Annotated in this window: 56 protein-coding genes and 1 pseudogene (1 of these 57 only partly in view); 22 read left to right on the top strand and 35 right to left on the bottom strand. The window is 68.9% G+C overall.

Features of this window, described 5'->3' with window-relative positions:
• Positions 1–220: the 3' portion of a YbfB/YjiJ family MFS transporter gene (locus DIE03_RS14160; RefSeq protein ID WP_124451251.1), read on the top strand. Its footprint begins 1,028 nt before the window's first position; only the last 220 of its 1,248 coding nucleotides appear in the window; its start codon lies beyond the left edge, outside the window; the stop codon is at positions 218–220.
• Positions 221–231: 11 nt separating this feature from the next.
• On the opposite strand, the gene hpaC is transcribed toward DIE03_RS14160, so the two are convergent.
• A complete protein-coding gene (gene hpaC / locus DIE03_RS14155) occupies positions 232–777 on the bottom strand; it encodes a 4-hydroxyphenylacetate 3-monooxygenase, reductase component (protein ID WP_124451249.1) in 546 nt (181 codons plus the stop codon).
• A 354-nt stretch (positions 778–1,131) separates the two neighbouring features.
• Here hpaC and DIE03_RS14150 point away from each other — a divergent pair, with 354 nt between their 5' ends.
• On the top strand, positions 1,132–1,767 hold the full coding sequence (locus DIE03_RS14150) for a response regulator transcription factor (RefSeq protein ID WP_124451247.1): 636 nt from the start codon (positions 1,132–1,134) through the stop codon (positions 1,765–1,767).
• 13 nt (positions 1,768–1,780) lie between these two features.
• Here the strand turns inward: DIE03_RS14150 and DIE03_RS14145 are convergent, their stop codons facing one another.
• From DIE03_RS14145 to DIE03_RS14125, 5 genes are all read right to left on the bottom strand, one after another.
• Positions 1,781–2,524 carry an SDR family NAD(P)-dependent oxidoreductase gene (locus tag DIE03_RS14145; protein ID WP_124451245.1) on the bottom strand — a complete coding sequence of 248 codons (744 nt, stop codon included), beginning with the start codon at positions 2,522–2,524 and terminating at the stop codon, positions 1,781–1,783.
• Between the two features lie 59 nt (positions 2,525–2,583).
• On the bottom strand, positions 2,584–3,708 hold the full coding sequence (locus DIE03_RS14140) for an amidase (protein ID WP_124451244.1): 1,125 nt from the start codon (positions 3,706–3,708) through the stop codon (positions 2,584–2,586).
• A gap of 31 nt (positions 3,709–3,739) precedes the next feature.
• Positions 3,740–4,261 (bottom strand): nuclear transport factor 2 family protein, encoded by a 522-nt coding sequence (locus tag DIE03_RS14135; RefSeq protein ID WP_124451242.1) that lies wholly within the window; start codon positions 4,259–4,261, stop codon positions 3,740–3,742.
• Positions 4,262–4,269: 8 nt separating this feature from the next.
• Positions 4,270–4,647 (bottom strand): hypothetical protein, encoded by a 378-nt coding sequence (locus tag DIE03_RS14130; RefSeq protein WP_124451240.1) that lies wholly within the window; start codon positions 4,645–4,647, stop codon positions 4,270–4,272.
• 103 nt (positions 4,648–4,750) lie between these two features.
• Positions 4,751–5,944, bottom strand: a complete 1,194-nt coding sequence (locus tag DIE03_RS14125; RefSeq protein ID WP_124451238.1) for an acyl-CoA dehydrogenase family protein — start codon at positions 5,942–5,944, stop codon at positions 4,751–4,753.
• 147 nt (positions 5,945–6,091) lie between these two features.
• On the opposite strand from DIE03_RS14125, the gene DIE03_RS14120 reads away from it, so the two are divergent.
• Positions 6,092–7,645, top strand: a complete 1,554-nt coding sequence (locus DIE03_RS14120; RefSeq protein WP_124451236.1) for a sensor histidine kinase — start codon at positions 6,092–6,094, stop codon at positions 7,643–7,645.
• 44 nt (positions 7,646–7,689) lie between these two features.
• On the opposite strand, the gene DIE03_RS14115 is transcribed toward DIE03_RS14120, so the two are convergent.
• The 3 genes from DIE03_RS14115 to DIE03_RS14105 all read right to left on the bottom strand — a co-directional run bounded on the left by DIE03_RS14115 (position 7,690) and on the right by DIE03_RS14105 (position 9,927).
• Positions 7,690–8,076, bottom strand: a complete 387-nt coding sequence (locus tag DIE03_RS14115; protein WP_124451234.1) for a tautomerase family protein — start codon at positions 8,074–8,076, stop codon at positions 7,690–7,692.
• A 67-nt stretch (positions 8,077–8,143) separates the two neighbouring features.
• Positions 8,144–8,644, bottom strand: coding sequence for an aromatic-ring-hydroxylating dioxygenase subunit beta (locus DIE03_RS14110; RefSeq protein ID WP_124451232.1), 501 nt, complete (start codon positions 8,642–8,644; stop codon positions 8,144–8,146).
• Positions 8,644–9,927, bottom strand: coding sequence for a Rieske 2Fe-2S domain-containing protein (locus tag DIE03_RS14105; protein WP_124451230.1), 1,284 nt, complete (start codon positions 9,925–9,927; stop codon positions 8,644–8,646). The genes DIE03_RS14110 and DIE03_RS14105 overlap by 1 nt, the downstream gene beginning before the upstream one ends.
• A 139-nt stretch (positions 9,928–10,066) precedes the next feature.
• Here DIE03_RS14105 and DIE03_RS14100 point away from each other — a divergent pair, with 139 nt between their 5' ends.
• A complete protein-coding gene (locus tag DIE03_RS14100; protein ID WP_124451228.1) occupies positions 10,067–10,987 on the top strand; it encodes a LysR family transcriptional regulator in 921 nt (306 codons plus the stop codon).
• A gap of 24 nt (positions 10,988–11,011) precedes the next feature.
• Here DIE03_RS14100 and DIE03_RS14095 read toward each other — a convergent pair whose 3' ends face one another.
• Both DIE03_RS14095 and DIE03_RS14090 read right to left on the bottom strand, forming a co-directional pair.
• Positions 11,012–12,001, bottom strand: a complete 990-nt coding sequence (locus tag DIE03_RS14095) for a PDR/VanB family oxidoreductase (RefSeq protein WP_124451226.1) — start codon at positions 11,999–12,001, stop codon at positions 11,012–11,014.
• A gap of 151 nt (positions 12,002–12,152) precedes the next feature.
• Positions 12,153–13,550, bottom strand: a complete 1,398-nt coding sequence (locus DIE03_RS14090; RefSeq protein ID WP_124451224.1) for an MFS transporter — start codon at positions 13,548–13,550, stop codon at positions 12,153–12,155.
• Positions 13,551–13,960: 410 nt separating this feature from the next.
• Between DIE03_RS14090 and DIE03_RS14085 the strand changes: the two genes are divergently transcribed.
• Positions 13,961–15,079, top strand: coding sequence for a porin (locus DIE03_RS14085; RefSeq protein WP_124451221.1), 1,119 nt, complete (start codon positions 13,961–13,963; stop codon positions 15,077–15,079).
• A 44-nt stretch (positions 15,080–15,123) separates the two neighbouring features.
• Here the strand turns inward: DIE03_RS14085 and DIE03_RS14080 are convergent, their stop codons facing one another.
• On the bottom strand, positions 15,124–16,161 hold the full coding sequence (locus tag DIE03_RS14080; protein ID WP_124451219.1) for a LysR family transcriptional regulator: 1,038 nt from the start codon (positions 16,159–16,161) through the stop codon (positions 15,124–15,126).
• Positions 16,158–17,126, bottom strand: coding sequence for an AraC family transcriptional regulator (locus DIE03_RS14075; RefSeq protein ID WP_124451217.1), 969 nt, complete (start codon positions 17,124–17,126; stop codon positions 16,158–16,160). Before DIE03_RS14075 ends, DIE03_RS14080 begins: the two co-directional genes overlap by 4 nt.
• A 149-nt stretch (positions 17,127–17,275) precedes the next feature.
• Between DIE03_RS14075 and DIE03_RS14070 the strand changes: the two genes are divergently transcribed.
• Together DIE03_RS14070 and DIE03_RS14065 are read left to right on the top strand one after the other, a co-directional pair.
• The gene (locus tag DIE03_RS14070; protein ID WP_124451215.1) at positions 17,276–18,382 is read left to right on the top strand and encodes an NAD/NADP-dependent octopine/nopaline dehydrogenase family protein; all 1,107 of its coding nucleotides are present in this window, start codon (positions 17,276–17,278) and stop codon (positions 18,380–18,382) included.
• Positions 18,379–19,389, top strand: coding sequence for a 3-hydroxybutyryl-CoA dehydrogenase (locus tag DIE03_RS14065; protein ID WP_124451213.1), 1,011 nt, complete (start codon positions 18,379–18,381; stop codon positions 19,387–19,389). The genes DIE03_RS14070 and DIE03_RS14065 overlap by 4 nt, the downstream gene beginning before the upstream one ends.
• Before the next feature lie 11 nt (positions 19,390–19,400).
• Here DIE03_RS14065 and DIE03_RS14060 read toward each other — a convergent pair whose 3' ends face one another.
• The 8 genes from DIE03_RS14060 to DIE03_RS14025 form a co-directional block, all read right to left on the bottom strand.
• Positions 19,401–20,741 (bottom strand): MFS transporter, encoded by a 1,341-nt coding sequence (locus DIE03_RS14060; protein WP_124451211.1) that lies wholly within the window; start codon positions 20,739–20,741, stop codon positions 19,401–19,403.
• 164 nt (positions 20,742–20,905) lie between these two features.
• Positions 20,906–21,952: an ABC transporter substrate-binding protein gene (locus DIE03_RS14055; RefSeq protein ID WP_124451209.1), complete on the bottom strand. Its 1,047-nt coding sequence runs from the start codon at positions 21,950–21,952 to the stop codon at positions 20,906–20,908.
• Positions 21,949–23,100: an FAD-binding oxidoreductase gene (locus DIE03_RS14050; RefSeq protein ID WP_124451207.1), complete on the bottom strand. Its 1,152-nt coding sequence runs from the start codon at positions 23,098–23,100 to the stop codon at positions 21,949–21,951. Before DIE03_RS14050 ends, DIE03_RS14055 begins: the two co-directional genes overlap by 4 nt.
• A complete protein-coding gene (locus DIE03_RS14045) occupies positions 23,093–24,526 on the bottom strand; it encodes an NAD(P)/FAD-dependent oxidoreductase (protein WP_124451205.1) in 1,434 nt (477 codons plus the stop codon). Before DIE03_RS14045 ends, DIE03_RS14050 begins: the two co-directional genes overlap by 8 nt.
• The gene (locus DIE03_RS14040; protein WP_124451203.1) at positions 24,523–24,870 is read right to left on the bottom strand and encodes a (2Fe-2S)-binding protein; all 348 of its coding nucleotides are present in this window, start codon (positions 24,868–24,870) and stop codon (positions 24,523–24,525) included. The genes DIE03_RS14045 and DIE03_RS14040 overlap by 4 nt, the downstream gene beginning before the upstream one ends.
• Positions 24,870–25,664, bottom strand: a complete 795-nt coding sequence (locus DIE03_RS14035; protein ID WP_124451201.1) for an ABC transporter permease — start codon at positions 25,662–25,664, stop codon at positions 24,870–24,872. Before DIE03_RS14035 ends, DIE03_RS14040 begins: the two co-directional genes overlap by 1 nt.
• Entirely contained in the window at positions 25,661–26,644 is a 984-nt protein-coding gene (locus DIE03_RS14030; RefSeq protein ID WP_124451199.1) for an ABC transporter permease, read from the bottom strand. Before DIE03_RS14030 ends, DIE03_RS14035 begins: the two co-directional genes overlap by 4 nt.
• Positions 26,645–27,727, bottom strand: a complete 1,083-nt coding sequence (locus DIE03_RS14025) for an ABC transporter ATP-binding protein (protein ID WP_124451197.1) — start codon at positions 27,725–27,727, stop codon at positions 26,645–26,647.
• A gap of 293 nt (positions 27,728–28,020) precedes the next feature.
• Between DIE03_RS14025 and DIE03_RS14015 the strand changes: the two genes are divergently transcribed.
• The 4 genes from DIE03_RS14015 (at position 28,021) to DIE03_RS14000 (ending at position 31,486) form a co-directional block, all read left to right on the top strand.
• Entirely contained in the window at positions 28,021–28,917 is an 897-nt protein-coding gene (locus DIE03_RS14015; RefSeq protein WP_124451193.1) for an IclR family transcriptional regulator, read from the top strand.
• A 207-nt stretch (positions 28,918–29,124) separates the two neighbouring features.
• Positions 29,125–29,871 (top strand): glucose 1-dehydrogenase, encoded by a 747-nt coding sequence (locus tag DIE03_RS14010; protein WP_124451191.1) that lies wholly within the window; start codon positions 29,125–29,127, stop codon positions 29,869–29,871.
• A gap of 153 nt (positions 29,872–30,024) precedes the next feature.
• On the top strand, positions 30,025–30,879 hold the full coding sequence (locus DIE03_RS14005) for a DJ-1/PfpI family protein (protein ID WP_124451188.1): 855 nt from the start codon (positions 30,025–30,027) through the stop codon (positions 30,877–30,879).
• 124 nt (positions 30,880–31,003) lie between these two features.
• Entirely contained in the window at positions 31,004–31,486 is a 483-nt protein-coding gene (locus DIE03_RS14000; RefSeq protein WP_124451186.1) for an SgcJ/EcaC family oxidoreductase, read from the top strand.
• 74 nt (positions 31,487–31,560) lie between these two features.
• Here the strand turns inward: DIE03_RS14000 and DIE03_RS13995 are convergent, their stop codons facing one another.
• The 3 genes from DIE03_RS13995 to DIE03_RS13985 form a co-directional block, all read right to left on the bottom strand.
• Positions 31,561–32,508: a GlxA family transcriptional regulator gene (locus tag DIE03_RS13995; RefSeq protein ID WP_124451184.1), complete on the bottom strand. Its 948-nt coding sequence runs from the start codon at positions 32,506–32,508 to the stop codon at positions 31,561–31,563.
• Positions 32,509–32,706: 198 nt separating this feature from the next.
• The gene (locus DIE03_RS13990; RefSeq protein WP_124451182.1) at positions 32,707–33,228 is read right to left on the bottom strand and encodes a GNAT family N-acetyltransferase; all 522 of its coding nucleotides are present in this window, start codon (positions 33,226–33,228) and stop codon (positions 32,707–32,709) included.
• Positions 33,229–33,301: 73 nt separating this feature from the next.
• Positions 33,302–34,045: an SDR family oxidoreductase gene (locus DIE03_RS13985; RefSeq protein WP_124451180.1), complete on the bottom strand. Its 744-nt coding sequence runs from the start codon at positions 34,043–34,045 to the stop codon at positions 33,302–33,304.
• Between DIE03_RS13985 and DIE03_RS39065 the strand changes: the two genes are divergently transcribed.
• Positions 34,029–34,319 (top strand): hypothetical protein, encoded by a 291-nt coding sequence (locus DIE03_RS39065; protein WP_409364419.1) that lies wholly within the window; start codon positions 34,029–34,031, stop codon positions 34,317–34,319. The genes DIE03_RS13985 and DIE03_RS39065 overlap by 17 nt on opposite strands.
• Before the next feature lie 79 nt (positions 34,320–34,398).
• Complete coding sequence (locus tag DIE03_RS13975; RefSeq protein ID WP_124451178.1) at positions 34,399–34,782, top strand: hypothetical protein; 384 nt, start codon at positions 34,399–34,401, stop codon at positions 34,780–34,782.
• 106 nt (positions 34,783–34,888) lie between these two features.
• Here DIE03_RS13975 and DIE03_RS13970 read toward each other — a convergent pair whose 3' ends face one another.
• The 3 genes from DIE03_RS13970 to DIE03_RS13960 are packed head-to-tail and all read right to left on the bottom strand — an operon-like array spanning position 34,889 to position 36,603.
• Positions 34,889–35,734 carry an MBL fold metallo-hydrolase gene (locus DIE03_RS13970; protein WP_124451176.1) on the bottom strand — a complete coding sequence of 282 codons (846 nt, stop codon included), beginning with the start codon at positions 35,732–35,734 and terminating at the stop codon, positions 34,889–34,891.
• Between the two features lie 18 nt (positions 35,735–35,752).
• Positions 35,753–36,079 (bottom strand): hypothetical protein, encoded by a 327-nt coding sequence (locus DIE03_RS13965; protein WP_124451174.1) that lies wholly within the window; start codon positions 36,077–36,079, stop codon positions 35,753–35,755.
• Positions 36,067–36,603, bottom strand: coding sequence for a sugar ABC transporter (locus DIE03_RS13960; protein WP_124451172.1), 537 nt, complete (start codon positions 36,601–36,603; stop codon positions 36,067–36,069). The genes DIE03_RS13965 and DIE03_RS13960 overlap by 13 nt, the downstream gene beginning before the upstream one ends.
• Before the next feature lie 165 nt (positions 36,604–36,768).
• On the opposite strand from DIE03_RS13960, the gene DIE03_RS13955 reads away from it, so the two are divergent.
• On the top strand, positions 36,769–37,665 hold the full coding sequence (locus tag DIE03_RS13955; RefSeq protein ID WP_124451170.1) for a LysR substrate-binding domain-containing protein: 897 nt from the start codon (positions 36,769–36,771) through the stop codon (positions 37,663–37,665).
• Positions 37,666–37,713: 48 nt separating this feature from the next.
• On the opposite strand, the gene DIE03_RS13950 is transcribed toward DIE03_RS13955, so the two are convergent.
• The gene (locus tag DIE03_RS13950) at positions 37,714–39,045 is read right to left on the bottom strand and encodes a PLP-dependent aminotransferase family protein (protein ID WP_124451168.1); all 1,332 of its coding nucleotides are present in this window, start codon (positions 39,043–39,045) and stop codon (positions 37,714–37,716) included.
• A gap of 89 nt (positions 39,046–39,134) precedes the next feature.
• On the opposite strand from DIE03_RS13950, the gene DIE03_RS13945 reads away from it, so the two are divergent.
• The gene (locus DIE03_RS13945; protein ID WP_124451165.1) at positions 39,135–39,731 is read left to right on the top strand and encodes a DJ-1/PfpI family protein; all 597 of its coding nucleotides are present in this window, start codon (positions 39,135–39,137) and stop codon (positions 39,729–39,731) included.
• A gap of 117 nt (positions 39,732–39,848) precedes the next feature.
• Here DIE03_RS13945 and DIE03_RS13940 read toward each other — a convergent pair whose 3' ends face one another.
• Complete coding sequence (locus DIE03_RS13940) at positions 39,849–40,706, bottom strand: helix-turn-helix transcriptional regulator (RefSeq protein WP_124451163.1); 858 nt, start codon at positions 40,704–40,706, stop codon at positions 39,849–39,851.
• A 95-nt stretch (positions 40,707–40,801) separates the two neighbouring features.
• Here DIE03_RS13940 and DIE03_RS13935 point away from each other — a divergent pair, with 95 nt between their 5' ends.
• Positions 40,802–41,695: an SDR family oxidoreductase gene (locus tag DIE03_RS13935; protein ID WP_124451161.1), complete on the top strand. Its 894-nt coding sequence runs from the start codon at positions 40,802–40,804 to the stop codon at positions 41,693–41,695.
• A gap of 62 nt (positions 41,696–41,757) precedes the next feature.
• On the opposite strand, the gene DIE03_RS13930 is transcribed toward DIE03_RS13935, so the two are convergent.
• The gene (locus DIE03_RS13930; RefSeq protein ID WP_124451159.1) at positions 41,758–43,137 is read right to left on the bottom strand and encodes an FAD-containing oxidoreductase; all 1,380 of its coding nucleotides are present in this window, start codon (positions 43,135–43,137) and stop codon (positions 41,758–41,760) included.
• A gap of 171 nt (positions 43,138–43,308) precedes the next feature.
• Positions 43,309–43,883 (bottom strand): annotated as a pseudogene (locus DIE03_RS13925) (hypothetical protein).
• A 248-nt stretch (positions 43,884–44,131) separates the two neighbouring features.
• On the opposite strand from DIE03_RS13925, the gene DIE03_RS13920 reads away from it, so the two are divergent.
• The 5 genes from DIE03_RS13920 to DIE03_RS13900 all read left to right on the top strand — a co-directional run bounded on the left by DIE03_RS13920 (position 44,132) and on the right by DIE03_RS13900 (position 50,157).
• On the top strand, positions 44,132–44,770 hold the full coding sequence (locus DIE03_RS13920; RefSeq protein WP_124451587.1) for a LysE family translocator: 639 nt from the start codon (positions 44,132–44,134) through the stop codon (positions 44,768–44,770).
• Between the two features lie 302 nt (positions 44,771–45,072).
• Entirely contained in the window at positions 45,073–45,837 is a 765-nt protein-coding gene (locus DIE03_RS13915; RefSeq protein ID WP_124451158.1) for a DUF3348 domain-containing protein, read from the top strand.
• A gap of 10 nt (positions 45,838–45,847) precedes the next feature.
• Positions 45,848–48,895 (top strand): DUF802 domain-containing protein, encoded by a 3,048-nt coding sequence (locus DIE03_RS13910; protein ID WP_124451156.1) that lies wholly within the window; start codon positions 45,848–45,850, stop codon positions 48,893–48,895.
• A gap of 3 nt (positions 48,896–48,898) precedes the next feature.
• The gene (locus tag DIE03_RS13905; protein ID WP_124451154.1) at positions 48,899–49,543 is read left to right on the top strand and encodes an OmpA family protein; all 645 of its coding nucleotides are present in this window, start codon (positions 48,899–48,901) and stop codon (positions 49,541–49,543) included.
• Positions 49,540–50,157, top strand: coding sequence for a DUF2894 domain-containing protein (locus DIE03_RS13900; protein ID WP_124451152.1), 618 nt, complete (start codon positions 49,540–49,542; stop codon positions 50,155–50,157). Before DIE03_RS13905 ends, DIE03_RS13900 begins: the two co-directional genes overlap by 4 nt.
• A gap of 44 nt (positions 50,158–50,201) precedes the next feature.
• Here the strand turns inward: DIE03_RS13900 and DIE03_RS13895 are convergent, their stop codons facing one another.
• From DIE03_RS13895 to DIE03_RS13880, 4 genes are all read right to left on the bottom strand, one after another.
• Complete coding sequence (locus tag DIE03_RS13895; protein ID WP_124451150.1) at positions 50,202–50,774, bottom strand: NADPH-dependent FMN reductase; 573 nt, start codon at positions 50,772–50,774, stop codon at positions 50,202–50,204.
• Positions 50,775–50,830: 56 nt separating this feature from the next.
• Complete coding sequence (locus tag DIE03_RS13890; protein ID WP_260434881.1) at positions 50,831–51,499, bottom strand: histone acetyltransferase; 669 nt, start codon at positions 51,497–51,499, stop codon at positions 50,831–50,833.
• 577 nt (positions 51,500–52,076) lie between these two features.
• Positions 52,077–53,360 (bottom strand): isoprenylcysteine carboxylmethyltransferase family protein, encoded by a 1,284-nt coding sequence (locus tag DIE03_RS13885; protein WP_124451148.1) that lies wholly within the window; start codon positions 53,358–53,360, stop codon positions 52,077–52,079.
• 127 nt (positions 53,361–53,487) lie between these two features.
• Complete coding sequence (locus DIE03_RS13880) at positions 53,488–54,789, bottom strand: collagen-like triple helix repeat-containing protein (RefSeq protein WP_221623688.1); 1,302 nt, start codon at positions 54,787–54,789, stop codon at positions 53,488–53,490.
• Between the two features lie 25 nt (positions 54,790–54,814).
• Between DIE03_RS13880 and DIE03_RS39000 the strand changes: the two genes are divergently transcribed.
• Positions 54,815–55,095: hypothetical protein (locus DIE03_RS39000; protein ID WP_311767303.1), on the top strand; the 281-nt coding region annotated here is incomplete at its 3' end.

Genomic DNA, 55,095 nt, shown 5'->3' with positions numbered 1-55,095 from the left:
GACGGCCTTCGTGCGACACAACCTGCCGCCCGACGGCTGGGCGAAGGGGATCAGCGCGTTCACGACGGTGTTTGCATTCGGCCAGATCGCGGGGCCGGTCGCGATCGGCTGGGTGTCGGACAGCGCGGGGCTCGCGCGCGGGCTCGTGTATTCGGCGCTGACGCTGTTCGCGGGTGCGGCGCTCGCGGCCGGGCAGCGCGCATTGCGGCCGCCCGCGTAGTCACGCGAACGTCACCGCACGCAGGCGGTGCGCGACACGCGATGAAACGCACGGCTGAAGTAGATGAGACTGTCGCCGTCGTCGCGCACGCGGATCGACGTCGCCTCGATGAACATCACCGAATGCGAGCCGACCTTCTTCATCTCGGCGATCGTGCCCTGCAGGCTCGCGAGCGCGTCGCGCAGCACGGGTACGTCCTGCTCGCCCCGATCCCACACCGGCAGGTCGAAACGCCGCTCCATCGGCAGGTCGGTGAGCCCTGCGAAGTGTCGTGCGAGCTGCTCGTGCTCGGCCGGCAGCACGTTGATGCAGACATGGCGGTTGCGCTCGAAGGTCGCGTGCATCGCGCTCGACCGGTTCAGGCACACGAGCAGCGTCGGCGGCGCATCGGTGACGGAGCACACGGCGCTCGCGGTGATCCCGCAGCGGCCGTGCGGCCCGGCCGTGGTGATCACGTTGACGGCTGCGCCGAGGTGGGCCATCGCCTGGCGGAAGGCCTTCTGCGCGTCGGTCGGTTCGACGCGGGCCGGTCGCTGGATATCGGTCATGGAAGACATGGGCGCTCCTGGTTGGACGAGAGCGGCGATTGCACAACGCTGCTTGGGCAGCGCCGGATCGCCGACGATGACCCAAGCGTACGTCGCGAAAATGCGGCCGACCATTCGCACGATTGACGATGAAGATGGCGTTCTCGCCAACGCGTCTAAAGGTTCTACCTAGATGCGCGCCGCATGGCCCGGAAAAAAACCGCGATTGTGCATTCATGCAGCACGTGAAGGGGTTTCCAGCGGGTTTTCGGCTCGTTATGATGTGCCGCACACCCCCAGCGAACGACGCACGCGGCATGCCGGCCACCGGCCTCTCGCGCAGCGCGTGCGATACCCATACCGATATTCAGCGAGACACCCGCGATGACGACGTCACCCGCACCGATCGTATACATCGTCGACGACGACAGCGGCATGCGGACGTCGCTCGCATGGTTGCTCGAATCGGTCGGCATCGCGTCCGAAGGGTTCGCGAACGCGGCCGATTTTCTCGCGCGCTTCGACGTGAACCTGCCCGCGTGCCTCGTGCTCGACGTGCGGATGCCGGAGAAAAGCGGCTTCGACGTGCAGGCCGAACTGAATGCGCGCGGCGCGACGCTGCCGGTGATCTTCGTCAGCGGGCACGGCGACATTCCGATGTCGGTGCGCGCACTGCAGAACGGCGCGATCGATTTCGTAGAGAAGCCGTACAACTCGCAGCAGATGCTCGAACGCGTGCAGCGCGCGCTGCGGCTCGCGCAGCAGCGGCATGCGGTGAGCCAGCGTCACCGCGAGCTGCGCCAGCGGCTCGATGCGCTGACCGCGCGCGAGAAGGAAGTGCTGCGCGGCGTCGTGGACGGCAAGGGCAGCAAGCAGATCGCGGCGGACCTGTCGATCAGCGTGAAGACCGTCGACGTGCATCGCGCGAGCATCAAGGAGAAGCTCGGCGCGACGTCGATCGCCGCGCTCGTGCGCGACGTGATGGTCGTGTGGGGCGACGACGGCGAGTCGTCGCGATGAGGCGCCGGCGGGCTCAGCGCATGTACAGCCCGCCGTTGATGTCCCAGCATGCGCCGTTCGCGAAATGCGCATCGCCCGATGCGAGCAATACGGCGGCATCCGCCACGAAGCCGGCCGATCCGAGCTTGCCGCCCGGCAGGCTCGCCAGCACCTGGCGCAGCTTTTCCGGCGCGACGCTTTCATACACGATCGGCAGGTCGAGCGGGCCCGGCGAGATCGCGTTGACGGTCACGCCCTGCGCGGCGAGATCGCGTGCGAACACCTTGGTCAGCGTCAGCGTGCCGCCTTTCGCGGCCGCGTAGTGCGCGCCCGTCGCCGAGCCGCCGTTCTGCCCCGCGAGCGACGCGATGTTGACGATGCGGCCCGCGCCGCGTTCCGCGAAATACCGGCCGAACACCTGGCAGCCGAACAGCACGCTGCGCAGGTTCACGTCGATCACCTGGTCGAACTGCTCGGCCGTGATCTCCATTATCGGCACCACCTTCGACGCGCCCGCATTGTTGACGAGCACGTCGATCGTGCCCCAGCGCGCGACGAGTGCATCGCGCGCGGCTTCGAAATCGCGTTTCGACGTGACGTCGAGCGGCAGCGCGATCGCGCGTTCACCGCTCGGGTCGAGGTCGCGTGCATGCGCGTGAATGGCGTCGGCGGCGATATCGGCCAGTGCGACGCGGTAGCCGGCTGCATGAAAGCGCTCGGCGATGACGGCGCCGAGCCCGCGCGCGGCGCCGGTGACGAGGACGACTCGATCTGACATGGTGTGTGGTTCCCAGGTTCGCGGGCGCACGCCGGTTGAAGCGGCGCCCGCATCGTGATTCATGCGGCGAGTGCCGCTTCGAAATGTGCAGCGATCGCGCAGACCTGTTCGTCCGCGCCCTTGCGCCCGACGATCTGCAGCCCGGCCTTCAGCGGCGAGCCGGCGAGCGGCAGCGGCAGGCTGAGCGCCGGATGGCCGCTCAGGTTGAACGGCCGGATCAGCGACGACATCGCGATGACCGACATGCCGTCGCGTGCCTGCTGCAGCGTGATCGGCAATGCGGGCAGCGTCGGCAGCACGAGCACGTCCGCGTGGTCGAGCGCCGCATCGACCTGCGCGGTGAAGCGTGTGCGGACGGCCTCGGCGTCCTCGATTGCCGCGGGTGTCGTCGTCGCGGCCGTGCGCAGGCGCGCGTCGAGATCGGCGCCGAGCCGGCCGGTTTCGACCAGATGACCGAACGCGCGGGACGTTTCCGCATTGATGACGGTGAGCCCCGCGGCGAACGAGGCCGGCATGGCGTCGAGCACGACCTCGTGCGAGCGCAGGCCCGATGCACGAACGGCCGCATCGAGCGCGGCGGCGATCGCAGGATCGGCTTCGACGGTGATGCGCGCAACCGTGCAACCCGACGCGGAGACAGTGGCTTGCGCACGATCGAAGCCCGGCGCGATCGCGGCCATCACTGCGACGAGCGTGCGGATATCGCGGGCGAACGGCCCGACGCAATCGAGCGTCGTGTCGGCGGGCGCGACGCCGCGTCGCGATACGCGGCCGAACGTCGGCTTCAGCCCCGCCACGCCGCAGCACGCAGCGGGCCCGCGAATCGAGCCGCCGGTATCGGTGCCGAGCGCCGCGTCGACGGCGCCGAGCCCGACGAGCGATGCGGAGCCGCTCGACGAGCCGCCGGGAATGCGCGCGGGATCTTGCGGATTGACGGGCGTACCCGTGTAGTCGTTGATGCCGGTCATCCCGAACGCGAGTTCGTGCATGTTCGCCTTGCCGGCGATCTGCCAGCCGGCGTCGAGCAGCAAGCGGACCACGTCCGCATGCCGGGCGGCCGGCGGTGCGCCGGCGAGCGCGCGGCTCGCCGCGCGGGTCGGGTGGCCTGCGATGTCGATCGTGTCCTTGATCGCGATCGTGGGGCCGGGGCCGCCGAGCGTGAAGGTGTCGATGAAGCCTGTCATGGTCGGTATCGTGCGAAAGCAGGGGGAAGCATCAGGACCGTGGCGCGGCGGCGAGCGGCCAGGGGCCGTCGAGCACGCGCTCGGTGCGGAAATGGCGGATCAGCCACGCGGAGCCATTGGCGGCCGGCGCGAAATCGACGGTCAGCCGCGCGGCGATCAGTTCGGCCGTGCCGCTCGCATAGCGCGATGCCTGCAGCATGATCCAGCGGCCGCGCGCGCTCGCGTTGCCGGCGCCGATCTCGATCGATTCCGACGTCAGGAAGTGCAGGTTCGCCGAGAAATGCGGATCGGGCGGCAGGTAGCGGCCGAGCATCGCGACGATCGCGGCCGTGCCTTCGAGGCGGCCGAACTTCTGCGCGTACTGCGGGCCGATGCCTTCCCACACCGCGTCGGCGGCGAACAGCTCGGCGAGCGACGGGCCGTCACCGGCATCCTCGGGCACGTCGCACAGCGCCATGTAGCGCGTGATCGTCGCGCGCACCGCGCGCTCGGCGTCGAGCGCCGCCATGCGCTGGACGAGCGCGTCGATCAGCTCCGGTGACAGGTCGGCCATCGCGCGCCTCACGCGGCGGGCTTCGCGGCCGGCGGCACGGCCAGCGCGCGGCCGACGCGTGCCTCGATCTTGCCGTAGCGCCACAGGTTGTATTCGCCGACGGGCGTCGTGCGGTACAGGTTGCACACGGCGACCGTCGTGTCGAAATCGGCGACGTCGGCCATGATGTAGAAGGTCCACGGCGCGCCGTCGGCCTGGCCGACCACGAGGCGGTCGTCGTCCATCACGCCGAGCACGCGCACGCCGGGCATCGCCTCGACGGCCGCGAGCATCGCGCCGTACGCCTGCCACACTTCGCCGATTTTCTCGCGCGGCAGGTCGAAGAAGTTCTGCGACACGCCGCAGCAGAACAGGACGCGCAGCGGCAGCGGATTCGAATCGGACATATCAGGTTCTCCAGAGGAATCGGTGGAGCGCATGAAGCGGCCGGCAGCGACGTTTCGGCATCGGTTTCATGCGCATTCGAAAAATGGCTTGGGTCGACGCAGGTTACAGATAGCCGGGAAACGGCGTCACGCCGGTGAACACCGCGCCGGCGCCGTCGAAGTTGCCTTCGCCGAGAAACGCGTGCTGCGTGACGACCATCGCGTCGCGCAGCAGCCGCTGCAACGGATGCGTGCGATAGATCGCCGCCGTGCCGCCGAGACGGTATGCGCGTTCGACGACGCTCGCGCCTTCGCGTGCGATCTGCGTCGCCGCGAGCCGCAGCAGGCTGACCTGGTCGGGCGTCACCGGGTTGCCGGCGAGGATCGATTGCCACACGCCGTCGGTCGCGTCATAGAAGAACGCGCGTGCCGAGCGCAGTTGCGCTTCGGCCTTCGCAAGCTCGATGCGGTAGTACGCGCGATCGGCGAGACGCGGCGCGCCGGTCGTCGTCTGCCGGCCGCCGGACATCCGGTTCACGACATCGAGCGCCGCACGCGCGAGCCCGAGGTTGACGACGGCCAGCACTTGCGCCGCGTACGCGACGGTCGGGTAGCGGTACAGCGGCTCGTCGACGGTCGGCTCGCCGCCGCGCACGAAGGTCCACGCCTCGGGCACGAAGCGGTCGTTCACGCGCAGGTCGTGGCTGCCGGTGCCCTGCATGCCGACCACGCTCCAGTTCTCGACGATCTCGACATCGGCCGCGCGGAACACGGCCGTGCGCGGCTTGTTCGGTGCGGCGTCCTGCGCGCCCGGCACGGCGATGCCGACGCCGAGCCAGTCGGCGCCCTTGCAGCCGCTCGCGAATTTCCACGTGCCGTTCACGCGCCAGCCGCCCGGCGCGGCCTGCGCGGGCTGCACCGGGAACAGGCCGCCCGCGAACACCTGGTCGGGGCCGCTCGCGTACAACTCGGCCTGGGTCTCGAGCGGCAGCGCGGCGAGATAGACGTTCGCGGAGCCGAAGCTTGCGACCCACGCGGCCGAACCGTCGGCGGTCGCGATCCGTTCGATCATGTCGAGGAACGCGGTCGGCGCGAGCGCATCGCCGCCGAAGCGGCGCGGCGTGCCCGCACGATAGATGCCGGCCTGCTTGAACAGCGCGATCACGTCGCGCGGCACGTGCGACAGGCGATCGAATTCTTCGCGGCGCGCGGCGACGGTCTCGATCACCGCGTCGAGCGGCGACGACGGCGCGGCAACGATGCCTGCCACGGGCGGCGAGGACGGCGCGGGTTCGACGGCGAGGGCGGCTTGCGGCATGGTTGTCTCCTGGGGATAGGGGGCGATGTCGGTTTCGATTACGGGGCACACGATGGAGCCAGTCTAGAAACGCCGAAAACACGCAGCAATTGGTGCGTTGGGCCGCGCGACTGGTGAGGTTCCGTGCCAGCCTAAAGAAATCTTCAGATGCGATCGGCGCGCGCCGGTGCTATGTTGGGTGTCCGGCCGCGCGATGCCGCGCGCCTTCATCCGAATCCGATCATGAGTTTTCCCGACGAAGACGATTTCCACCGGCTGCTCGACGCGCTGACGACCTGCGTGCTGCTGCACGACGCGCAGACAAAGGCGATCGTGTGGGCGAATCGCGCCGCGTGCATCGCGCTCGGCTTTTCCGTCGAGGAATTGCTGCCGCTGAAGGCGCCGGACATGACACGTCCCGAACCGAAGTACCAGCGCGAGATCGCGGTGAGTGCATGGGATCGCGCGCTCGTCGACGGGCCGCAGGTATACGAATGGTGCTATCGATCGCGTACGGGCGTCGACATGCTGTCCGAGGCCACCGCGACCTACGTGCCGCTGCGCGGGCACGACGTCGTGATGGTGCAGTTCCGCGACATCAGCGCGGAAGAGGCGGTCCGCCAGCAACTGCGCCGCTACGAGGCGCGGCTGCGCGAATTCATGCAGGATCTCGACGAAGGCATCGCGGTCGTGACGCCGCACGGCGGCGTGCAGTTCATCAGCGAGTCGGGCCGCCGCGTGCTCGGGCTCGCGCCCGACGAATCGCTCGGCGAAGTGCTCGACTACTGCTCCGAGGCCGATCGCGACCGCCTCGTCGCACAACTGCGCGATGCGCCGTCGGCGTACCCGTCCGCGCCGCAGCGCTACCGGATCGTGCGGCGCGACGGCTCGCCGTGCTGGCTGCGCATCCTGTGCCGGCAGGTCGAGATCGAAGGCGATCTCGACGGGCTGCTCGTGCAGTTCCGCGACGTGAGCGACGAAGTCGCGATCGAGGACGCGCGGCGCGCCGAAGCGCGGATGCTCGAATACGCGGGGCGCTACAACGCGATGGGCGAGATGGCGAGCGTGATCGCGCACGAGTTGAGCCAGCCGCTCGCGGCCGTGCGCAACTTCATCGAAGGCGCGGTGCGGCGGCTGAACGGCAATGGCGCCGTCGACGACGCGATCTGGGGGCTGCGCAGCGCCGACCGGCAGGCCGAGCAAGCGGCGCTGATCATCAAGAGCGTGCGCGAATTCATCGTGAAGCGCGAGCCGGTCGTCGCGGTTGCCGACCTGCGCGACATCCTTTCCGACGCGGCTTACTTCATCGAGCTGCGTGCGAAGGAAGCCGGCGTGACGGTCTCGATCGTGCAGGCCGACGTGCCGCTGCCGATCCGCTGCGGGCGCGTGCTGATCGGGCAGGTGATCCTGAATCTGGCATTCAACGCGATCGAGGCGTTCGCCAGTTGCGAGCGTGTGCCTCGCACGCTGACGCTCGCTACGGCAAACGTGGCCGGGCACGCGGAGCTGCGCGCGATCGACAACGGCCCGGGCATTGCGGAAGATGCGCACGACCGGCTGTTCGACGGCTTCTCGTCGTCGAAGGCCGGCGGCAACGGGATCGGGTTGTCGCTGTGCAAGAGCATCGTCACGCGTCACGGCGGGCGGATCGCGGCGAGCCCGGCCGACGGCGGCGGGCTCGACTGCCGCGTGACGTTGCCGCTCGCCGGCACGCACGCGTAGCCGCTGCGTCGCGTCACGGCCGGGCAGCGACGCGCGGCGCACGATCAGCGCCCCAGCGCCCGCGCGGTCCGGCCGCCGATGCCGAAATCGGTGTTCGGAATGTCCTTGATGATCACGCGGGTGGCCTGCAGCGGCGCATCGAGCACGTGCGCGCCCACATCGGACAGCGCAGCGATCAGCGCGCGTTTCTGTTCGTCGGTGCGGCCGGCGATCAGGATCGCGACGATCACCGGCAGCGACGGCTGCGCGCCATCGGCGGCACTGCGGCCGCCGAGGCCGACATGCGTCGCGGGCAGTTCGGTGAGCAGCACGCGCACGGCGTCGACCGGTGCGCCGATCGCGTCGACGGTCGCACCGGTCAGCCGCGCGATCAGCTCGGCCTTGCGTGCGTCGTCATGGCCGGCCGGCAGGAAAACTTCGAGTGTGGGCATGGTGGTCCGGAAAGGTGAAGGTTGCCGGCTCACCTTTGCACTTTTGCAGCGGTGAACCGGCGACGGCTTACAGCAGGAAGCCGATCGCGCTGAGCGCTTCGGTCGAGTCGATCAGGCGCACGACCTTCTCGGCGATCCGCATCTCGCCTTCGACATCGACGTGCAGCTTGTGCGTGACGTCGGCCGCGAACAGCGTCGCGACGCCGCGCTTGTACGCGACGACGACCTGCGCCGATTTCAGCTCGACGGTGTCGGCGCTGCTGCTTTCCAGCGTGAAGCGCGACACGGTGCGCACCGTGCGCGCCGCGTCGGTCGCCGATGCCGAGTAACCGGACACCATCCGCTGCACGCGCTTCTCGCGCATGTCGCGATCGTCGAACACGTAGTTCAGCGTCGCCGCGAAATCGGTCGTGTCGGGATCGATCGGCACCACGTAGTGGCCGGCCGGATCCCACAGGTCGAGCCAGGCGCGGTAGTCGCGGCGGTCGAGCATCTCGGCTTCGCGCCACACGAATTCGACCGCGCGGGCGAAGGTCTGCTCGGAAAAGAGGGCGTTGCGGTCGTCCATTACTGTTGCTCCATCATCTTGCGCCATTGCTGGTAGGCCTCGCGCATGCCGGTCTCGTCGGTCGCATGGGCGGTCTTTTCGCCGTTCGCGGCGGTCGTCTCGCGGTTCAGCCCGCGGTTCACGAGGATCGGCACGTCGGGGCCCGCATGCGCGCCGCGCTGCACGCGCTCCCACGCTTCCGCGTCGTCGGGGCTGCCGAAGCCGAACGGGCCCTGGAAATGCTCGTGGATGCGCAGCCGCTCGCGGTTCGCCTCGTCGGGGCCGCCGTCCATCGCGAGCGCGACGTGGCGGATCTCGGTCTCGTTCGCGGCGATCGGCCGCAGCACGCGAAAGAACGCCATCGACAGCGCGAGGTTCGGGAACAGGTTCAGGTTGAAGCCGACGCCCATCAGCGAGCGCACGATGCGGCGCACTTCTTCCGGCGCGTGGCGCTCGGCGAGCTTCGCGGCGAGCGGCGCGAAACGCTCGGGCAGCGGCGCGCCGTCGTCGTCGTCGAGGTCGATCAGCTCGGGCATCAGCACCGCGAGGCTGTGGCCGTTGCCGAGCCCGCGGCAGAACGCGTCCTCGCTCGTCATGAAGCTCGTGATCGCGGCGGCCGTCTCGTCGTCGATCGATTTCATCCACGACTTGTGCACGACCGGGAAGTGGTAGAGGTCGGTCGTATTCTCGAGCTGGATCTTCCAGTTGCCCTTGAACTTGAACTTGTGCTCGCCGTTGGCCTTGATCGGGTAGCCGGCGCCCTGTTTCATGAACAGGTCGATCCACGGCTTCGCGCCGCCGAGGAAATCCTCGAGCGATTCGACGTCGTCGTTGAAGCTCGCGAAGATCAGCCCCTGGTACACGCCGACGCGCAGCTTCACGAGCGGCAGGTCGCCTTTCTCGCACACGCCTTCGTAGCCGTCGCCATACGGCAGCGCGCGCAGCGTGCCGTCGAGCGCGTACGACCAGCTGTGATACGGGCACGTGAAGCCCTTCGCATTGCCCTTGTGCGATTCGCACACGGTCGCGCCGCGGTGGCGGCAGCGGTTCTGCAGCACGTTGATCTCGCCCGTCTTGTCGCGCACAACGATCACCGGCTGGCGGCCGATCGTCGTCGTGATGAAGTCGCCGGGGTTCGGCAGCTCGCTTTCGTGCGCGACCCAGATCCAGGTGCGGTAGAAGATGCGGTCGAGCTCGGCTTCGAACAGCGCGGGATCGTGATACATCGCCGGCGCGATGCGGTCGGGCTGCGCGAGACCGTGCAGCGCACTGGTGTCGATCGTCTGGTAGGAAATGTCGCTCATCGTTGTCGTGGGGAAAGAGTCGCGAAATCGGGCCGCGTCATGCGCGGTATCGAGTACCCAGTCTCGTCTTCCGCTACATATCCGTCAAATTGATCTAAAATTAGCCAGTCAATAAATACGGCAAATAATGGAGGCAACGATGACGTCGGTCGATCATCTCGATCTGAACCTGTTGCGCGTGTTCCAGGCGATCGTCGAGGAACGCAGCCTGACGAAGGCCGGCGAGCGGCTCGCGCTGTCGCAGCCGGCCGTCAGCTATTCGCTCGGCCGGCTGCGCACGCTGTTCGACGATCCGCTGTTCGTGCGCACGCGCGCCGGCATGCAGCCGACGCCGGTCGCGCTCGAGCTCGCGGGGATCGTCGGCAAGGCGCTCGACATGGTGCGCGTGGCGTTGCGCTACGCGGAGCGTTTCGATCCGGCCACCAGCACGCGCACATTCCGGGTGTCGCTGTCGGATGCGGGCGAGATGGCGTACCTGCCGGCGATCTGCCAGGCGCTGCGCGAGCGCGCGCCGCGCGTGACGCTGAGCGTGCAGCCGCTGCCGGTGGAGGAGATCGAGGAGGCGCTGCGCGCGAGCCGGCTGGATTTCGCGATCGGCAACCTGCCGGAACTGATGCCGCGCACGCGCCACCAGGTGCTGTTCGAGGAAACCTACGTGTGCATGACGGGCCGTCGGCGCGGGCTGCCGGCCGGTGCCACGCTGAGTCTCGAGCCGTTCGTGCGCGCCGCGCACGTGAACGTGAAATCGGTCGAGCACAGCCACCACGCGCTCGACGACGCATTGCGCGCGCAGGGCGTGGGCCGCAACATCGCGCTCGAAGTACCGCACTTCGTCGCGCTGCCGAGCGTGCTGTCGGTCACCGATCTCTACGCGACGCTGCCGAAGCGGCTCGCGCAGATCCTGAACCGCGACAACGCGTTCCGTCTCTATGACCTGCCCGTCACGCTGCCGCCCGCGCCCGTGACGATGCACTGGCACGAGCACTTCCACGAGGACGAAGGCAACGCGTGGATGCGTGCGCTGCTCGCCGAGCTCGTCGAGCGATTCGACGACGTGTGACGGCGGCGGCGCGCGTTAGCCGCCTCAGAGATCCAGCACCAGCACCGCCGAGCGCGCGCGCGACACGCAGCAGCAGATCACCGTGTTGCTCGCGCGTTCGGCCTTGCTGAGGCAGTGGTCGCGATGATCGGGCTCGCCGTCGACGACGGGCACCATGCAGGTGCCGCACACGCCCTCGCCGCATGACGTGTCGACTTCGATGCCGATCCGCGCGAGCGCGTCGACGATCGACGTGTCGGGTGTCACGCGCACCGATTGCCCGCTGCGCTGCAACCGCACTTCGAAGCCGCCGGCCGGGCCGGTGCCGGCTTCGGCGTTGCCAGCTTCTGCGGCGACGGGTTCTGCAGCGAAGCGTTCGAGATGGATCGAATCTTCGGGCACGCGCGTCGCGGCCGCCGCGACGACCGCATCCATGAACGGCGCCGGGCCGCACGTATAGACATGTGCGTGCGCATCGATCGATTCGACGCAACGGCCGAGTTCGGCCGCGAGCGCAGCGGGTTCGACGCCGTAGTGGAACGTCACGTGCGGCGCGAACGGCTCGGCCGACAGTGCGTCGGCGAAGGCCGCATGCTCGCGGCTGCGTGCGAAATAGTGCAGCCGGTAGCGCGCGCCGCGCTTGTGCAGCGCATACGCCATCGACAGCAGCGGCGTGATGCCGATGCCGGCCGCGATCAGCACATGTTCGCTTGCGTCATCCGTCAGACGAAACAGGTTGCGCGGCGCGCCGATCGACAGTTCGGCGCCGACGGCCACGTCGTCGTGCAGCGAACGCGAGCCGCCGCGCGACTGCGCCTCCTTCTTCACCGCGAACAGATAGCTGCCGCGCTCGTCGGGGTTGCCGCACAGTGAATATTGGCGCGTGATGCCGGACGGCGCGGTGACGTCGATATGGGCGCCCGGTTCGTACGCATCGAACGGCTGGCCGTCGACGCGCGAAACCCGGAAACAGCGGATGTCCTGCGCCGCGTCGATCAGCGCGTCGATCCGGACCTGGTGGCGGTTCGCTTGCATGGGAAATTCCGTGGGGTAGGAGGAAAGCGGCGCCGCAGGCACCGCGCCGTCATGCGATCGAGAATAGGGACGGGCATCGCATAAATCAAATCGATTAAAAAGCGATGCCTGAATCAGCGGGATAAATAATGGTCGGGTGGCGGGCTTGCGCTCAGCGCACGGCGATCGCGTCGCCCGCATCGGCTGCCAGCGGCGCCGCTGCCGACGCGTGACCGCGTTCGCGATCGAGGCTGCGGCGATAGTGCCGGCAGCCGGCGGCGAGCAGCAGCGCGGCGAGCGTGGCCGCCGCGACGTTGACGATCGACATCGAATGGCCGACCGCGGCAGGCGCGCCGAACACGCGATCGGTGAACAGCGCGACGACGGTCGTGCCGATGCCGAGCGCGATCAGGTTCGACACGAGCAGGAACAGCGCGGAGATCTGCGCGCGCATCTGGTTCGGCGCGAGCGTCTGCATCGCGGCGGTCGACGTCGGCATCGGGAACGACGCGAAGAACATCGCGACGACCAGCATCGCCAGCGACGCGGGCAGGCTGTCGAGCTGCGTGAACAGCGTGGCGGGAATCACCATGCACGCGGCACCGATCGCGCCGGCGCGCATCGGTGCATCGGCCCGGCCGCGCCGCAGCAGCCAGTCGTTGAGCCAGCCGCCGCAGAACACGCCGGCCGTGTTCGCGACCAGCAACACGATGCCGAGCGTGTAGCCGGCTTCGACGGCCGTCATCCCGAAGCGGCGGATGTAGAACGCGGGCGTCCAGCTCAGCAGGCAGTACAGCGTCATCGCGTAGAACGAGAAGCCGAGGTAGTGACACGAGAAGGTCGCGCGATGCGTGCCGACGAAGCGCAGCGAATCGCGCATCGACACGCGCCGCACGGCGCCCGAGCGATCCTGCGCGAGCCCCTTGCGCTGCGGGTCGCGCACGGTCGCGGCGAACAGCAGCGCGACGAGGATTCCCGGCAGCCCGACGATCAGGAACGTGACCTGCCACGCGTGCACCTGCCCGACGACCGGCAGCGTGAACGCGCTCGCATGCTTGAGCAGCGCGATCACGTAGCCGCCGATCAGGAACGCGACGCCGCCGCCGATGAACGAGCCGAGCGAGTACACGGCGATCGCGCGCCCGAGCTTCTCCTTCGGGAAGTAGTCGGCGAGCATCGAATACGCGCCGGGCGACAGCGCGGCTTCTCCGACGCCCACGCCCATCCGCGCGATGAACATCTGCACGAAATGCTGGCTGAGCCCGCACGCGGCTGTCGCGACGCTCCACAGCGCGATGCCGAGCGAGATGATGCGCGGACGCGCGTAGCGGTCGGCGAGATACGCGACGGGCAGCCCCATCACCGCATAGAACAGCGAGAACGCGAAGCCGTTGAGCAGGCTGAACTGCGTGTCGGACAGGTGCAGGTCGCGCTTGATCGGCTCGATCATCAGCACGAGGACCTGGCGGTCGACGAACGAAAAGACGTACGCGAGCATGCAGATGACGACGACATACCATTCGTACGTATAGCGCTTGCCGTCGGCAGCGCGGGCCGTGGATGCGGACATGCGGATTCTCCAGGAGCGGGCGGTGGAAACACGCGGCGGCGGCCTGGCGGGCCGGGCGCCGTCGCGGCGCGAAAGCGTGCGGGTGACACGATCGGAGACGCAGCGTAGTCGGCCAAATTCGGCCGCCATAGCCGGAGTGACAGCGGCGCCACACGGACATTTACCGACCCGGATAAAGAAAACACCGAGGCCGTGCGCGCGGGCCGCCGCGCAGCGCGCGTGCGGCGGGGCGCGCGCGCCTCATGCGGCGCATCTATAAGCGTTATAGAGCGCATTGCGTCGACGTCCGAAATTGTCGTTCCTAGACTCGGCCCGTTTTTGATCGGCAGCGTTGGCCCGTTGCGGCGGACGCGCATCACATCACGCGGCGCGACGCCGACCGGCGCCGGCATTTCTACGGGACGACGAAGATGAACCAACCGAACGGGCGAGCCGACCGGCTTGCCGTACCGCTTGCCGCGCTGCTCGCGTGCCTCGCACTGCCGGCCGCCGCGCAATCGAGCGTGACGCTCTACGGCCGCATCGACACCGCGATCGAATACGCGAACGCCGGGCCGAACCACGTGACGCGCATGGGCAGCGGCAACCTGTGGGCGTCGCAATGGGGGCTGAAGGGTGTCGAGGATCTCGGCGGCGGCTACGCGACGATCTTCAAGCTCGAGGACGGCTTCAACGCGGGCAGCGGCGCGTTGTCGAACGGCAGCGCGCTGTTCGGCCGCGAGGCGTGGGTCGGCATCACGGGGCCGTTCGGCGGCGTGCAGTTCGGCGAGCTCTACACGATCCTGCACACGACGCTCGTCACGTACAGCCTGCCCGGCCTCGGCGCGGGGCTCGCATGGGGCAACGCGACCAACAACTTCGTCGGGCCCGCGTTCCTGCGCGTACGCAACTCGATGCGCTTTACGTCGCCGCGCTACGCGGGCTTCCTGCTGCGTGCGATGGCCGCGCGCGGCACCAACGGCGCGGCCGGGCAGCCGGCGACGCTCGGGGATACGTATGGCGCGGGCATCAACTACGTGCGCGGCGGGCTGTCGGTCGACGTCGACTACATGCAGCAGAAGTTCAGCCCGGTGGCGGCGTCCGTGCTCGGCGGCACGAGCCCGGCCGCGAACGGCAACTACACGCTCGGCGCGATTTCGTACAACTTCAACGTCGTGAAGGTTGCCGCGCTCTACATGCGCCATCGCGGCGGCCCCGACGTCGCGACCGCGATCGACAGCCAGAGCGCGTATCCGCACAGCGACATCATGGAACTCAGCGCGACGGTGCCGATCGGGCGCGCGTCGCTGCTGTTGAGCGTCGGCCATTACCGGAAGGTCGCGGACAGCGACGGCAACGCCGATTCGTACGGCATCCGCTTCGACTATCCGCTGTCGAAGCGCACGGTGCTGTATACGGGCGCCGCGATGGTGCGCAACGGCGCGCATGCGCGCTTCGTCGTCAACGGCGCGGCGGGCGGCGGTGTCGCGGTCGCCCGACCGGGCGCGACCGCGAGCTCGCTCGTCGCGGGCATCCTCACGTCGTTCTAGGCGTTCCAGTGGGCGCGCGCCCGTGCGCGGGCCCGCTTGCACCGCTACGCGCAGGCGGGCGGCTGCGGCGCGAGCCATGCGTCGAACGGCGCCTGTTCGCCGATGTTGAACAGTTCGAGCAGCAGCGCGCGCAGCCAGCGATGGCCGGGGTCCGCGTCGAAGCGCCGGTGCCAGTACGCATTGACGGCCCATTCGCCGGCGCCCGCGATCTCGTACAGCACGCACGGTTGCCGCGCGGCGAACGTGATCGCGATCGTCTCCGGCAGGATCAGCGCGTAGTCACCGTCCTGCAGCAGCGCGGGCACCACCATGAAATCGGGCAGCGCCGCGCGTACGCGCGGCATCAGTGCATGCCGTTCGAGCAGCTGCATCGACTGCGGGTGCGACGTGACCGCGACGAAGCGCAGCGCGTCGGGCGCCGCGCCGTCGAGCACGAAATCGTCGGGCAGCCCGATGCGCTGCGCGGTGCGGCGCGGCATCAGCAGCACGCAGCGCTCGTGCAGCAGCGCGGTGCGCTGGAAGTGGCTCGACGCATCCGCGAAATGCCCGAGCGCGAAATCGATGCGCCCCGATTCGAGCGCGACGTTGAGCTGGCATTCGTCGACGTGCAGCGTCTCGATCACTGCACCCGGCGCGCGCCGGTCGAACGCGGCGAGCAGCGTCGGCAGGAATGCGCTCGCCGCGAAATCGCTCATGTGCAGGCGGAACACGCGCTGCGTGCTGTCGGGTGTGAAGCGCGAGCCTTCGTCGAGCACGTCCTGCAGGATCGCGAGCGCCTTGTCGACGGAGATCGCGAGCCGCTGTGCGCGCGGCGTCGGCTCGACGCCGGTGCCGGTGCGCACGAACAGCGCGTCGCGGAACATCAGCCGCAGCCGGCCGAGCGCGTAGCTGACCGACGGCTGCGTGACGCCTAGCCGCAGCGCCGCACGGCCGACGTGCCGCTCCTCGTATACCGCACGAAACGTCTTCAGCAGGTTGAGATCGAGGTCCTGCACGCGCAGGCCGTCGGGCAAGTCGGCATCGTGCGCCGAAGCTTCGGCGCGGGCCGGGGCCGCCGGGCGGGCGGGGGCGGTGGGCGTCATCGTGGTTGCCTCGCGGTGACGGAAGGCGCATGGCCGTAGCGTCGCGCATACGCCTTCGCGAAATGGCCGAAGCCATGGATGCCGTGCGCGATCAGCACGTCGGTCACGCTGCGCGTGCCGCCGCGTTGCAGTGCCGCGTGCACGGCTGCAAGCCGGCGCTCGCGCACGTACGCGGCCGGCGTGGTGTGCAGGAACGTGCGGAACGCGTGCTGCAGCGTGCGCGGCGCGACGCCGGCGATCTTTGCCAGCGGCGCCAGCGCGAGCGGTTCGCCGAGATGCGCATCGACGTGATCGCACGCGCGCCGCACGTGCGCCGGCAGCAGCGGCGTGCCGCGCGCGAGTGCGTCACTGTACGAGTGCGGCAGGTGCGTGAGCAGCAGCGACATCAGCCACGCGGTGAGGTCGGCACCGAACACCGGCCCCGCCGTGCCGATGCCCGGCTGCGCGCCGAGCCGGCACAGGTACTCGAAGGTCGGCAACACGAGCGCGGCGCCGGTGCCGCCGCTCGCGAGTTCGAACTGCAGCGGCCGCGTGAGTGTCGCCTTCAGCATGTCCTGCAGCTTGCGTTCGAGCGCGTCGCGTTCGAGCCGCAGCACGAGGTTGCGGCAATCGGGGCTCGTGCGCAGGCGACTCGCGAGCGCCGGCGACGATACCGTCAGCTCGCCGGGGCCCGCGTGTGCGACGGCGCTGCCGGCCCGCAGCTCGCACGTCCCGGCGAGCGTCAGCCTGAACAGGAAGTGATCGGCATCGTCGCCGAAATCGATACGCGTTTCGCGGCCGTAGCAGAGTTCGAGCAGCGCGCCGTGGTGCAGCGGCACTTCATACAGTTCGGCATGAAACGGGTCGCGGCCGTACGCGGCCATCCGGTGCGGCCCGAGCCGGTGCGCGACCGCGCGTTCGACTTCGTCGGGCGCCTGCAGCGTGCCGAGCCGGTTCGGCGCATGGTGGGAAAGGGCGATGTCCATCGATAGACCTCGTAGCGGATGCACGGGCGCGGCGGGATGCGCCGCGCCGCGATTGCGTTGCGTGAACGGGCGTGTCGTTGCGCGTTTTGAAGCGACGCGGCGAGGGCGGCCGCGTAGTCTCGGAAACACTCAATCACCGGGAGAAAACGATGAAGGCATGTGTTCTGGGCGGCGGCCACGGCTGCCATGCGGCAGCGATCGACCTGCTCGAGAAGGGCCACGACGTCACGTGGTGGCGGCGCGACCGCGAGCCGCACGCGCGGCTGCGCGAGCTGGGCGTGCTGAACGTGACCGACCATCGCGGCAAGCGGACGGTGCCGCTCGGCGACGCGCCCGGTGCGATCCGCCTGACCGACGACCTCGCGGCCGCGCTGCGCGGCGCGCAGCTCGTCGTGGTGCCGCTGCCGTCCACGTCGCACGACGCGCTCGCCGCGCAGGTCGCGCCGCTGCTGGAGGACGGTCAGGTCGTCTTCCTGCCGCCCGGCACGTTCGGCAGCGTCGTGTTCGCGCGTGCGGCGGCCGAAGCCGGCAATCGCTCGCGCGTCGCGTACGCCGAAACGGGCACGCTGCCGTACCTCGTGCGCAAGCACGGCGACAACGACGTCGTGATCAGCGCGTACGCGACGCGCCTGCCGACCGGCGTGTGGCCGGCGAATGCGGCTGGCTCGGCGTTCGATGTGCTGCGCGCGGGCTATCCGTCGATCGAGCCGGTCGAGGATGCGTTGTCCGGCGCGCTGATGAACGCGGGCCCCGTGATCCATCCGCCGCTGATCCTGATGAACGCCGGCCCGCTCGAACACTTCGACGCGTGGGATATCCACAACGAAGGCACGCAACCGTCGATCCGCCGCGTGACGAATGCGCTCGATGCCGAACGCATTGCGGTGCGCGAAGCACTCGGCTACCGTGCGCCGCATTTCCCGCTCGCCGATCACTACGCGACCGAAGGCGACGAATGGATGTACGGGCGCGGCGCGCACGGCAAGCTGACCGATAGCGGCGACTGGCGCGAGAAGATCGATTTGCGTACGCATCGCTACATGCTCGAAGACACCCGGCTCGGGCTGTCGTTCATTGTGTCGTGCGGGCGCTGGGCCGGCGTGCCGACGCCCGTCGCGCAGGGGCTGCTGAGCATCGCGAGCGCGGTCGCCGCGCGCGACCTGTATGCGCAAGGGCGCACGCTGGAACGGCTCGGGCTTGCAGCGCTGTCGAAGGACGCGATGCGCGCGCTGCTCGACAAGGGGTACACGGCATGAAGGCGGCCGCCGATGTGATGCGCGTCCACGTGCTCGGCGCGGGACGCATGGGGCAGGGGATCGCGCTCGTGTTCGCGTTCGCGGGCCTCGACGTGACGCTGATCGACTTCAAGCGGCGCGATGCGGCCGGCTGGCACGCGTTCGAGGCGTGCACGCGCGACGAGATCACAAGGCCGCTGCACGCGCAGGTCGTGCTCGGCCGCATCGATGCCGCACAGGCCGATGCCGTGGTTGCGCGCATCGCGCTCGTCTCGCATGCCGGCGCGGCGGAAGCGGTGCGCGATGCCGATATCGTGTTCGAAGCGCTGCCCGAAGTGCTGGATGCGAAAGCCGCCGCGCTGCGCTGGCTCGGCGAACACGTCGATGCGCACGCAACTATCGCGTCGACCACGTCGACGTTCGTCGTCACCGAGCTGCAGCGCCATGTCTTGCACCCCGAGCGGATGCTGAACGCACACTGGCTGAATCCCGCGCTGCTGATGCCGCTCGTCGAGATCAGCCGCAGCGAGGCAACGGATCAAGCCGTCGTCGACACGCTTGCGGCGCTGCTCGAACGCGTCGGCAAGAAGCCGGTGATCTGCGGGCCGGCACCCGGCTATATCGTGCCGCGCATCCAGGCGCTCGCGATGAACGAAGCCGCGCGGATGGTCGAGGAGGGCGTCGCGAGTGCCGAAGACATCGACACGGCGATCCGCACCGGCTTCGGGCCGCGTTTCGCGGTGCTCGGGCTGCTCGAATTCATCGACTGGGGCGGCTGCGACATCCTGTACTACGCGTCGAAGTACCTGGCCGGCGAGATCGGCCCGCGCTTCGCACCGGCCGCGAGCGTCGTGCGGAACATGGAAGCCGGGCGCGACGGCGTGCGCACGGGCGCCGGCTTCCACGACTATGCGGACGTCGACGTCCCCGCGTACATGCAGAAGCGGCTCGGCGAATTCGCGCGGCTGCTCGATCACCTGGGACTCGCACCGGCGTTCGACAGCGCACGGCACGAAGCCGGGCGCTGACCGTCGCGCGATCATGCGGCGTCGCCGCGCGAACCGTCGGCATGCGTGGTGCGCGTCTCGCGCATCACGCACAGCGTCGCGACCGTCACGAGGCCGAGCGCGACGAGGAACAGCGACACCGGCCACGACGCGTGATAGCGTGCGAGCAGCGCGGTCGCGATCAGCGGCGACATCCCGCCCGCGAAGATCGACGCGACTTCATGCCCGAGCGCGACGCCCGAGTAACGCACCTCGGTGCTGAACAGTTCGCCGACGAGCGCGGGCAGCGTGCCGATCATCGCGCCGTGGCTGACGGCCGTGCCGACCGTCAGCGCGAGCCACACGAGCGGCGTCACGCGCGTATCGAGCAGCCAGAAGAACGGAAACGCGCACGCGACGAGGCTCAGCGCGCCGATCAGGTACACGGGCTTGCGGCCGATCCGGTCGGAGAGCCGGCCCCACGCGAGCATCGCGCCCATCTCGACGATCATCGCGAGCATCACGCCGGTCAGCATCACGCCGTTCGGGATGCCGACGTACTTGCCGTAGACGAGCGAGAACGCGAGGAAGATGTACGCACCGCCGTTCTCGGCCACGCGCAGCCCCATCGCGAGCAGGATTTCCTTCGGATGACGGCGGATGCACTCGACGACCGGCAGATGCGTGCGCGCGCCGCGCTTGCCGGCCTGCTCGAAGTCGCGGCTCTCCGGCAGGTGGCGGCGGATGTAGATGCCGATCGCGAAGATGACGATGCTGGCGAGGAACGGCAGCCGCCAGCCCCAGATGCGGAACATCTCGTCCGGCAGCGTTTGCGCGGCCAGGAACGCGGCGGACGACAGCACGAAGCCGCCGCCCACGCCGAGCTGGCTCCACGCCGCGTAGTAGCCGCGCTGCTCGGGCGGGGCGTTCTCGCTGATCATCAGCACGCCGCCGCCCCATTCGCCGCCGGACGCGATGCCCTGCAGCAGGCGCAGCACGACGAGCGCCGCCGGCGCCCACAGGCCGATCTGCGCATAGGTCGGCAGCAGGCCGATCGCGAAGGTCGAGGCACCCATGATCAGCAGCGTCCACACGAGCGACGCCTTGCGTCCGTAGCGGTCGCCGACGTGGCCGAACACGATCCCGCCGAGCGGCCGCGCGACGAAGCCGAGCGCGAACGCCGCGAACGCGGCAAGGCTGCCGGCGAGCGGCGAGGCACCGGGCGGGAAGAACACATGGCCGAACACGAGCGCGGCGGCCGTGCCGTAGACGAAAAAGTCATACCATTCCATCGCGTTGCCGGCGACGGAGGCGATGACGATCCGGCGCAGTTGCCGGTCGGCGAGCGGCGCGGCAGCGGCGCCCGGGGATTGCACGGTGTCGGTCGGGTACATGGCGGACTCTGAAGGGGGAGGCAGGCGCGTGCCGTCTTTCGCGGCACTGCGGGCTAGTGTTGTCGGCCCCGCTGGCCCCGGTCAAATCCGCAGAAAAAGGGGAGTGTCATCACTCCCGCAAATGATGGTCGGCGCGCGGCCGTGCCCGCGCGCGCCCGGCGGCGTTACCGCTCGATCTGCCGATTCCACCGCGTATCCCACTGCGCACGCCGCGCGTTGATCGCGGTCCAGTCGACCACCGTCACCTTGCGCACGAGATCGTCGACGTTGCCGAGGCTTTGCTGCATCGGGGCCGGCATCTTGGCGAGACGGTTGGTCGGAATCTGCTTGCCGGCCTCGGCCGCCTTCGTCTGCGCGGGCGCGGACAGCAGGAACTGCGCGAGCTTCTGAGCGAGCTGGGGATCGGGGTTGTTCGCGACCACGCACAGGTCGACGAGCAGCAGCACGGGGCCTTCCTTCGGGTTCGCGTATGCGACGGGGATGCCCTTGTCCTGCAGGTCGCCGACGCCGGTCGGCGTCAGCGGAAACAGGCCGGCTTCGCCGGTCTGCACCATCTCCGAGATCTTCGCCGAGTTCGGGATGTACTCGACGACGTTCGGCCCGACCGTGCTCGCCCACTTGCTGAAGCCCGGCTCGACGTTCTGCTCGTTGCCGCCGAGCAGCCGGTTGATCGCGAGGAAGCCGTGCAGCCCGAACGTGCTGCTCGACGCCGACTGGAACACCACCTTGCCCTTGTATTTCGGATCGGCGAAATCCATCCATGACGTCGGCGGCGTCCAGCCTTTCTCGGCGAACAGCTTCTTGTTGTATGCGATGCCGGTCATCCCGAGCTGCACGCCCGCGCCGATGTCGTCCTTCATCCGCGCGAACGGGTACAGCTCCTTCAGCACCGGCGAATCGTCGAGCTTCTGGCACACGCCGAGGCTGACCGCGCGCGCCATCACGCCGTCGTCGAGGAACGCGACGTGGATCTGCGGCTTGTTGCGGTTCGCGAGCAGCTTCGCGAGCACGTCCGACGACGTGCCGGGCACGATCACCACCTTGACGTTGTTCGCCTTCTCGAAGTCGGGCAGCACCTGGCTCGTGTAGGCCTTCTCCATCGGGCCGCCGTTCATGCCGACGTAGATCGTCTTCGTTTGCGCGAACGCGGGCGCGCCGGCGCCTGCGATGCTGAGGGCGGCGGCCGCCGCGATCGTTCCGAGCAGTTTCATCTGTGGGTCTCCTCTTGACGGAAAGGGGCGGTCGGCGCGGCTTCGCGGGCGAAGCGGCCGATCGAGAATGCATCGAGTGGCGTGGCGGTTTCGCCGGTCGTGACGAGATCGGCGAGCACGTCGCCGACGCCCGGCGCGAGCAGGAAGCCGCCGCCGGAAAAACCGAACGCATGCAGCAGGCGCGGCGTCGTGCGGCTCGCGCCGATGATCGGGTTGTGGTCGGGCGTGCAGCCTTCGACGCCGCTCCACGTGCGGATCAGCAGCGCATCGCGCAGCGCGGGCAGCAGCGTGCACGCGTCGCGCATTACCGCGCGCGTCGTATCGACCGACGGCTGGCCGAATTCGCCGTCGCCATGGCCACGGCCGCCGCCGATCACGCAGTTGCCGCGCGCAACCTGCCGTGCGTACACGCCGCCGCCGTACACGCCGAGGTTGTGCGTGATGAACGGCGGCAGCGGTTCAGTCACCCACATGTTCGGGTAGATCGGCTCCATCGGCACGGCTTCGCCGAAGCGTTCGGCGATCGTGTTCGCCCACGCGCCGGCCGAGTTGATCAGCCACGTCGCGGTGCAGGCGCGGCCGCCTGCCTGAAAGTGAAAGCGCGCACCATCGTGGTGAACGTCGTCGACGGGCGTGTGCTCGAACACGTCCGCGCCCGCCGCGCGGGCCGCGCGCGCGAACGCGGGCGACACGAGGCGCGGGTTGGCGTGCCCGTCGGTCTCGCACAGCGAGCCGCCGAGCGCCGCGCGGCCGAGCCACGGGTAGCGGCGCCGGAACGCATCGCCGCGCATCACCTTTAGCGGCAGGCCGTGTTCGCCGGCGAGCGTCGCGTAAGCGTCGAGCGCGTCGAGATCGGCGTCGCTGCGCGCGAGCCGCAGGTGGCCCGACACGACGAATTCGCCGTCGATGCCGATCAGTTCGGGCAGGCGGTCCCAGATGCGCCGCGCACGCAGCGCGAGCGGCAGCTGCTCGGCCGGCCGGCCCTGGCAGCGCACGCCGCCGTAGTTCACGCCGCTCGCCTGCGCACCGCAGTCGCGCCGTTCGAACAGGCCGGTGCGCAAGCCGCGCCGCGCCAGCGCGAGGGCGGCCGATGCGCCGACGAGGCCGCCGCCGACGATCGCGACGTCGTAATGCCGGATCTCATTCATCGCGCGCCTCGTCGGGAATCGCCGCGACCTCGTCGCCCGCGAGCGCGGCCGAGATCGGGAACGGCTTCACGGGCGGTTGCGCACGCAACCGGCCGATATCGGCGAGCGGGCGGCCGGTTGCGGCGGCCAGCACGAGTGCGGCCGCGTCGCCGCACATGCGGCCCTGGCAGCGGCCCATTCCGACGCGCGTCAACGCCTTCAGCCGGTTCAGCTCGGTCGCCGCACCATCGCGGACGCAACGACGCAACGTGCCCGCGTCGATTTCTTCGCAGCGGCACACGATCGTGTCGTCGGGGCAGCGTGCGGCCAGCTCGACCGGCGGCGCGAACGCCGCTTCGAGGCCCGCGCGGAATGCGCCGATGCGCGCGAGCGTACGTTCGAGCGTCGCCGCATCGGGTTTGCCGGACGGCGCGGGCGACGCGATGCAGGCGTCGTCGAGCAACGCGAGCGCTGCGCGCCGGCCCGATGCTTCGGCCGCGTCGGCGCCTGCGATGCCCGCGCCGTCGCCCGCGACGTAAACGCCGCGCACCGACGTGCGGCCTGCCGCGTCGCGCTCGGGCAGCCACGCGCGATTGAGCGGGTCGAACCCGAACCGGCAGCCGGCGAGATCGGCGAGCTGCGTTTCGGAGCGCAGGCCGAAGCCGAGGCCGAGCGCGTCGCAGTCGAGCAGGCGCGACGCTGCGCCGTTACCGGCGACGCGCCATGCGATCCCCGTCACGTGCTGGTCGCCGAGCACGCGCTCGAGCGTGACGCCCGTTTCGATTGCGACGCCATGCGTGCGCAGCCAGCCGAGGTAATAGAGCCCCTTCGCGAAGGTCGACGGCACGCGCAGCAGCGCTGGCGTGGCAGCGGCCTGGCGGCGCAGCGGGCTCGTATCGAGCACGGCCGCGACCTGCGCGCCGGCCTTCGCATACTGGTAGGCGACGAGATAGAGCAGCGGGCCCGTGCCCGCGAACACGATGCGCCGGCCGATCGCGCAGCCCTGCGCTTTCAGCGCGACCTGCGCGCCGCCGAGCGTGTAGACGCCCGCGAGCGTCCAGCCCGGCACGGGCAGCAGGCGGTCGGTCGCGCCGCTCGCGATGATCAGGTGCGAGTACGGCACCGTCACTTCGCGGCCATCTTGCAGCGTGTCGACGCGGCCAGCGCCGCATGACCACGCGAGCGTATTCGGCCGGTAGTCGACATGCGGCAGCAGCGCGGCCATCGTCCCGTGCACGGCATCGGCCTTCGCGGCCTCGAAGCCGTACAGCGTGCGCTTGCTGCGCGCGAATGCGCCGTCGGCCGGCGGTTGCCGGTAGATTTGACCGCCCCAGCGCGCATTCTCGTCGATCACGACCGGGCGCAGCCCGGCGTCGACCAGCGCTTCGGCCGCGCGCACGCCGGCAGGGCCGGCGCCGACGATCACCGGTTGCGGTACGGCGCTCACGCTGCGTCTCCGGTCGCGGCCGGCGGGACGGCCGTGAGAATCCGCATGCCTTCGACGATCGGTGTCGAGCATGCGCGTACGCGTGCACCGGCCTCGGTGCGCACCCAGCAGTCCTGGCACGCGCCGATCAGGCAGAAGCCCGCGCGCGGCTGGCCGCTGAATTCGCTGACGCGCACGCGGCGCTGCGCGACGAGAATCGCGGTGAGCACGGTGTCGCCGGCGAGCGCCTGCGCGGGGCGGCCGTCCAGCACGAACGCGACGGCGGCGCGCTCGCGTTCGGCGACGCGCACGAACTGCGCGCCGTCGTCCGCGATGCCGGTGGAACGGGAAACGGAAGTCGTCATCAGTGTTGGCCGATCAGGATGCGGTTCAGGCCGTACACGCGATCGAGCAGCAGCATCGCGCCGGCGGTGATGAAGATGACGAGCGCCGACACCGACGCCATCATCGGGTCGATCGATTCGGTCGCGTACATGTACATGCGCACGGGCAGCGTGACCGTCTGCGGCGACGTGACGAAGATCGACATCGTCAGTTCGTCGAAGCTGTTGATGAACGCGAGCAGCCAGCCGCCCGTGATGCCGGGCACGATCATCGGCAGCGTGATGCGGCGGAAAGTCGTCCACGGGTCCGCGCCGAGCGAGCACGCGGCCTGCTCGATGCTGCGGTCGAGGCCCGCGACGGACGCGAGCACGAGTCGCATCACGAACGGCGTGATGACGATCATGTGCGCGAGCACGAGCCACGCGAACGAGCCGGTCGCGCCGATCAGCGCGAAGAAGCGCAGCAGCGCGATGCCGAGCACGAGGCCGGGAATCACGAGCGGTGACAGCAGCAGCCCGTTCAGGAACGCGCGGCCGGGAAACGTCGCGCGGCCGATGGCGAGGCCTGCGGGCAGTGCGATCGCGAGCGACAGCGTCGCCGACGCGAACGCGAGCTTCACGCTGTTGAAGAACGCGGTGACGAAGTCGGGATAGTCGAGGATCGCGCGGAACCAGCGCAGCGACAGCCCGCGGGTCGGCAGCGTCAGCGTTTCGTCCGGCGTGAACGCGACGAGCACGACGATCACGAGCGGCGCGAGCACGAACAGGATCACGAGCGTGTGGAAGGCGAGGGCGAAGGGGCCGTTCTTTCTCATCGCGATGCGCCTCCGAGGCTGCGCGCGTAGCGGCGTTCGAGCACGCGGTAGTAAGTGAGCATCACGACGAGGTTCGCGACCAGCAGCAGCACTGCGATCGTCGCGCCGAGCGGCCAGTTCAGCGAGCCGAGGAATTCGTCGTAGACGGCCGTGGCGGCGACCTTCAGCCGGCGTCCGCCGAGCAGGCCCGGAATCGCGAACGCGCTCGCCGACAGCCCGAACACCATCAGGCTGCCCGACAGCACGCCCGGCATCAGTTGCGGCAGCACGATGCGGCGCAGCGTCGTGAACGGCGACGCGCCGAGCGACAGCGCCGCGTGCTCGGTCTGCGGATCGAGCCGCTGCAGCGCGGTCCACACGGGGATCACCATGAACGGCAGCATGACGTGCACCAGTGCGATCACGATCGCGAAGGTCGTGTATTCGAGCTTGTACGGCCCGAGGCGGGCGAGCCCGAGCGCCTGGTTCACGAGCCCGCTCGTGTTCAGCAGCATGCTCCAGCCGAACGCGCGCACGACGACCGACACCAGCAGCGGCGCGAGGATCGCGAGCAGGAACAGCGAGCGCCACGGGTCGCGCATTTTCGACAGCACGTACGCCTCCGGCGTGCCGATCGCGACGCAGATCGCGGTCGTCAGGGCGGCGATGCCGAACGTGCGCGCGAAGATCGTGTGGAAGTACGACGAGCCGAGCACTTCCGCGTAGTTGCCGAACTGGAACGCGGCGACCGGGCCGGTGGCCGGATCGAAGCGGTAGAACGTCAGCACGAACGTCATCGCGAGCGGCACGAGCACGAGCGCGGCGAACAGCGCGAACGCGGGCGCGCACATCAGCCACAGCGGCGCATGCGCGCGCCACGTCGCGCGCATCGGGTGCGCGGCGGCGGCGCGTGCCGGCAGGGCGTCGTTTGACACCGCGGCCGACTGCGCGAGCGCGGCCGGCGCGCCGTCAGTCGGGAGCGGACGGGTAGGCTGTCCCATTCAGGCCTCCCGGCGCATCACGCGCACCGCGTCGCTGTGCCAGTCGATCCCGACCGGCGCGCCTTCCGCCAGCGGCTCAGCACCTTCGTTCTGGCAGCACACGAGCACTTCGCCGAGCGCGCTGTCGACGCGGTACAGCCACTGGCTGCCGAGAAAGAAGCGGCTCGTGACGGTCGCGGCGAAGCGGCCGGCATCGGGCGCGCACAGCCGCAGCTTCTCGGGACGGATGCACACCGACACCGCATCGCCGACGTGCAGGTCGCGTTCGCGCGGCGGCAGGTGCGCGGTGCGCCCCGTCTCGGCGAGGTCGTGCCCGAGGTCGATGCGCATGGCGTCGCCGTCGTGCGCGACGATCGTGCCGGGCAGCAGGTTCGCCTTGCCGATGAACTGCGACACGAAGTGGTTTTCGGGGCGCTCGTATGCGCGGTACGGCGTATCGGTCTGCGTGATGCGACCGGCTTCCATCACGACCACGCGGTCGCTGATCGACAGCGCTTCCGACTGATCGTGCGTGACCATGATCGTCGTCGTGCCGATCTTGCGCTGGATCGCGCGCAGCTCGAACTGCATGTCCTCGCGCAGCTTCGCGTCGAGGTTCGACATCGGTTCGTCGAGCAGCAGTACCGGCGGCTCGATCACGACCGCGCGCGCGATCGCCACGCGCTGCCGCTGGCCGCCCGACAGCTCGCGCGGGAAGCGGTGCGCGAGCGTGTCGAGACGAACGAGCGCGAGCGCCGCGCGGATGCGCTCGGCGCGCTCGGCCTTGTCGACACCGCGCATGTCGAGGCCGAAGCCGACGTTCTCGGCGACGCTCATGTGCGGAAACAGCGCATAGCTCTGGAACACGATGCCGAGCCCGCGCCGGTTCGGCTTCAGGTGCGTGATGTCCTGCCCGTCGAGCGCGATGCGGCCGCGCGTGACGTCGACGAAGCCCGCGATCATCTGCAGCGTGGTGGTCTTGCCGCAGCCGGACGGCCCGAGCAGCGACACGAATTCGCCTTGTTCGACCGACAGGTTGACGTCGGCGACGGCGGTGAGCTCGCCGAAGGTTTTCGTCAGATCCGTAAGCGTGAGAAACGACATGGGAAGCTCCGGTTCGCACACCGCGTGGCCGGTGTACCGATGTGGCGGACTCTAGCCAGCCATATTTCGGAGCGTCAATTTCGAATTCTGCTGATCGGGAGGAATTTCTAAAAAATTCCGGTGATCGGAATGGATGGGGATGTCTCGTGCGAATCGTTCCATTGGATGAGGGGCGCCACGGCCGCGAAACGGACGCGTCAATCCCGTGCACACCCGGATGCCGCGGGAATATCGGCGGGGCGACAATGGCGGCTACCGTATTCCGTTCAACGAAATCATCGAGGAGAGCCGGCATGCAGGAACCTCATTCGACCGGAACGTCGTCGGCTGCACGCGCATCGCGCCCGGGCGAGGACGCCGTCGACCCGGCCGATGCGGCCGGCGCACCGGGCACCGGCATGCTGCAGCGCGCGTTCGCGATCCTGCGCGCGCTGGCCGGCATGCAGCAGGACGGCGTGCGCGTCACGCATCTCGCGAAGGCCGTCGGTCTCACGCAGGGCACCGTGCACCGGATCCTGCAATCGCTGATCGCCGAAGGGATGGTCGAACAGGACGAGCAGTCGAAGCTGTACCGGCTGAGTGTCGACTTCTTCGCGCTCGCCGCGCAGGCCGGCAACCCGAGCAGCATGCGCACGCTGTGCCGTCCTGCGCTGCTGCGGCTGTGCGCGAGCCTCGGCGAGACGATCTTCCTGCTCGTGAAGAGCGGCTTCGACGCCGTGTGTCTCGACCTGTGCGAAGGGCCGTTTCCGATCCGTTCGTTTACCGGCGACATCGGTGGACGCATCGCGCTCGGCGTCGGGCAGGGCAGCCTCGCGATCCTCGCATTCCTGCCCGAAGCCGAGCGCGAGGAAGTGATCCGCTTCAACGTGCCGCGCATTCGCGGCTACGGCGTACTGGACGAGGTGTACCTGCGTACCGAGATCGAACGCGTGCGACAGCTCGGCTACGCGGGCCGCAACAGCGGCGTGCTCGACGGGATGGCCGGCGTCGCGGTGCCGATCCTCGATCGCACCGGCTACCCGGTCGGCGCCTTGAGCGTCGGCACGCTCGCATCGCGCCTCGGCGACGACCGGATGCCGATGGTCGTCGAGCTGCTGCGGCGCCAGGCCGACGCGATCGGGCCGCGTACCAATCCGTTCGACGCCGCGTTGCGGCGGCCGATGCACGGGCTGTCGGGGAAAACCGTATAGCGGCCTCGCGCGGCGCCGTTTGTCGATAAAGCATGCCGGTGCGCTCGCCGTTCGTATCGCATGACGTTTTTCGAGGGTTATACGACCTTTGAGCCATTTGCCTCGCGTTCCATACTTCAGTGGAAGATCAAGCCGTGGACAGCGCGCAAACGCGAGGGCGTTTCGAGCTTTCGGCCTGATCCGTCACGACATGAAAAGGAACGGAAGATGAGGCTCAGGAACAAATCAGCGTTGATCACGGGCGGCACCAGCGGCATCGGTCTCGCGACCGCGAAGTTGTTCGTCGCGGAGGGCGCCCGCGTAGCAGTGACCGGCCGCGACGAGGCCGTATTCGAGCGCGTGAAGGCCGAACTCGGCGAGAACGCGATCGTACTCAAGGGTGACGTCCGTTCGCCCGCCGACATGCGGGCGATTGCCGCCGAGGTCAAGGAGCGGTTCGGCGGCCTGGATATCGTGTTCGCCAACGCCGGCTGGGCATATCCGTCCGCGGTCGACGACATCGACGATGCGCTCTACGACGAGATCATGGACATCAACGTCAAGGGTGTGGTGTTTACGCTCCAGGCAGTGCTGCCGGACTTGCGGGAAGGTTCGTCCGTCATCCTCAATACCTCGTTCGTCGCACAGACCGGCAAGCACGGCATCTCGTTGACCGCAGCGGCGAAGGCTGCCGTGCGATCGCTGGCCCGCAGCTGGTCCTACGAGTTTCTCGACCGGAAAATCCGCTTCAACGCGATCGCCCCCGGTGCGATCGACACGCCGCTGCTCTCCAGATGGGGCATGCCGGACGAATGGGTTCGCGACCGCAAGGCCGAGTTCGCCGAATCGATTCCGGTCGGCCGCATGGGCAAGGCCGAGGACATCGCCAACGCGGCCCTCTATCTCGCCAGCGACGAATCCTCCTACGTCGTCGGCACCGAACTGGTCGTCGATGGCGGCGCGTCGCAGCTATAAGCCGGCAGCGCGCGATTCCGGAGCCCGACACGTCATCGCGGCTCATCCACACCCTGATCTCACGTCCGCCGCGGCTTTCGTCGTGGCGGTTGTTCAATCCGGCCCTGCCTGGTTGCGCTCGCAGAGAGGGCCGCAATGCAAGGAGAAATCATCTTGACCGACAGTAGCGATAACGATGCTTCCATCAAGCAACTCACGCGGGCCGGACGTTCGCGCCGCGATGTACTCAAGCTGGGCAGCGTCGCCACGCTCGGCGCCGTGCTGGGCGGCGGCGCCTTGCTCGGGCACGCCACGCCTGCGCTCGCACAGGCGGGCAGCGACGGCATGCTTGCACCGAGCGACCCGCTCGATATCCTGATCGTCAATTACGACGGGGGGACGCTGCTCGACTTCGCGGGCCCGAGCGAGATTTTCCATCGGCTGCCGAATACGAACGTTCGCTACGCGAGCCTCAACGGCGGCAACGTCAAGCTCGAATTCGGCGTCGTGTATGGCAATACCGAACGGCTGGCCGATATCGAGAAGACGGACGTGATTCTCGTTCCCGGCGGATCCGATCTCAGCGTGCCGATGCAACCCGCGTATCAGGCGCAGATCCGGCGCCTGGCACAAAGCGCGAAACACGTCACGTCGGTGTGCAACGGATCGCTCGTGCTTGCCGCGACAGGCGTGCTGAACGGCAAGCGCAGTGCCTGTCATTGGGCCTTCGTCAACAAGCTGTCCGAATACGGCGCGATTCCCGTTCCCGAGCGCTTCGTCGAGGACGACAACGGCCGCTTCATGAGCGGCGGCGGCGTGACGGCGGGCATCGACTTCGCCCTTCGCGTGGCCGCGAAGCTGCGCGGCCAACAGGCCGCCGAGTTCACGCAACTGGTGATCGAATACGATCCCGCGCCGCCGTTCCACTCCGGTCATCCGAGGGACGCACGGCCGGAACTGATCGCGATGGTCGACAAGAAGCTGCCCGGTGCATCCAGGGGGCTCGCACGAATCCCCGGCGTTCGCTGAACGTCTGCAGCCAATGAGTGCGAGGCCATCCGCCGGCCTCGATGAACGTCGCAGGAAACGCTGCCTGCGCCACCAGCCCGTTCGGGCAACCGCTTCAATTCAAGCCAAAACCGGAAATTACCCGATGCAACAGATTCGTTTTTGTACGGCTGCGCTTGCAGCGTGCGTATCCTTTTTCGCCTTCACGGCGCCGGCTGTCGCCGGTGGTTCGCAACGTCCGCCCGAAGCGGCCATCAAGGCCGAAAACGCGCGATGGGCCGATGCCTTCGCGCGAGGCGACTATGAGGCGATCGGCCGTCTCTATACCGACGACGGCGCACTCCTGCCGCTCGGCGGCGACAAAGTCACGGGGCGCCGCGCGATCGTGGAGTACTTTTCCAGCGGATATGCCGGATCGAAACCCGGCACCGTCTCGTTCAGCAACTACGAGTTTTACGGTAACGATCGCGTCGTGACGGAGGTGTCGGATGCGGAGGTCCGCGACCATGAGGGCAAGCTCAAGATCCGCGCGAAGCAGATTCTCGTCTTTCTGAAGCAGGGCGGCACCTGGAAGCTGCATCGCGACATGTGGAACGATTACGCGCCGGTCAAGACCGACGGCCATTGAGCGCCAGGCGACATGGCGCGTCACGTACCGACGCGCCGTTAGCCTGCCAGGCGTGCTGATCGGCCGGCAGTCGATCAGCGCGCTGCGTTCGATCGGCTCTCGCGTCGAATCGCTTGCGGCGGGTGGCCGTGCAACTTGATGAAGGCCCGCCGCATCCGTTCCGGATCGGTGAATCCCACCGCCAGCGCAATCTGTTCGATCGGTTCGCTGCCGCCTTGCAGGCGCAGCCTCGCGGCTTCGACGCGCAAGCGCTCGACCGCCCTGGCGGGTGTTTCCCCTGTTTCCCGGCGAAAGGCGCGTCCGAACTGCCGCAAACTCAAGCGCGCGGCATCCGCGAGTCGTTCGACCGGCAACGCTTCCGCCAGATGTTCCCGTGCGAAATTCAGTGCGATGCGGATGCGATCCGATTCCGGTTCCATCTGCGACATCGCGGAGAATTGGGACTGCCCGCCTGGTCGACGATACGGAACGACCAGCAGCCTCGAGACGGCGCGCGCAATCTCCGCGCTCATGTCCTTTTCGATGAGGCCGAGTGCCAGGTCGATCCCGGAGGCGATGCCTGCCGACGTCCAGACGCGGCCGTCCACGACATAGATGCTGTCGCCGTCGACCTTGATGCGAGGAAAGAGCGACTGCATCAGCGCAGCGTATCGCCAGTGCGTCGCTGCTCTCAAGCCGTCCAGCGAGCCGGTTTCCGCGAGCAGGAACGCGCCGGTACATACGCTGGCGACGCGCGCGGTCCGGGCGACCAGTTTTTTGGCGGCGGCGACATTTTCCGCGGTCTGCATCGGCTCGATTTCACCGCCGATGAAAACGATGGTGTCGAACGAACGCCTTCCGACCGGCTTCGTCTCGATCGAAACGCCCGTATTGCCTGCGATCGGGCCGCCGGATTGCGAGATGACGTGAAGGTCGTATGGCGTATGGCCGGCCGCCGTGGCCACCTGATTGAAGGCCGACAGTGGCCCGCCGAGATCGAGCGCATCGTAGCCACGGCAAACGAAGAATCCGATTCGATGCATGACAGGGCAGATACCGAAAAATCAGGAAGGCGTATTTTACCGAGAACCCTCGAATCGTGTCATTCGGCCGGAAACGAGGGAGAAACGTCGTTGACATCTCCGTCGAGGGTTCGCGAGGCCGACAGGACGCGACGAGTCGTCAACGCGAAGCGCCCCGTCGTTTGCCGACGGGGCGCGGTTGTCATGCAATGGCGAAAGTCAGCGGCGGTAGATATATTCAAGGTCGGTCGATTCGCCGACCTTGAAGTCGTACGTGCCGACCTGCCTGAAACCTGCCTTCTCGTAGAACGCGATGGCCTTCGCGTTGCCGGACCACACGCCCAGCCATACCGGGCCGGGGCGTGCCTCGGCGAGATAATCCAGCGCGGCGTCGAACAACGCACGACCGGCGCCGGTTCCCTGCGTACCGCGTCGCAGATAGATCTGATGGACTTCGCCCGAACCGTCCGTCACTTCCGGGTGCGGGAGCTTGCACGGCCCTGCGTGCGCATAGCCGACCAGCGTGCCGTCGTCGCTTTCGGCGACCCACGTGCGGCACTGCGGGTCGACGAGCTGTCCGGCGACCGTTTCAACCGAGTAGCTGCGCGCCTCGTAAGCAGCGAGATCGCCCGGCGGGTAGTCGATGTCGAAGCCGTCCTGCAGAAAGGTTTCGCGAAACGTATCGCGCTTCAAGTCGGCAAGCGGGGCTGCATCGGCCAGGGTCGCAACGCGGATCAACATCGGAGGTGTCTCGCTTCGGTAGTCGGGCGGACAGTTTATCGCGAGCGACATCCGGCCGGCGCGTCGTCAACTGCTAACCGGCGATCGTCGCGGTCGGACGCACGACGATCTCGTTCACGTCGACATCGGCCGGCTGCGCGATCGCATACGCAATGGCTGCCGCGATCGCTTCCGGCTCGAGCGCAATGCTGCGGTACTTCGCCATCAGGTCGGCGGCGGTCGGATCCGTGATCGTGTCGGCCAGCTCGGACGTCACCACGCCGGGGCAGATGCTCGTGACGCGCAGCTTGTCGTTCTCCTGCCGCAAGCCGTCGGAAATCGCACGCACTGCGTATTTCGTCGCGCAATAGACGGCGGCCGTCGGCGATACGCGCAACCCGCCGATCGACGACACGTTGACGATCTGGCCGAACCCCTGGCGATTCATCACCGGCAGCGCGGCCGCGATATCGTACAGCACGCCCTTGATGTTGACGTCGATCATCCGGTCCCATTCGTCGACTTTCAGCGACGCCATCGGCGACAGCGGCATGACGCCCGCATTGTTGACGATGACGTCGATCTGGCCATACTCGGCAAGCGCGGCTTCGACAAACGCGACGTTGTCGTCGCGCTTCGTGACGTCGACCGCACGCCACGCGGCGGTGCCGCCCTTGGCGCGAATGTTGCCGGCAAGGTCCGCAAGGCGCCCGGTGCGACGTGCACCGAGCATCAGGCGCGCACCGCGCTCGCCCAGATAGCGGGCCGTGGCTTCGCCGATCCCGCTGCTCGCGCCGGTGATCAGGATTACTTTCCGTTCGATGTTTTGGCTGGACATGTCCGTTCCTCGGTTCAGGGAGAAGAGTCGACAGGATCGCGCGGAAAGCAGCGCCGCCGTTATCCTGCGAGTCCGCATTTCTTGCACGATTCTCCGAAGATGCAGCGACGGCGAAGCGCGCCGCCTGATGCTGGCCGAAGGGCCGGGCGCGGCGGAGGCGGGGTTCCGCGTCGGGTATGAAAGCCCGTCCCGGTCCGGCCGCGAATACGCGCGCCTGTTCGACACGCCGCCGAAGCGCGACACGGCAACGCGAAAGGCGCTGGCGAGCGGCTGACCGGCGCGGCAACAATGCGGATGGTTGACCGCCGGCGGACATGCTAGGATTTCCGTCAAACAACTTCGGAGACGCTGCGATGCCGTTCATCTGCGAAAACGTTGAATGTCGTGCCGTGCTGGCACGCGGGCAGGTCAAGACCCGCCAGGAGGACGCCGGGTGGTGTTTCTACTGCCCGGACTGCAAGGCCAGGAACGAGTTGATGGACATCGGCACGGTGGTTGGCCACGTCGAGCTGGTCCAACCGGAGCGGGCGAGCCCGCCGCACAAGGTCGTCGCGACGGCCCGGCCGCTGGACGACGGCAAATATGCGGCGCAGTTGCGCGTTCAGCGCGCGCTCGCGGTGAAGGGAACCTTCGCAGCCGAAGAGCACTGGGATGAACTCGGCATATTCGGCGACGCACAGGAAGCCGTCGCGCATGCGCGGTCTTTCGCATCGGAATTGTTGCAACGAGCGGCGTAATATCCGGCGGCACACCGGACGGCGCGCCACCGCGCCACGCGCGGATCGATGCGGGCGTCATGACCGCGGGTCCGCGCGCCGGATGCGACTGTCTCCATTTGCGATCTCACGCATCGGTCTCGTAAAGCAGGCCGTATTCCCCTTTCGTTCGCGCGACGCGGGCGAAACCGGGTTCTCCTAAATGCATGCCGGCGATCATCAACCCTTCCGAGCTGACGCGGTCCAGCAACCGTGATCGCGTGGTCGCGGCCTGGGTCGAGTCCTGGTCGAATGCAATCGATACGTCGGGCCGCTTGATCTGGATGTGCGGGAAATGCACGATATCGCCCCACACGAGCAGGCCCTGATCGCCGGATTCGACGACGTATCCGGTGTGCCCGTCCGTATGTCCTGGTAGCGGCATCGCGCGGATGCCCGGCAACACGTCGCCGTCATCAAACATGCGCAGCCTGTCGCGATAGCCGTCGAATACCTGGCGCGCGATCAGGAAGTTGCCGCGGGCGCGCTCGCTGGCACGGCTCAGATTGGCGTCGTCCTGCCAGAAACCGACCTCCCGCCGATGGACGACCAGTTCCGCCTGCGGAAACGTCACGTGCCCGGCGGCATTCACCAGCCCGCCGACATGGTCGGGATGCGCGTGCGTGAGCAGGATCGTGTCGATCGCCGACGGTTCGATGCCCGCCAGCAACAGATTCGCGATCAGGCGGCCGCCCCATTGCCTGATGCCGCCGGCCCCGGCGTCGATGAGAATCGTGCGGCCTGCGCCGCGCACCACGTAGCAGTTGATATGGATGGCGGACGGTTCGCGCTGCCCGGCTGCGTGCTGCATGCGGGAGGCCTCGGACGCGTCGATGTTCGACAGGAAATCGAGGCTGGCGCTCAGGTAGCCGTCGCTGATCGCCGTGATCGTGAAATCGCCGACTTGCTGAAAGGGAAAAGTAACGGTGGACACAAGGCTTCTCCAGGCACGCTAGTTTCGCGCGTGAATGTTCGGTGCGGCATGGCCAAAGCAACGGATCCGCGCGGTCAGGCCCGTGCGGTGCACGATCGCGCGATCGAGCGCTTCCATGAAGCGGTTCATGATTTCGGGCGATCGAAACGCGTCGGCGCGATACTGGATTTCCGCGAACACGGGATGCCCGTGTCCGTGCCGAACCTCCATGAAGATCACGTGAACGTTCTCGAGGTCTGCGCGGAGGACATCGGTGCACAGCGCGACGCAGTCGCCGGACAGCGCGGCAAGGTCGTCGGCGGACGGCATGCGTCCCGCCTGAATATGGAAAGTCACGTTCGGCATGGCTGGCCTGCCCGGGTCAGTTGCACGGTGATCGGTGCGTAAAGGTAAAGGCCGGCCGCTGCGTGCCCGGCCAGCGGGGCGTCGTCGCGGGGCAGGACGGCAAGCCAGCGGCGCGCCGGACGCTGCTCCAGCGCGACGGCCTGCATGGCGAGCGGTGTCAGGCCCATGCGGATCAGCGGCTCGGGGCCGCGCTCGCACAGCACGAGCAGTTCGTCCGCAGCGACCGCCGGCGCGATGCCGATATCGCTGTAGAGATTGCGGTGCCAGTCGGTGATGTGCTGCTGCCATCGCGCAAAATTACCGCCGCCTTTCTGGCGATATTCGTCTCCGGTCAGCACGTCGAGCCCGTCGATCGTGTGGACGGCCAGGTAGGCGGGGCAACCGTCGCCGATCGCCTTGAAGCGCTGCGACGTGTGAAAACCCGTCACCGAGATGAGGGCCGGCAGCTTTTCAAGGCTGTAGAAGTCGTTCCATTCGGCTTCGCTGGCGCGATCGGCGAAGCTGCATTCCACGGTGTAGATCATCGGCTCGTCCTTCGTAACGGAGTGGCGTCGTGCGGCGAATGCACGGTATTCAGTGCGGTGACGTAATGCTAATCTGATGTTTCCCGTGTAAATAACGACAAAAAGTCAGCCTTCAGTGATGTTTGCTCAAGCTGACGTCGAATCCCCCCGACCGGCGAGATCCCCATGCGACGCAAGATTCCCAGCAATTCCGCGCTCCAGGCCTTCGAGGCGGCGGCCCGACACGGGAGCTTCGCCCGCGCGGCCGACGAGCTGGCGCGGACCGAAGGCGCGGTCAGCCGCCAGATCGGCCGGCTGGAGGCGTTCCTGGGCGTGACGTTGTTCGAGCGCGTGGGAAACCGCGTCAGGCTGGCGCCGAACGGCACGCGCTACGCGGCGCAGGTGCGCGAGATCCTGGACCGGCTGGAACGGGACAGCCTGTATCTGATGGGGCAGCCCGTCGAGGGCGCAAGCATCGAGGTCGCCGCGCTTCCGACCTTCGCCACGCGCTGGCTGATTCCGCGGCTGAAGCGGTTTCAGGATCGGCACCCGAATATCACCGTGCATGTCGCCGAACGAATGGACCCGTTCCTGCTGGCCGGGAGCGGTTTCGACGCGGCCATTCATTTCGAGCATCCGGCATGGGCCGGCATGCATCTGCATCGTCTGCTGGAGGAAGTGCTGGTGCCCGTATGCAGTCCGGCGCTGCTGAAGGAGGCGGGGGCGAACGCGTCGCTGGATGCGCTGCCGCGCCTTCACCGGCGGCAGAATCCGGATGCGTGGCAGACCTATGCGGAAGCATCGGGCATCGCGCTGACCAATTCGGCGGTCGGCCCCCGGTACGATCTCCATTCGATGCTGATCGAGGCGGCACTGGCCGGCTTGGGCGTGGCATTGGTGCCGCGTCTTTACATCGGCGCAGAGCTCGAGCAAGGCCGCCTGGTCGCGCCCTGGCCGGACGGGAAGGCGGTCACCAAGAACTTCTGCGTCGTGCTGCCGGAGCCGCTCGAATTGAGCGCGGGGCCGGTGCGGGCTTTCGCGCAATGGATGCTGGACGAGGCCGGCACCCAGTCATCGCGCTGAAGCATCGGCCGAAGCTCACCGCGATGACTGCGTGCCGGCGCGTGTCGGTCAGTACGTGTGTTCGGCAATCACGCGCACGACCGTCGCCAGCGACCGCTCGAGCGTGGCCGGATCGACGGAACCGATCGCCAGTCGAATCGCATGAGGCACGTGGGCGGAAGTCGAGAACGGCAGGGCGGTCGTCACGGAAATACGCTCGCGCATCAACGCCATCGCAATCGTATCGGCACGGACGTCCTGTTCGAGTGGAATCCAGATGAAGTACGACGCCGGGTGCACGATGCGTTTGAGCCGGCCCAGTGCGCTGGCGGCCACGCGCTGACGGTCCGCCGCGTCGCGCCGCTTCCCGGCTTCGAGCCTGGCTGCGGTGCCGTCTTCCATCCAGCCGCATGCAATGGCCGTCATGGTCGCCGGCGTGTTCCACGTCGTCGCGCGGATGGCCCGTTCGAGCTTCGGTACCCATTCGGGCGGTGCGTGGAGGAAGCCGACGCGCAGTCCGGTCGCGACGCTCTTCGACAGGCTCGACACATACACCGTCGTCTCCGGCGCGAGCGCCGCCAGCGGCGGCGGCGCGGCGTCGTCCAGGAATGCGTAGGCGGCGTCCTCGATCAGGATCAGGCCGTGTTGCCGCGCGAGGGCGACGAGGGCTTTGCGCCGCGTGGCGCTCATCACCCAGCCGAGCGGGTTGTGCAGCGTCGGCATCGTGTAGACGGCGCGTACCTTGCGCCGCTTGCACAGTGCGGCCAGCGCGTCCAGGTCGGGGCCGCGCCCGGCGGCCGGGATCGGCGCGAGTTCAAGCCGGGCGGTTTCGGCGGCCAGCTTGAACCCCGGATAGGTCAGTGCGTCCACGGCCACGACGTCGCCGGGCTCGAACAGCGCCATGGCCGTGGTCGTCAGCCCGTGCTGCGCGCCGCTCACGAACAGCGTGGTGTCGGCGCTGGCGTTCAGGCCTCGGCCGGCGAGGTGTCGCGCGGCCGTCGCGCGCTCGTGCTCGCGCCCGCCGTGCGGCTGGTATCGCAGCAGCGCTTCCAGGTCGCCGGCCGTCGCAAGCTGGCGCAGCGCGGTTCTGAACAGGTCGGTCTGATCGGGCGACGTCGGGGAGTTGAAGCTCAGGTCCACGGTCTCCGCGCTCCACGCGTACAGGTCGACGCGCTGGTCGCGGGACAGCGGCTCCTTCACGAACGTGCCGCGCCCCGTTTCGCCGCTGACGAGCCCCATTGCCTGCAGCTCCGCATACACGCGCGTGGCCGTCACGAGTGCCAGACCTTCGCGGGCGGCGAGATCGCGATGCGTCGGCAGGCGTGTGCCCGGACGCAGGCGGCCCGAGCGGATGTCGGCCGCGAATCGATCGACCAGCTGCTTGTAGCGCGGCTCGGGCATCGCGAAATGTATCCATGACAATAATTTGATTGTCTTGATTGTCGGTCCTACCATGGCGCAACACAACCTCTCCACCGTACGAGGACGCCATGCACATCGCCATCCTGACTTTCGAGGGCTTCAACGAACTCGACTCGCTGATCGCGTTCGGCCTGCTGAACCGGGTCAAGACGCCCGGCTGGCGCGTATCGATCGCGAGCCCGGTGGCGCGGCCGCGTTCGATGAACGGCCTGGTGCTGGATGCGCACGTGTCGTTGCAGGAGGCCTGCGACGCCGACGCGGTGCTGGTCGGCAGCGGCAAACTGACACGGGATGTCGTGCGCGATGCCGCGCTGATGGCGCAGTTGAAGCTCGATCCGGCGCGCCAGCTGCTGGGTGCGCAATGTTCGGGCACGCTGATACTCGCGAAGCTGGGCCTGCTGAACGACGTGCCGGCCTGCACCGACCTGACCACCCGGCCGTGGGTCGAGGAGGCGGGCGTGGCCGTGCTCGATCAGCCGTTCATGGCGCGGGGGAATGTCGCAACGGCGGGCGGATGTCTGGCGTCGCACTATCTGGCGGCCTGGGTCATCGCGCGCCTGGAGGGTGTCGAGGCCGCACGCAGCGCGGTTCACTACGTCGCGCCGGTGGGGGAGAAGGACGCTTACGTGACGCGTGCGATCGGGAACATTGCGCCGTTCCTGTGATCGCTTGTCGAACGGCATCCGGGGCGATTCGCGCAGGGACGTCGCGTGTCGATGCGCAATGTCCCTTCGTGGGGCCGATGGGGCTCACGGGGGCGGGCGGCACGGCCCGCCGCGTGCTCATGCATCCCGTGTCTGCAGTGCGCCGGCCTGTTCGCGGGCCGCGACGAGCGCCCGGATGCGGGCGCGGTCGGCCGGCGTCGCCGGCGTGAAGATCACGAGGCTCAGGTCGGGGCGGCCGGTCACCGCGAAGGCCGAATATTCGAGTGCGATCCGGCCGGCCTGCGGATGGCGGATTTCCTTCGTGCCTTCGTCATGCGAACGAATATCGTGGTCGCGCCACATCGCGTCGAATTCGGCGCTCGTCGCGCGCATCTCGTCGACGAACGCCTGTACTGCCTGCGTCGCGCCGCTGCGTGCGACGTCCGCGCGAAACGCGCCCACCGCGAAGCGCGCGACGCGTTCCCAGTTCGGCTGCGCGTAGCGCACGGCCGCGTCGACGAAGATCAGTCGCAGGATGTTGCGCGCGGCCGGCGGCAGCGTCGCATAGTCGGTCAGCGTCGCGGCCGCCGCATCGTTCCAGGCGACGACGTCCCACGTCGCGGAGCGCACGATCGCGGGGCTCGCGTCGAGCGAATCGAGCACGTGCTGCAGGCGCGGCGTCACGCTGGCCGGTGCGTGATAGCGCGCGCCGGGCGGATGGCCGACGCCGATCAGGAACAGGTGCTCGCGTTCGGCGTCGTTCAGCATCAGCGCGCGGGCGAGCCGGTCGAGCACGTCGGCCGACGGCGCGCCGCCGCGCCCCTGTTCGAGCCACGTGTACCACGCCGCGCTCACATGCGCGCGCTGCGCGACTTCCTCGCGCCGCAGGCCCGGCGTGCGGCGGCGCGTGGCCGGCAGCCCGAGCGCGGCCGGGTCGAGTTTCTCGCGGCGGTCCCGCAGGTACGCGCCGAGCTGGTTGTCGGGGGCGTCAGCCATATCCTGTTAGTTCGTTTACCGGTAAACCGTCACGACTTCACCGCGTGCGGCGCTCGACAGATAGTAAGCCTCCATTCCATCCGGAGGTGCTGAACATGCGTGTCTTTGTTACTGGAGCGTCGGGATTCGTCGGCTCGGCCGTCGTCGCCGAACTCGTGGCCGCCGGGCACTCGGTGCTCGGCCTTGCGCGGTCCGATGCGGCCGCCGCATCGGTGGCGGCCGCGGGCGCCGACGTGCATCGCGGGTCGCTGGAGGATCTCGACAGCCTGACGCGCGGTGCCGAACGCGCCGACGCGGTGATCCACACGGGATTCAATCACGACTTCTCGCGCTTCGCGCAGAACTGCGAACTCGATCGCCGCGCGATCGAGACGATCGGCACGGCGCTCGCGGGCTCGGCGCGGCCGCTGGTCGTCACGTCGGGGCTCGCGCTCGTCGCGCCCGGCCGCGCGGCGACCGAGGACGATCCGCACGTGCCGGTGTCGTCGACCTATCCGCGTGCGTCCGAAGCGACCGCGGTCGCGCTGGAGGCGCGCGGCGTGCATGCGTCGGTCGTGCGCCTGCCGCCGTCCGTGCACGGGGACGGCGATCACGCCTTCGTGCCGCGGCTGATTGCATTCGCGCGGGAGAAGGGCGCGTCGGCCTTTATCGGCGACGGCGACAACTGTTGGCCGGCCGTGCACCGGCTCGATGCGGCGCGCGTGTACCGGCTCGCGATCGAACGCGGTGCGGCCGGTGCGCGCTATCACGCGGTCGACGATACCGGTGTGCCGTTTCGCGAGATCGCGGAAGTGATCGGCCGGCGGCTGAACGTGCCGGTCGTCGCGAAGTCGCCGGCGGAGGCCGGTGAGCACTTCGGCTGGTTCGCGATGTTTGCCGGCATGGATGCGCCGGCCACCAGCGAACGCACGCGGGCGTTGCTCGACTGGACGCCGACGCAGCCGCGGCTGCTGGCCGATATCGACCGGCCGCAGTATTTCGAAAGCTGAGCGGCCATCGTTGCACACGGCCCGCCCCCGCGCGGCGGCGACGCATGGCCGCCCGCCGCGCGTCATTCGACCGGATGCAGGTCCTGCAGCAGCGTCGGCACGAGTTCCGACACGGTCGGGTGGATATGCATCGCGCGGCTGATCGTCGTGTACGGCGCGCCGGCGGCCATCACGTCGAGCATCCCGTGCACGACCTCGTCGCCGGTCACGCCGAGGATCGACGCGCCGAGGATCGCATGGCTGTCCGCGTCGACGATCACTTTCATGAAGCCCTGGCTCTCGCCTTTCTCGACCGCACGGCCGACGCGCGTCATCGGGCGCGTGCCGAGCAGCAGCCGGCGGCCCGTCTGCTTCGCTTCCGCGAGCGTCATGCCGACGCGGCCGAGCGGCGGATCGATATACATCGCATAGGCCGTGATGCGGTCGGACACCTTGCGCGGATCGTCGTCGAGCAGGTTGGCCGCGACGATCTCGAAGTCGTTGTACGCGGTGTGCGTGAACGCGCCGCGCCCGTTGCAGTCGCCGAGCGCCCAGATGCCCGGCACGTTCGTGCGCAACTGCTCGTCGACGGTGATGTAGCCGCGCGCGTCGGTGTCGACGCCCGCGCGGTCGAGCCCCAGATCGTCGGTATTCGGCACACGCCCGACCGCGAGCAGCAGGTGCGAGCCCGCGACCTCGCGGCCGCCGCCCGGGCAATCGAGGCCGACCACGATGCCGTTGCCGTCGCGCCGCGCGCTCAGGCAGTTCGCGTCGAGCTGCACGTCGATGCCTTCGTTCTCGAGAATCTCGCGCACGGCCTGCGACACGTCTTCGTCCTCGCGGCGGATCAGGCGCGGGCCCTTCTCGACGATCGTGACCTTCGATCCGAAGCGGCGATACATCTGGCCGAATTCGAGCCCGACATAGCTGCCGCCGACGATCACCAGATGCTCGGGCAGGAAGTCGACGTCCATCATCGTCGAATTGGTCAGGTACGGCACCGAATCGAGGTCCGACATCGCGGGCACCTGCGCGCGGCCGCCGACGTTGACGAAGATGCGTCCGGCTTCGAGCAGCTCGTCGCCCACGCGCACGGCGTCGGCGCGCTCGAATCGGGCGTGACCCTGAAACACCGTGGTGTTCGCGAGGCCGCGCACCCATTGCTCGACGCCGTGGTTCGAACGGCCGGAAATCTGGTCCTTGCGCGCCTTCACGGCTTTCATGTCGACGGTGACGGGGCCGCCGACCGACACGCCGTATTCGCCGGCGCGCCGCGCGAGCTGCGCGGCGTACGCGCTCGCGACCAGCGTCTTGGTGGGGATGCAGCCGGTGTTCACGCAGGTGCCGCCGAAGCGGCCGCGTTCGATGATCGCGACTTTCATGCCGGCGGCCGACAGCCGCGCGGCGAGCGGCGGCCCGGCCTGGCCGGTGCCGATGACGATCGCGTCGAAGTGTTGCGTCATGACGTCCTCCTGTGCGGGGCAACGAGGAAAGGGGCAGGCGCAAGCCTCGTGCCGGCCGGCGGTCGCCGAGCGGCGACGAGCGACTATGGTAGACCCGTTGGCGCGGTGTCGCGAGCGCTGGGCGGGCGATGGCCGTCGCATTGAAACGCCGGCGCGTGCCGGGCGCGACGGCTAGTCCTTGCGCTTCCACTGCCCGAACGTCACCGGCCGGTGCGCGTCGGCGCGCGTGACGGTGACGTGGTCGGGCTGGTCGTCGAGCGGGAACGATTCGGTGACGATCTGGTTCGAGAACAGCCAGCCGTGCGTGGGTCGTAGCGGAACGTGATGTAGTCGGTCCAGTGCTGCCCGCAAGCGACGAAGTTCTGCACGGTGAAATAGCGGCCCTTCACCGAGAAGCCGTTGTCGGCGGCATCCTCGGGATCGAACGGATCGCACTGGCCGCCTTCGTTCGCGCGCAGCACGACCTGGTCGTTGCGTGCGGCGAGCCGGTAGGTGCGGTCGGCTTGCTCCTCGTAGATCAGCAGCGGGCGCGGCGACGGCTGTTCGCGCGTATCGACCGCGCGATGCACGACGACGAGAAAGCTGTGGCGCCCGTTGTCGAGATCCGGCCCGGCTTGCGCGAGCAGCGGCTGGTAGCCGGGCGGCAGTTGCGCGGCGATCGACTTCGGCAGGTCGGCGGCGCGGGCGGCGGCAGGCAGTGCCGCGAGCAGCGGGAGCAGCAGGGTAGCGAGGCGGAGAACGCGCATGGCGGGAGGTCCGGTCGAAAGGAGGAAAGGGTTACATGTCGCGCCCGAGAAATTCGGTGCCCGGCAGCGGATTGAACGCGACGGCCGGCGCGGATCTCGATCATGGCGGTGAGGACGAGAAAGAGGGCCAGCATAGCAGCGTGCGGCCGCTTTCGGCCACGCGCGAAGCGTGCCAGAATCAGCGCTTCAACCGTCGGAAACGACACGCCGGCGCCGGCGAATCGGCGTCGCTGACCAAGGGGACTTCGATGACTGCATCGGCTGCCGTACTCGCCATCCTGGCTGCGCTGTTTCTCGGCGCGATGATTCCGGGCCCGAGCTTCGTGCTGGTGGCGCGCAATTCGATCGGGCTGTCGCGCCGCGACGGGCTCGCCACCGCGCTCGGCATGGGCATCGGCGGCATCGTGTTCGGCGGCGTCGCGCTAGCCGGGCTCTACACGCTGCTGCAGGCCGTCGAATGGCTTTACGTGGGCCTCAAGGTCGCGGGCGGCGCGTACCTGATCTACATAGCGTCGAAGATCTGGCGCGGCGCCGACCGGCCGATCGCGATGGACGACCCGCAGGCGATGGCCGGCGGCAGCGCGCGCAAGTCGTTCCTGACGGGCCTTACGACCCAGCTCAGCAACCCGAAGACGGCGATCTGGTACGGCAGCATCTTCGCGGCGCTGCTCCCGCAGCATCCGCCGCTGTGGTGCTACCTCGTGCTGCCGCCGCTCGTGTTCACCGTCGAATTCGGCTGGTACACGGTCGTCGCGCTGTGCTTCTCGACGCGCCGGCCGCGCGAGCTCTACCTGCGTGCGAAGAAGTGGGTCGACCGCATCGCGGCCGGCGCGATCACGCTGCTCGGGCTGCGGCTGATCCTGAACGCGCCGAAAGCGGGGATCTGACCTTTCAGCCCCGATCCGCATCTCGCGGCGGCCAGCCATTCCCCAGGCTGACCGCCGGCGCGAACCGGCCGGGCCGCCTGCGCCTGCATCGGCGTTTCGCAAACGCGTGCCGTTCCTCATGACGCGGCCGCTCACCGGGCCGCCGCCGACGCTCCTCCCGACTACCCGCCACCGCCCGCCGAGCCTTGCGCGACGGGCGTTCGCGTGTGTCGCACGACGCGCCGGCCGGCGCCGCCTCCCCGATTCTGGCGGCCGACCTCCCGGCGACGTGTAAACTGCTGCCTTTTTTGACGGTTTGCAGCATGGTGCAAGCACCTCCGCGCCCGGCGCTGAGCGGTCCGACGCTCGTCCGGCTGCTCGCGCGCCTGGCCGATGCCGACGTCGCGGAATCCCGGCAGACGCTGTCCGACCGGCTGAGCCAGTGGCTCGGCTGGACCGACGCGATCACGTTGTCGTCCGCGCTGAGCGCGAGCCCGCCGGGCGTCGCGGCCGGCGTGCGCGGCTACGATGCGGAACGCGACTGCGCGCGCGTGCGCCACGACCTCGCGCAGGCGATCACGGCCACCAACCGGCCGCGCGCGCGGCGCCGGCCCGGCGAACTGCCGCCGCCGGCCGCCGATACGGCCGATTTCGCGGACTTCCGCCAGCGTTACCTGACGCTGCAACAGGATATGGAGACGGCGATCGGCCAGTTGCGCGGCCGCCTGCGGGTCGCGCTCGCCGCGCGCTCGTCCGGGATGGCGCGGCTCGCGACGCTCGACACGATCATGGAGCGCGTGCTCGGCGCGCGCGAGCGCAGCCTGCTGTCGGCCGTGCCCGCGCTGCTCGGCACGCGTTTCGGGCGGTTGCGCGACGCGGAACGGCAGGCGCTGGCCGATGCCGAATCCGCTGCTGCCAACGATCCCGCCGATGACCGCGCGGCGGCCGACACCCCGGCCGTCGCGGCGATCGTGCCCGGCACATGGCTCGATACGTTTCGCGACGAGATGCAAAGCATCCTGCTCGCCGAACTCGAAGTCCGGTTTCAAACGGTAGACGGGCTGCTCGCGGCCCTTCGCACCTGCTAATCAACACGCTATGTCCAGAATTCGCCTTGATCTCGTTGTCTTCGTCGCCGGTCTGCTCGCAGTGGGCTGGATCGGTGTCGGCTATGTCGCGTCGAACCCGCTGGGGTCGGCCGTCACGCTGCTGATCGGCGCGTGCTACGTCGCCGGCGCCTGGGAGCTGCTGCGCTACCGCCAGGCGACCGCCACGCTGTCGCGCGCGGTGGCCGGCCTGACCGAACCGCCCGCGAAGCTCGACACGTGGCTCGACACGCTGCACCCGGGCCTGCGCGGCGCCGTGCGCGCACGGGTCGAAGGCGCGCGCGTCGCGCTGCCGGGCCCGGCGCTCACGCCGTACCTCGTCGGCCTGCTCGTGCTGCTCGGCATGCTCGGCACGCTGCTCGGGATGGTCGTCACGCTGAAGGGCACGGGCGCCGCGCTCGAAAGCGCGACCGATCTCGACGCGATCCGCGCATCGCTGATCGCGCCGGTGAAGGGCCTCGGATTCGCGTTCGGCACGTCGATTGCCGGCGTCGCGACGTCCGCGATGCTCGGGTTGCTGTCCGCGCTCGTGCGCCGCGAGCGGATCGATGCGGCCCAGCAGCTCGACGCGAAGATCGCGACGACGCTGCGCGTGCATTCGTCCGCGCACCAGCGCGACGAATCGTTCCGGCTGCTGCAGCGCCAGGCCGACGTGATGCCGGCGCTGGTCGACCGGCTGCAGACGATGATGACGACGCTCGAGGCCCGCAGCGTCGCCTTGCACGATCGCCAGCTCGAAAGCCAGCAGGCGTTTTTCGACCGGACCGAGCGCGCCTATGCGGGCCTCGCGTCGAACGTCGGCGACGCGCTGAAGGAAAGCGCCGCCGAAAGCGCGCGCGTGGCCGGTGCCGCGCTGCAGCCGGTCGTCGCCGCGACGATGACGGGGCTCGCGCAGGAGATGGCCGCGCTGCGCGACACCGTGACGGGCGCCGTGCAGCGTCAGCTCGACGGGCTGACGGAAGGCTTCGAGAAGACCACCGGCAACGTGACGGCCGTCTGGAGCCGCGCGATCGACGAACAACGTCAGGCGGGCGCCGCCGTCGCGCAGCAGCTGCGGACGACGCTCGGCCAGTTCACCGACACCTTCGCGCAGCGTTCGACCGATCTGCTCGACGGCGTCGCGACGCGCCTCGAATCGACCGAAGGCCGCTTGTCGGATGCGTGGCGCGATGCGCTGTCGCGGCAGGAACAGGTCGGCGAGACGCTCGCGAGCCAGCACGCACGTGCGCTGGGCGAAGCCGCCGCGACGTTCGAACGACATTCGGGCGCGACGCTCGCCGCGATGCGCGAGTCGCACGCGGGGCTGCAGACCGAACTGGCCGCGCGCGACGAACAGCGTCTCGCGGCGTGGAACGACTCGTTGTCCGCGATGGCCGCGAAGCTCGGCGACGAATGGCAGCGTGCGGGTGAGCATAGTGCGGGCCGTCAGCAGGCAATCTGCGACGCGCTCGTGCAAACGACGCGCGATCTCGCCGTGCAGGCTTCGACGTTCGAACAACGCTCGAACGACCTGCTGTCGACGATTCGCGATTCGCACACGGGCCTGCAATCTCAACTGGCCGCACGCGACGAAGCACGCCTGTCGGCCTGGAACGATTCGCTGGCCGCAATGGCCGCGAAGCTCGGCGACGAATGGCAACGCGCAGGCGTGCATAGCGCCGGCCGTCAGCAGGAAATCTGCGACGCGCTCGCACAAACGACGCGCGATCTCACCGCACAGGCTTCGACGTTCGAACAACGTTCGAACGAACTGCTGTCGACGATTCGCGATTCGCATACGGGCCTGCAATCGCAACTTGCCGCACGCGACGAAGCACGCCTGTCGGCCTGGAACGATTCACTGGCTGCAATGGCGGCGAAGCTCGGCGACGAATGGCAACGCGCAGGCGTGCACAGCGCCGGCCGTCAGCAGGAAATCTGCGACGCACTCGCACAAACGACGCGCGATTTGACCGCACAGGCTGCGACGTTCGAACAACATTCGAACGAGCTGCTGTCGACGATTCGCGACTCGCATACGGGCCTGCAATCGCAACTTGCCGCACGCGACGAAGCACGCCTTTCGGCCTGGAACGATTCACTGGCCGCGATGGCCGCGAAGCTCGGTGACGAATGGCAGCGCGCAGGCGTGCACAGCGCGGGCCGTCAGCAGGAAATCTGCGATGCCCTCGCACAAACGACGCGCGATCTCACCGCACAGGCTGCGGCGTTCGAACAACGTTCGAACGACCTGCTGACGACGATCCGCGATTCGCACACGGGCCTGCAATCGCAACTCGCCGCACGCGACGAAGCGCGCCTCTCCGCCTGGAACGATTCGCTCGCTGCGATGGCGGCCGCGTTGCGCGACGAGTGGGCGCAGACGAGCGCGCAAGCCGCGATGCGCCAGCAGGACATCTGCGACACGCTGACCCGCACCGCGAACGACATCACGGCGCAGGCGCAGGTGCACGCAAGCGACACGATCAACGAAATCGCGCGCCTCGTGCAGGCCGCGTCGGAGGCGCCGAAGGCCGCGGCCGACGTCGTCGCCGAACTGCGCCAGCGCCTGTCCGACAGCATGGTGCGCGACACCGCGACGCTCGAGGAGCGCAGCCGCCTGCTCGCGACGCTCGAAACGCTGCTCGGCGCGGTCAATCACGCGTCGACCGAACAGCGTGCCGCGATCGACGCGCTCGTCAGCACGTCGGCCGACCTGCTCGACCGCGTCGGCGCGCGCTTCAACGACACCGTCGATGCCGAAACGCGCAAGCTCGACTCGGTGGCCGCGCAGGTCACGGCCGGCGCCGTCGAGGTGGCGAGCCTCGGCGATGCGTTCGGGGCGGCCGTGCAGGTATTCGGCGAATCGAACGACAAGCTGCTGACCCATCTGCAGCGCATCGAGGCCGCGCTCGAGAAATCGCTCGCGCGCAGCGACGAGCAGCTCGAGTACTACGTCGCGCAGGCGCGCGAGGTGATCGACCTGAGCGTGATGTCGCAGAAGCAGATCGTCGAAGACATGCAGCAGCTCGCCGGCCGGCGCGCGCCCGTCGGAGCGTAACGCATGCACGACGAAATCGACGGCGGCGCGCAATCGGCGCCGGTATGGCCCGCGTTCGCCGACCTGATGTCGGTGTTGCTCGGTGCGTTCGTGCTGGTCCTCGTCGGCGTGATCGGCATGCAGCTGCAGCTCACGTCGAAGCTCGAGGAAGCCGTGCGGGCGCGCCAGCTCGAGGCGCAGCAGCGCAAGTCGCTCGAACAGGCGCTCGCGGGGCCGCTCGCGGCCGGCCGCGTGACGCTCGTGAACGGGCGCATCGGCATCAGCGGCAACGTGCTGTTCGCATTGAACTCCGACCAGTTGCAGCCCGCGGGCCGCGACCTGCTGAAGACGCTGGCCGTGCCGCTCGCCACGTACCTGAAGACGCGCGACGAGATCCTGATGGTCAGCGGCTTCGCCGACGACCAGCAGGTGCATGCCGGCAACCGCCTGTTCGCGGACAACTGGGAACTGTCGGCCAAGCGCGCGTTGACGGTCACGCGCGCGTTGATCGACGCAGGCGTGCCGGCGTCGTCGGTGTTCGCGGCCGCGTTCGGCTCCGAGCAGCCGGTCAGCTCGAATGCGGACGATGAAGGCCGCGCGAAGAACCGCCGGGTGGAGATCGCGCCGGTGCCGCGCAAGTCGGCATCGAACGGAGGGAAGGCGAAGTGACGGACGACGCGACGCACGTGCGCGCGACGCTCGACGCGTGGCGCGAGCAGGGTGCCGACCGGCTCGAACCCGTGCGCTTTCACCGGATCGACGCGCTCGAACGACGCGCGGCCGCGCTCGACGGCGCCGCGCGTGCGTTGCTCGACGCGCGGCTGGCGACGCTGATCGAAGGCTACGCGGCAGTCGTCGCGCGGGCGGAGGACGCGCGCGCCACGGATGATGGGGCACCGGTTGCGCCGCGGCGCGGCGCGCTCTCGGCGCTCGTCGACCGGCTCGCGCGCGACGCGCAGGCCGACCGGCGCGGGCTCGATCCCGAACTGGTCGACTACTTCCGCACGCTGTGGTCGAAGGTCCGTACGGAACAGCAGTACCGGCAGTCGCTCGACCAGGTGCCGCGCAACGCGGGGCCGCTCAATTCGAACAGCCTGGTGCACCGCTCGCTCGCGACGATGCGCGAGTTGTCGCCGGAATATCTTCAGCAGTTCCTGTCGTACGTCGATGCGCTCGCGTGGCTCGAGGATCTCGCCGGCGGCGGCGCGCAGCCCGAGAAGGAAGCGCCGCGCGCGAAGGCGGCCAAACCGGCGAGAAAGACGACGCGCGCCAAGGCGCGATAACGCCGCGCCGCGCCGCGCCGCACGCGCTCGCGTGTGCGGGTTGCCTACCGGCCCGATGCCGGCTCGTCGATCGCCGCGCGCAGCGCGTGCAACGCATCGACCAGCGCCGACGCGAACGGCGGATGCGCGGCGATGCCCGCCGCGTCGAGCTGGCTCCCGAGAATCGGCAGCGCGATCGATGCGGGTTCGACGATGCACGCCGACATGACCGACAACGTTTCCCGCAGCGCCGCGTCCGCATGGGTCGCCCGCGGCGACGCATTCAGTACCGCGACCGGTTTGTACACGACGGCCTCGCATCCCACGACCCAGTCCAGCGCATTCTTCATCACGCCCGTCACGCCGTGCGCGTATTCCGGGCTCGCGATCAGCACGCCGTCGGCTGCGTTCAGGCGGTCGATCAGGTCGCGCACGGCGGCGGGCGACGGCGTCTCGGTATCGGGATTGAACAACGGGAATTCACCGAGGCGATCGAAGCGCGTGACATGCATGCCGCGTGGCGCAACGAGCGCGGCCGCGTCGAGCAGCGCGGCGTTGTACGACTGCGCGCGGAGGCTGCCGCACAGCGCGACGATGTCGATGCGGCGCTCGGTGTCGGTTCGGGGATCGGTGGTCATCGATGGGTGTGTCGGTTGGCGCGCAGTGCGTAGCCGCGTCGCGCGGTCCGGACGGATTATCGCATCGGCGTCCGGGGAGCATGGCGTGTGCCGCCGATGCTTGCAGCCTGCGGTGCCGCGTTGAAAATCGCCGCGGGATCACGTCGCACCGGTTCCGCGTCGCTCATTCCGGCCGCCCGCGCGAATTCCGTCATCGTCCATCCATGGCCGAGCAACAGCCGCCGTGTATGCAGTGCGCCATGCACGTCCTCGGCAACGGTATCGCCGAGATAGCGCAGCGCGCGGCCCTCGACATCGACGAAGCCGTGCCGGTATTCGTGCGCGAGCGCCGTCCACAGCTGCGCGGCGCCGACCGACTGGCGCGCGCCGCTGATCAGGCACAGGCCCGCGTCGAGCCCCCAGCGGTACAGCGTCGTCGCGAGGCCCTTGCGTTGCGCCGAGCCGCGCAGCCGCGTATGCGGCGCGCGCAGGTAGCGATCGGCGCGGCGGGGGATTTCGGGCAGGCGGTTGAACACCGTGTAGCCAGCGAGCTGGCGCGCGGCCGGATCCTCGACGTACAGGAAGTATTCGCCGTCCGCTTCGCGGTGGCGGACGACCAGGCCCGAGCGGCCGAGCGCGACGGCCGGCAGGCCGTGCAGGCGATGGCCTGGCTGGTGGAGGCGCTCATGAAGTGTGTCGAGTTCGTCGTCGATGTCGTGTTGGGAATGCTGTACGTCGATACGCATGGCAAAGGCCGCCCGTCCCGGGCGGTTCGGGAAAGAGGTTCATCGCAATAGGGAATAGGAATGGCTGCGGCCCCCGGGCTCGGCGAAGCGAGCCGGGGCCGCGAATCAGCTGGGGATGTGCTGGAAACCGGCGGCGATCGCGGCGAGGCCCGCGATGCAGAGTGCGAACAGGATCAGGACTTTGTGGATCACGCCTCTTTCCTCTTGAATGCGCGGCGCCGGCGGGCGGCATCGCGGAGACGGTGAGCGGCGGGCACGGCCCGCACGGCCGTCGCGCGGGACGACGGTCGGAGTCCGGGCGACGGATCGTGCACGGACGGCCAGCACCATACGCGACGCTTCGCGGGCGGGCAATCGGATCGGTGGAGAAAAACGACGAAAAGCGGGGAATCGCGTCGTTTCGCGACAATTGGCCGCAAGGGGCCGTGCGTCGACGTGTTCGGCGATGCGGGGTGACACGCGCCGTCACGCGATGGAAAGCGTACGCGGCGCGCTCGGCGTCAGCGCGAGGCCGCTACCCGTGCGACGACCGGAACGGCGTGCACCGCCGCCCCGGCACTGGCCGCAACCGCAGACGTCACGCCGCCTGCCGCCCCCCGAACGCCTGCCGGATCCGCGCGAACAACCCGTGCTGCGCGATCCATTCCGCATACGCGCGATAGTCCGGATCGCGCATCAGGTGACGCTCTTCCGTCTTCGCGCGCGTGTAGTAGATCAGGTTGACCGCGACGAGCCCGGCGCAGTGCATGAGCCCGACCTGCCAGCCGAGCGGTTCGACGAACGGCACCGACACCATCCAGTACGACAGGTTCTTCGTGATGTACGCCGGATGCTTGGTGAAGCGGTACGGGCCCGACGTGATGATCCCGCGGTTGGTGAGGTTCGAGAACCGCAGCCCGAACGAGATCGTGCACAGCGCGTAGGTCAGCAGCAGCAGGATGATCGCCGCGCCCCAGATCACGCGCAGCGTCGGCGCCGACAGCAGCCAGTTGTCCCAGAACACCGAGCCTTCGTAGCGGATGTAGTTGTTCGAGATCAGCGACCAGAACGGCTGGTAGCAGATCAGCGCGGCTACCCAGCCGAGCGTCGTCGGCTCGACGGTGCGCACGTGGCTGTCGAGGATGCGGAACGTGCACAGGTAGCCGACGGTGCCGAACATCAGGTCCATCGTGAACGACAGGTCGTACATGAACACGAAGGTCGCGATCGTCGTCGGCGCGTGCATCGCGTTCGCGAGCGATGCGCTCAGGTGATCGGCGTCCTTCGACAGGTAGACAGTCATCAGCGGCAGGAAGAACGCCTTCACGCCCCAGCCGGCGAGCATCTCGCGCACCGGCTTCCAGCTCGCGGGCCGCTCGCGGCGGAACAGGAAGCGGCCCCACAGCAGGTACGCGTCGTCGGTTTCGCGCTGGTGGCGGTCCATCCACGCGAAGTAGAACGGCGCGGCGACGATCACGTACGGCGCGAGCGAGCGCAGCAGCGACCAGAACGGCAGGTAGAACGTGCCGTGGTATTCGGGCAGCAGCCAGTAGAGGATGCCGATGCCCGCGTAGATCGACGTCAGCGCGCCGAGCCGCGTCGCGACGCGCGCGATGCCGAGCGGCCGGACGGCCTGCCGCGACAGCCCCGCGCTCGGGCGCAGGTAGACGCGCGAGATGAAGAGTTCGTGCAGCGCGATCGTGCCGATGATCGCGAGGCTGGCGATGACCGCACGCGTGGCGGCGTCGAGCGTCGGCTGGTCGCGCGTGATCCACAGCGCGAAGAGTCCGGCGGCGATGCCGAGCAGGCCGGCACGCAAGGGCGTGGCGGAACGCGGTGGGCGGTCCTGGGCAGCGACGACGCCGTCGAGCGTGGAGTTCATGATCGGATCCTCGTACGGATGAGGGCCGGCGCCCCCGCTTGGCGGGTGACGCCGGCCGTCGGCCGGGCTTTGTATGGATGCGCGCCCGGCCATTGGCCTGTCGTTCTGATACGTGATGCGTCGACGCTTACTTCTTGGGGGCGGCGCCCAGCAGGCCGCCGAGCAGGTTGGTCACCGGCGACAGCAGGTTGCCGGCACTGCCCGCGGCGCCACCGTTCGAGCTGCCGGTCAGGCCGGCTGCCACGGTGCCGCTGCCGGCCGGCGTCGTTGCCGTGCCGGCCGCGCCGCCGGGGCTGACCGTGCCGGTGGCACCGGCCGAGCCGGCCGGCGTCGTCAGCGCACCCGTCAGCGTGCCGACCGGGCCGCTCGACAGCAGGCCGCCGAGGGTGCCCGACACGTTGCCGCCCGGCGTCGTGACCGTACCCGTGAGGCTGGCGCCGAGCGGGGTCAGCGAGTTGACGAGGTTCGTGACCGGCGCCAGCAGGCCGCCGACGCCCGCGCCACCGGTACCGCTGGTGCCGCCGGTGCCGCTCGTCCCGCCGGTGCCGCTCGTGCCGCCCGAACCGAGACCGCCGAGCGCGCCCGTCACCGTCCCGAGCAGGCCGGTGATCGGTGCGAGCGGGCCGCCGCTGCTGGTGCCGCTCGTGCCGCTGGTACCGCCCGAACCGCTCGAGCTGCCGCCGCCGAGCCCGCCCGTCAGCGTGCCGAGCAGGCCGGTGACCGGCGCGAGCGGGTTGCTGCCGCTGCTGGAGCTGCCGCTGGACAGCAGGCCGCCGGCCGATCCAACCGTGTTGCCGAGTTGGGACACGCTGTTGCCGGCGCTCGTGCCGACCGGGTTGCCGGTTGCGCTGCCGACCTGCGAGCCGGCGAGGCCGAGGCCGCTGCCGAGCGTGCCCAGCAGGCCGCTGAGCGGGGCGCCGAGCAAGGTCGTGTTGCCGAGGGTCTGGGTGACGCCGGGTGTCGTGACGCCGCCGGTCAGCGTGTTCGTGATCGGGTTGATCACGCTGCCGAGCTGCGTCTCGAGTTGCTGCACCGGCGCGCTGTTGAGCGCCGTGTTCAGCGCCGATGCGGTCGAGTTGACCGCGGTGCCGACCGTGTTGACGAGACTGCCGACCAGGGTCGTCGCGGGCGCGAGCGGCGACAGCGGACCGGTGCCGAGGCTCGTCACCGCATTGCCGAGACTGTTGACCGCGCCGCCGGCGCCGGTCAGCAGGCCGGTGGTCGATGTGATCGTCGGGCCGAGCGGGTTCGGCGACACGCCGATCGAGCCGAGGCCGGCCGCGACGCCGTTGCCGAGCGCCTGCACGCCATTGCCGAGGCTCGTGACGGCGTTGCCGACGCTGGTGGCCGTCGCCGGGTTCGTGCCGGGGATCTGCACGCCGCCGATCTGAGCGCCGCCGTTCGCGACCGTCGTGCCGAGCGCCGTCACGAGGTTGCCGGAATTCTGGAGGACATTGCCGAGGGGGGTGACGCCGGCGCCGGAAGTGCCCGAAGTGCCGGAAGTGCCGGAAGTGCCCGACGTGCCGGAAGTGCCCGAGGTACCGGAGGTGCCCGAAGTACCGGAAGTGCCCGAAGTACCGGAGGTGCCCGAAGTACCGGAGGTGCCCGAAGTACCGGAGGTGCCCGAAGTACCGGAGGTACCCGACGTACCGGAGGTGCCCGACGTACCGGAGGTGCCCGACGTACCGGAGGTACCCGACGTACCGGAAGTGCCCGACGTACCGGAGGTGCCCGA

This window comes from Burkholderia sp. Bp8992 (assembly GCF_003853705.1).
In the GTDB taxonomy this organism is placed as follows: Bacteria; Pseudomonadota; Gammaproteobacteria; order Burkholderiales; family Burkholderiaceae; genus Burkholderia.
This window is presented reverse-complemented; position numbering and strand designations above follow the sequence as displayed.

Bases quoted from the DNA above. Each gene is read 5' to 3' on its own strand.
- DIE03_RS13915 (WP_124451158.1), top strand. From the start codon at position 45,073: ATGGTGCAAGCACCTCCGCGCCCGGCGCTGAGCGGTCCGACGCTCGTC.
- DIE03_RS14055 (WP_124451209.1), bottom strand. From the start codon at position 21,952: ATGAAACTGCTCGGAACGATCGCGGCGGCCGCCGCCCTCAGCATCGCA.
- DIE03_RS14010 (WP_124451191.1), top strand. From the start codon at position 29,125: ATGAGGCTCAGGAACAAATCAGCGTTGATCACGGGCGGCACCAGCGGC.
- DIE03_RS13930 (WP_124451159.1), bottom strand. From the start codon at position 43,137: ATGACGCAACACTTCGACGCGATCGTCATCGGCACCGGCCAGGCCGGG.
- DIE03_RS14025 (WP_124451197.1), bottom strand. From the start codon at position 27,727: ATGTCGTTTCTCACGCTTACGGATCTGACGAAAACCTTCGGCGAGCTC.
- DIE03_RS14065 (WP_124451213.1), top strand. From the start codon at position 18,379: ATGAAGGCGGCCGCCGATGTGATGCGCGTCCACGTGCTCGGCGCGGGA.
- DIE03_RS14085 (WP_124451221.1), top strand. From the start codon at position 13,961: ATGAACCAACCGAACGGGCGAGCCGACCGGCTTGCCGTACCGCTTGCC.
- DIE03_RS13975 (WP_124451178.1), top strand. From the start codon at position 34,399: ATGCCGTTCATCTGCGAAAACGTTGAATGTCGTGCCGTGCTGGCACGC.
- DIE03_RS14145 (WP_124451245.1), bottom strand. From the start codon at position 2,524: ATGTCAGATCGAGTCGTCCTCGTCACCGGCGCCGCGCGCGGGCTCGGC.
- DIE03_RS13990 (WP_124451182.1), bottom strand. From the start codon at position 33,228: ATGTTGATCCGCGTTGCGACCCTGGCCGATGCAGCCCCGCTTGCCGAC.
- DIE03_RS13995 (WP_124451184.1), bottom strand. From the start codon at position 32,508: ATGCATCGAATCGGATTCTTCGTTTGCCGTGGCTACGATGCGCTCGAT.
- DIE03_RS13895 (WP_124451150.1), bottom strand. From the start codon at position 50,774: ATGACCACCGATCCCCGAACCGACACCGAGCGCCGCATCGACATCGTC.
- DIE03_RS13955 (WP_124451170.1), top strand. From the start codon at position 36,769: ATGCGACGCAAGATTCCCAGCAATTCCGCGCTCCAGGCCTTCGAGGCG.
- DIE03_RS14000 (WP_124451186.1), top strand. From the start codon at position 31,004: ATGCAACAGATTCGTTTTTGTACGGCTGCGCTTGCAGCGTGCGTATCC.
- DIE03_RS14100 (WP_124451228.1), top strand. From the start codon at position 10,067: ATGACGTCGGTCGATCATCTCGATCTGAACCTGTTGCGCGTGTTCCAG.
- DIE03_RS14015 (WP_124451193.1), top strand. From the start codon at position 28,021: ATGCAGGAACCTCATTCGACCGGAACGTCGTCGGCTGCACGCGCATCG.
- DIE03_RS13960 (WP_124451172.1), bottom strand. From the start codon at position 36,603: ATGATCTACACCGTGGAATGCAGCTTCGCCGATCGCGCCAGCGAAGCC.
- DIE03_RS13905 (WP_124451154.1), top strand. From the start codon at position 48,899: ATGCACGACGAAATCGACGGCGGCGCGCAATCGGCGCCGGTATGGCCC.
- DIE03_RS13910 (WP_124451156.1), top strand. From the start codon at position 45,848: ATGTCCAGAATTCGCCTTGATCTCGTTGTCTTCGTCGCCGGTCTGCTC.
- DIE03_RS14125 (WP_124451238.1), bottom strand. From the start codon at position 5,944: ATGCCGCAAGCCGCCCTCGCCGTCGAACCCGCGCCGTCCTCGCCGCCC.
- DIE03_RS13945 (WP_124451165.1), top strand. From the start codon at position 39,135: ATGCACATCGCCATCCTGACTTTCGAGGGCTTCAACGAACTCGACTCG.
- DIE03_RS13940 (WP_124451163.1), bottom strand. From the start codon at position 40,706: ATGGCTGACGCCCCCGACAACCAGCTCGGCGCGTACCTGCGGGACCGC.
- DIE03_RS13890 (WP_260434881.1), bottom strand. From the start codon at position 51,499: ATGCGTATCGACGTACAGCATTCCCAACACGACATCGACGACGAACTC.
- DIE03_RS14115 (WP_124451234.1), bottom strand. From the start codon at position 8,076: ATGCCCACACTCGAAGTTTTCCTGCCGGCCGGCCATGACGACGCACGC.
- DIE03_RS39065 (WP_409364419.1), top strand. From the start codon at position 34,029: ATGTTTTGGCTGGACATGTCCGTTCCTCGGTTCAGGGAGAAGAGTCGA.
- DIE03_RS13950 (WP_124451168.1), bottom strand. From the start codon at position 39,045: ATGCCCGAGCCGCGCTACAAGCAGCTGGTCGATCGATTCGCGGCCGAC.
- DIE03_RS13985 (WP_124451180.1), bottom strand. From the start codon at position 34,045: ATGTCCAGCCAAAACATCGAACGGAAAGTAATCCTGATCACCGGCGCG.
- DIE03_RS14075 (WP_124451217.1), bottom strand. From the start codon at position 17,126: ATGGACATCGCCCTTTCCCACCATGCGCCGAACCGGCTCGGCACGCTG.
- DIE03_RS14150 (WP_124451247.1), top strand. From the start codon at position 1,132: ATGACGACGTCACCCGCACCGATCGTATACATCGTCGACGACGACAGC.
- DIE03_RS14035 (WP_124451201.1), bottom strand. From the start codon at position 25,664: ATGAGAAAGAACGGCCCCTTCGCCCTCGCCTTCCACACGCTCGTGATC.
- DIE03_RS14070 (WP_124451215.1), top strand. From the start codon at position 17,276: ATGAAGGCATGTGTTCTGGGCGGCGGCCACGGCTGCCATGCGGCAGCG.
- DIE03_RS14105 (WP_124451230.1), bottom strand. From the start codon at position 9,927: ATGAGCGACATTTCCTACCAGACGATCGACACCAGTGCGCTGCACGGT.
- DIE03_RS14060 (WP_124451211.1), bottom strand. From the start codon at position 20,741: ATGTACCCGACCGACACCGTGCAATCCCCGGGCGCCGCTGCCGCGCCG.
- DIE03_RS14095 (WP_124451226.1), bottom strand. From the start codon at position 12,001: ATGCAAGCGAACCGCCACCAGGTCCGGATCGACGCGCTGATCGACGCG.
- DIE03_RS14080 (WP_124451219.1), bottom strand. From the start codon at position 16,161: ATGACGCCCACCGCCCCCGCCCGCCCGGCGGCCCCGGCCCGCGCCGAA.
- DIE03_RS14130 (WP_124451240.1), bottom strand. From the start codon at position 4,647: ATGTCCGATTCGAATCCGCTGCCGCTGCGCGTCCTGTTCTGCTGCGGC.
- hpaC (WP_124451249.1), bottom strand. From the start codon at position 777: ATGTCTTCCATGACCGATATCCAGCGACCGGCCCGCGTCGAACCGACC.
- DIE03_RS13965 (WP_124451174.1), bottom strand. From the start codon at position 36,079: ATGCCGAACGTGACTTTCCATATTCAGGCGGGACGCATGCCGTCCGCC.
- DIE03_RS14090 (WP_124451224.1), bottom strand. From the start codon at position 13,550: ATGTCCGCATCCACGGCCCGCGCTGCCGACGGCAAGCGCTATACGTAC.
- DIE03_RS14140 (WP_124451244.1), bottom strand. From the start codon at position 3,708: ATGACAGGCTTCATCGACACCTTCACGCTCGGCGGCCCCGGCCCCACG.
- DIE03_RS13885 (WP_124451148.1), bottom strand. From the start codon at position 53,360: ATGAACTCCACGCTCGACGGCGTCGTCGCTGCCCAGGACCGCCCACCG.
- DIE03_RS14050 (WP_124451207.1), bottom strand. From the start codon at position 23,100: ATGAATGAGATCCGGCATTACGACGTCGCGATCGTCGGCGGCGGCCTC.
- DIE03_RS14110 (WP_124451232.1), bottom strand. From the start codon at position 8,644: ATGGACGACCGCAACGCCCTCTTTTCCGAGCAGACCTTCGCCCGCGCG.
- DIE03_RS13935 (WP_124451161.1), top strand. From the start codon at position 40,802: ATGCGTGTCTTTGTTACTGGAGCGTCGGGATTCGTCGGCTCGGCCGTC.
- DIE03_RS14040 (WP_124451203.1), bottom strand. From the start codon at position 24,870: ATGACGACTTCCGTTTCCCGTTCCACCGGCATCGCGGACGACGGCGCG.
- DIE03_RS14120 (WP_124451236.1), top strand. From the start codon at position 6,092: ATGCGATCGGCGCGCGCCGGTGCTATGTTGGGTGTCCGGCCGCGCGAT.
- DIE03_RS14030 (WP_124451199.1), bottom strand. From the start codon at position 26,644: ATGGGACAGCCTACCCGTCCGCTCCCGACTGACGGCGCGCCGGCCGCG.
- DIE03_RS13920 (WP_124451587.1), top strand. From the start codon at position 44,132: ATGACTGCATCGGCTGCCGTACTCGCCATCCTGGCTGCGCTGTTTCTC.
- DIE03_RS14135 (WP_124451242.1), bottom strand. From the start codon at position 4,261: ATGGCCGACCTGTCACCGGAGCTGATCGACGCGCTCGTCCAGCGCATG.